Source organism: Parabacteroides sp. KHUB-02, assembly GCF_056640955.1.
This window is the reverse complement of sequence record NZ_JBWQEV010000001.1, coordinates 3,286,768-3,344,438: the sequence shown is the minus strand read 5'-3', so window position 1 is coordinate 3,344,438 and position 57,671 is coordinate 3,286,768. Positions and strand designations below refer to the sequence as shown.

42 protein-coding genes and 4 pseudogenes (1 of these 46 running past the window's edge) are annotated in these 57,671 nt (G+C 44.5%); 27 read left to right on the top strand and 19 right to left on the bottom strand.

Annotated elements, in window-relative coordinates; translation table 11 throughout:
• On the top strand, window positions 1-1,455 hold the 3' portion of the coding sequence (locus ACYIA1_RS14580) for a histidine kinase (RefSeq protein WP_211738537.1). It extends 612 nt beyond the left edge of the window; the window shows 1,455 of its 2,067 coding nt (coding positions 613-2,067); its start codon lies beyond the left edge, outside the window; its stop codon occupies window positions 1,453-1,455.
• Between the two features lie 94 nt (window positions 1,456-1,549).
• On the opposite strand, the gene ACYIA1_RS14575 is transcribed toward ACYIA1_RS14580, so the two are convergent.
• Window positions 1,550-2,437: an Rpn family recombination-promoting nuclease/putative transposase gene (locus tag ACYIA1_RS14575; protein ID WP_121960974.1), complete on the bottom strand. Its 888-nt coding sequence runs from the start codon at window positions 2,435-2,437 to the stop codon at window positions 1,550-1,552.
• Between the two features lie 808 nt (window positions 2,438-3,245).
• Here ACYIA1_RS14575 and ACYIA1_RS14570 point away from each other — a divergent pair.
• The gene (locus tag ACYIA1_RS14570) at window positions 3,246-6,695 is read left to right on the top strand and encodes a DUF6383 domain-containing protein (protein WP_211738535.1); all 3,450 of its coding nucleotides are present in this window, start codon (window positions 3,246-3,248) and stop codon (window positions 6,693-6,695) included.
• 235 nt (window positions 6,696-6,930) lie between these two features.
• On the opposite strand, the gene ACYIA1_RS14565 is transcribed toward ACYIA1_RS14570, so the two are convergent.
• Together ACYIA1_RS14565 and ACYIA1_RS14560 are read right to left on the bottom strand one after the other, a co-directional pair.
• On the bottom strand, window positions 6,931-7,554 hold the full coding sequence (locus ACYIA1_RS14565) for a LysO family transporter (RefSeq protein WP_005860926.1): 624 nt from the start codon (window positions 7,552-7,554) through the stop codon (window positions 6,931-6,933).
• The gene (locus ACYIA1_RS14560; RefSeq protein WP_172718840.1) at window positions 7,544-7,828 is read right to left on the bottom strand and encodes a LysO family transporter; all 285 of its coding nucleotides are present in this window, start codon (window positions 7,826-7,828) and stop codon (window positions 7,544-7,546) included. The genes ACYIA1_RS14565 and ACYIA1_RS14560 overlap by 11 nt, the downstream gene beginning before the upstream one ends.
• A gap of 459 nt (window positions 7,829-8,287) precedes the next feature.
• Between ACYIA1_RS14560 and ACYIA1_RS14555 the strand changes: the two genes are divergently transcribed.
• Both ACYIA1_RS14555 and ACYIA1_RS14550 read left to right on the top strand, forming a co-directional pair.
• Window positions 8,288-11,521, top strand: a complete 3,234-nt coding sequence (locus ACYIA1_RS14555; RefSeq protein ID WP_413639898.1) for a S41 family peptidase — start codon at window positions 8,288-8,290, stop codon at window positions 11,519-11,521.
• A 147-nt stretch (window positions 11,522-11,668) separates the two neighbouring features.
• Window positions 11,669-12,214, top strand: coding sequence for a 3'-5' exonuclease (locus ACYIA1_RS14550; protein ID WP_005866535.1), 546 nt, complete (start codon window positions 11,669-11,671; stop codon window positions 12,212-12,214).
• Here ACYIA1_RS14550 and ACYIA1_RS14545 read toward each other — a convergent pair whose 3' ends face one another.
• The 3 genes from ACYIA1_RS14545 to ACYIA1_RS14535 form a co-directional block, all read right to left on the bottom strand.
• Window positions 12,215-13,387 (bottom strand): dicarboxylate/amino acid:cation symporter, encoded by a 1,173-nt coding sequence (locus tag ACYIA1_RS14545; protein ID WP_005866537.1) that lies wholly within the window; start codon window positions 13,385-13,387, stop codon window positions 12,215-12,217.
• Entirely contained in the window at window positions 13,356-14,822 is a 1,467-nt protein-coding gene (gene nhaC, locus ACYIA1_RS14540; protein WP_413639899.1) for a Na+/H+ antiporter NhaC, read from the bottom strand. The genes ACYIA1_RS14545 and nhaC overlap by 32 nt, the downstream gene beginning before the upstream one ends.
• An 83-nt stretch (window positions 14,823-14,905) precedes the next feature.
• The gene (locus tag ACYIA1_RS14535; RefSeq protein WP_036611664.1) at window positions 14,906-16,348 is read right to left on the bottom strand and encodes a Na+/H+ antiporter NhaC family protein; all 1,443 of its coding nucleotides are present in this window, start codon (window positions 16,346-16,348) and stop codon (window positions 14,906-14,908) included.
• Window positions 16,349-16,480: 132 nt separating this feature from the next.
• On the opposite strand from ACYIA1_RS14535, the gene ACYIA1_RS14530 reads away from it, so the two are divergent.
• Window positions 16,481-17,440: a PCMD domain-containing protein gene (locus tag ACYIA1_RS14530; RefSeq protein ID WP_480335645.1), complete on the top strand. Its 960-nt coding sequence runs from the start codon at window positions 16,481-16,483 to the stop codon at window positions 17,438-17,440.
• A gap of 76 nt (window positions 17,441-17,516) precedes the next feature.
• Here ACYIA1_RS14530 and ACYIA1_RS14525 read toward each other — a convergent pair whose 3' ends face one another.
• On the bottom strand, window positions 17,517-18,263 hold the full coding sequence (locus ACYIA1_RS14525; protein ID WP_005860943.1) for an MvaI/BcnI restriction endonuclease family protein: 747 nt from the start codon (window positions 18,261-18,263) through the stop codon (window positions 17,517-17,519).
• Complete coding sequence (locus ACYIA1_RS14520; protein ID WP_005860945.1) at window positions 18,253-18,546, bottom strand: helix-turn-helix transcriptional regulator; 294 nt, start codon at window positions 18,544-18,546, stop codon at window positions 18,253-18,255. Before ACYIA1_RS14520 ends, ACYIA1_RS14525 begins: the two co-directional genes overlap by 11 nt.
• A 104-nt stretch (window positions 18,547-18,650) precedes the next feature.
• On the opposite strand from ACYIA1_RS14520, the gene ACYIA1_RS14515 reads away from it, so the two are divergent.
• Together ACYIA1_RS14515 and ACYIA1_RS14510 are read left to right on the top strand one after the other, a co-directional pair.
• Window positions 18,651-19,895, top strand: a complete 1,245-nt coding sequence (locus ACYIA1_RS14515) for a TRM11 family methyltransferase (protein ID WP_008780617.1) — start codon at window positions 18,651-18,653, stop codon at window positions 19,893-19,895.
• Between the two features lie 969 nt (window positions 19,896-20,864).
• On the top strand, window positions 20,865-24,599 hold the full coding sequence (locus tag ACYIA1_RS14510) for a DUF6383 domain-containing protein (RefSeq protein ID WP_480335642.1): 3,735 nt from the start codon (window positions 20,865-20,867) through the stop codon (window positions 24,597-24,599).
• Between the two features lie 243 nt (window positions 24,600-24,842).
• On the opposite strand, the gene ACYIA1_RS14505 is transcribed toward ACYIA1_RS14510, so the two are convergent.
• On the bottom strand, window positions 24,843-25,532 hold the full coding sequence (locus ACYIA1_RS14505) for an SIR2 family NAD-dependent protein deacylase (protein ID WP_036611655.1): 690 nt from the start codon (window positions 25,530-25,532) through the stop codon (window positions 24,843-24,845).
• Between the two features lie 161 nt (window positions 25,533-25,693).
• Here ACYIA1_RS14505 and bamJ (ACYIA1_RS14500) point away from each other — a divergent pair, with 161 nt between their 5' ends.
• The 15 genes and pseudogenes from bamJ (ACYIA1_RS14500) (at window position 25,694) to ACYIA1_RS14430 (ending at window position 40,378) form a co-directional block, all read left to right on the top strand.
• Window positions 25,694-26,281, top strand: coding sequence for a BamJ family beta-barrel-assembly machinery protein (gene bamJ / locus ACYIA1_RS14500; RefSeq protein WP_005866557.1), 588 nt, complete (start codon window positions 25,694-25,696; stop codon window positions 26,279-26,281).
• A 20-nt stretch (window positions 26,282-26,301) separates the two neighbouring features.
• Window positions 26,302-27,012: a BamJ family beta-barrel-assembly machinery protein gene (gene bamJ, locus ACYIA1_RS14495; RefSeq protein WP_005860960.1), complete on the top strand. Its 711-nt coding sequence runs from the start codon at window positions 26,302-26,304 to the stop codon at window positions 27,010-27,012.
• Window positions 27,013-27,196: 184 nt separating this feature from the next.
• Window positions 27,197-27,664 carry an Lrp/AsnC family transcriptional regulator gene (locus ACYIA1_RS14490; RefSeq protein WP_005860962.1) on the top strand — a complete coding sequence of 156 codons (468 nt, stop codon included), beginning with the start codon at window positions 27,197-27,199 and terminating at the stop codon, window positions 27,662-27,664.
• Between the two features lie 101 nt (window positions 27,665-27,765).
• Window positions 27,766-29,148 carry a S8 family serine peptidase gene (locus tag ACYIA1_RS14485; protein ID WP_008773976.1) on the top strand — a complete coding sequence of 461 codons (1,383 nt, stop codon included), beginning with the start codon at window positions 27,766-27,768 and terminating at the stop codon, window positions 29,146-29,148.
• Window positions 29,129-30,463 (top strand): exodeoxyribonuclease VII large subunit, encoded by a 1,335-nt coding sequence (xseA, locus tag ACYIA1_RS14480; RefSeq protein ID WP_005866561.1) that lies wholly within the window; start codon window positions 29,129-29,131, stop codon window positions 30,461-30,463. Before ACYIA1_RS14485 ends, xseA begins: the two co-directional genes overlap by 20 nt.
• Window positions 30,464-30,502: 39 nt before the next feature.
• Window positions 30,503-30,700 (top strand): exodeoxyribonuclease VII small subunit, encoded by a 198-nt coding sequence (gene xseB, locus ACYIA1_RS14475; RefSeq protein WP_005860969.1) that lies wholly within the window; start codon window positions 30,503-30,505, stop codon window positions 30,698-30,700.
• Window positions 30,700-31,398 carry a 2-C-methyl-D-erythritol 4-phosphate cytidylyltransferase gene (locus ACYIA1_RS14470; RefSeq protein WP_005866564.1) on the top strand — a complete coding sequence of 233 codons (699 nt, stop codon included), beginning with the start codon at window positions 30,700-30,702 and terminating at the stop codon, window positions 31,396-31,398. Before xseB ends, ACYIA1_RS14470 begins: the two co-directional genes overlap by 1 nt.
• A 22-nt stretch (window positions 31,399-31,420) precedes the next feature.
• Window positions 31,421-33,517 (top strand): ATP-dependent DNA helicase RecG, encoded by a 2,097-nt coding sequence (gene recG, locus ACYIA1_RS14465; RefSeq protein WP_480335637.1) that lies wholly within the window; start codon window positions 31,421-31,423, stop codon window positions 33,515-33,517.
• Between the two features lie 210 nt (window positions 33,518-33,727).
• Complete coding sequence (locus ACYIA1_RS14460; RefSeq protein WP_009018423.1) at window positions 33,728-34,978, top strand: M23 family metallopeptidase; 1,251 nt, start codon at window positions 33,728-33,730, stop codon at window positions 34,976-34,978.
• A gap of 158 nt (window positions 34,979-35,136) precedes the next feature.
• Window positions 35,137-35,682, top strand: coding sequence for a DUF1599 domain-containing protein (locus tag ACYIA1_RS14455; protein WP_480335635.1), 546 nt, complete (start codon window positions 35,137-35,139; stop codon window positions 35,680-35,682).
• A gap of 5 nt (window positions 35,683-35,687) precedes the next feature.
• On the top strand, window positions 35,688-36,971 hold the full coding sequence (locus ACYIA1_RS14450) for a BT_3928 family protein (protein ID WP_036611642.1): 1,284 nt from the start codon (window positions 35,688-35,690) through the stop codon (window positions 36,969-36,971).
• A 36-nt stretch (window positions 36,972-37,007) separates the two neighbouring features.
• Entirely contained in the window at window positions 37,008-37,763 is a 756-nt protein-coding gene (gene tpiA / locus ACYIA1_RS14445) for a triose-phosphate isomerase (protein ID WP_008773970.1), read from the top strand.
• A gap of 70 nt (window positions 37,764-37,833) precedes the next feature.
• Complete coding sequence (locus tag ACYIA1_RS14440) at window positions 37,834-38,340, top strand: hypothetical protein (RefSeq protein ID WP_005860984.1); 507 nt, start codon at window positions 37,834-37,836, stop codon at window positions 38,338-38,340.
• Window positions 38,341-38,345: 5 nt separating this feature from the next.
• Window positions 38,346-38,936 (top strand): GTP cyclohydrolase I FolE, encoded by a 591-nt coding sequence (folE, locus tag ACYIA1_RS14435; protein ID WP_005860986.1) that lies wholly within the window; start codon window positions 38,346-38,348, stop codon window positions 38,934-38,936.
• Window positions 38,937-39,118: 182 nt separating this feature from the next.
• Window positions 39,119-40,378, top strand: a pseudogene (locus tag ACYIA1_RS14430) (serpin family protein).
• Here ACYIA1_RS14430 and ACYIA1_RS14425 read toward each other — a convergent pair.
• The 3 genes and pseudogenes from ACYIA1_RS14425 to ACYIA1_RS14415 all read right to left on the bottom strand — a co-directional run.
• A pseudogene (locus ACYIA1_RS14425) lies at window positions 40,375-40,646 on the bottom strand (type II toxin-antitoxin system RelE/ParE family toxin). The pseudogenes ACYIA1_RS14430 and ACYIA1_RS14425 overlap by 4 nt on opposite strands.
• A gap of 3 nt (window positions 40,647-40,649) precedes the next feature.
• Window positions 40,650-40,850, bottom strand: coding sequence for a hypothetical protein (locus tag ACYIA1_RS14420; protein ID WP_034532133.1), 201 nt, complete (start codon window positions 40,848-40,850; stop codon window positions 40,650-40,652).
• A 59-nt stretch (window positions 40,851-40,909) separates the two neighbouring features.
• Window positions 40,910-41,080: pseudogene (locus ACYIA1_RS14415) on the bottom strand (hypothetical protein); the annotation flags it as partial.
• Between the two features lie 714 nt (window positions 41,081-41,794).
• Here ACYIA1_RS14415 and ACYIA1_RS14410 point away from each other — a divergent pair.
• The 4 genes from ACYIA1_RS14410 (at window position 41,795) to ACYIA1_RS14395 (ending at window position 47,076) form a co-directional block, all read left to right on the top strand.
• Window positions 41,795-43,051, top strand: a complete 1,257-nt coding sequence (locus ACYIA1_RS14410; RefSeq protein WP_070103032.1) for a serpin family protein — start codon at window positions 41,795-41,797, stop codon at window positions 43,049-43,051.
• Window positions 43,052-43,145: 94 nt separating this feature from the next.
• A complete protein-coding gene (locus ACYIA1_RS14405) occupies window positions 43,146-45,305 on the top strand; it encodes an outer membrane beta-barrel protein (protein ID WP_480335631.1) in 2,160 nt (719 codons plus the stop codon).
• A gap of 20 nt (window positions 45,306-45,325) precedes the next feature.
• Window positions 45,326-46,384: a sensor histidine kinase gene (locus tag ACYIA1_RS14400; protein WP_005866587.1), complete on the top strand. Its 1,059-nt coding sequence runs from the start codon at window positions 45,326-45,328 to the stop codon at window positions 46,382-46,384.
• Window positions 46,381-47,076 carry a LytR/AlgR family response regulator transcription factor gene (locus ACYIA1_RS14395; protein ID WP_005866589.1) on the top strand — a complete coding sequence of 232 codons (696 nt, stop codon included), beginning with the start codon at window positions 46,381-46,383 and terminating at the stop codon, window positions 47,074-47,076. Before ACYIA1_RS14400 ends, ACYIA1_RS14395 begins: the two co-directional genes overlap by 4 nt.
• A gap of 65 nt (window positions 47,077-47,141) precedes the next feature.
• Here ACYIA1_RS14395 and ACYIA1_RS14390 read toward each other — a convergent pair whose 3' ends face one another.
• The 6 genes from ACYIA1_RS14390 to ACYIA1_RS14365 form a co-directional block, all read right to left on the bottom strand.
• Window positions 47,142-48,335 carry an esterase gene (locus ACYIA1_RS14390; RefSeq protein ID WP_195319783.1) on the bottom strand — a complete coding sequence of 398 codons (1,194 nt, stop codon included), beginning with the start codon at window positions 48,333-48,335 and terminating at the stop codon, window positions 47,142-47,144.
• 65 nt (window positions 48,336-48,400) lie between these two features.
• On the bottom strand, window positions 48,401-49,609 hold the full coding sequence (locus ACYIA1_RS14385) for a hypothetical protein (RefSeq protein WP_008780629.1): 1,209 nt from the start codon (window positions 49,607-49,609) through the stop codon (window positions 48,401-48,403).
• A 63-nt stretch (window positions 49,610-49,672) separates the two neighbouring features.
• On the bottom strand, window positions 49,673-51,526 hold the full coding sequence (locus ACYIA1_RS14380; protein ID WP_057326052.1) for a DUF349 domain-containing protein: 1,854 nt from the start codon (window positions 51,524-51,526) through the stop codon (window positions 49,673-49,675).
• Window positions 51,527-51,743: 217 nt separating this feature from the next.
• On the bottom strand, window positions 51,744-52,979 hold the full coding sequence (locus ACYIA1_RS14375) for a sodium ion-translocating decarboxylase subunit beta (RefSeq protein WP_122368910.1): 1,236 nt from the start codon (window positions 52,977-52,979) through the stop codon (window positions 51,744-51,746).
• Entirely contained in the window at window positions 52,979-54,904 is a 1,926-nt protein-coding gene (locus tag ACYIA1_RS14370) for a biotin/lipoyl-containing protein (protein ID WP_005861011.1), read from the bottom strand. Before ACYIA1_RS14370 ends, ACYIA1_RS14375 begins: the two co-directional genes overlap by 1 nt.
• A gap of 18 nt (window positions 54,905-54,922) precedes the next feature.
• Window positions 54,923-55,219: an OadG family protein gene (locus ACYIA1_RS14365; RefSeq protein ID WP_008773957.1), complete on the bottom strand. Its 297-nt coding sequence runs from the start codon at window positions 55,217-55,219 to the stop codon at window positions 54,923-54,925.
• Between the two features lie 333 nt (window positions 55,220-55,552).
• Here ACYIA1_RS14365 and ACYIA1_RS14360 point away from each other — a divergent pair, with 333 nt between their 5' ends.
• A complete protein-coding gene (locus tag ACYIA1_RS14360) occupies window positions 55,553-56,518 on the top strand; it encodes a tetratricopeptide repeat protein (RefSeq protein ID WP_480335626.1) in 966 nt (321 codons plus the stop codon).
• A 23-nt stretch (window positions 56,519-56,541) separates the two neighbouring features.
• On the opposite strand, the pseudogene ACYIA1_RS14355 reads toward ACYIA1_RS14360, so the two are convergent.
• Window positions 56,542-57,486: pseudogene (locus tag ACYIA1_RS14355) on the bottom strand (Rpn family recombination-promoting nuclease/putative transposase).
• Between the last annotated feature and the right edge of the window lie 185 nt (window positions 57,487-57,671).

The window sequence follows — 57,671 nt, the reverse complement described above, 5'->3', positions numbered from 1 at the left end:
ATTATGGATCGGATGTCCTTTCCTATTTATTTTGGTTTGGGCGAGACGTATATGGAATTGAGGGACTTTGACTTATCCGATCACTTTTACCGTTTGGCGGAGAAAGAACTGGATTCTCGTAACTTGAGCGAGAAATTCACCTTTTGCAATAGCCGGGGAAATTACTATTATTACAAGGAAGAGTATGCGAAGGCGCTTCCTTGGTTCTTGAAAGCCCGTGAGGTGGTACGTCCTACTCATATGGATTTCTATACTAACGTATGCGAGATCAATTTAGGGGAGATCTATCTATGTCTGGATCAGTTGGATTCCGCTCGTTTTTATCTGGAAAAAGGGTTTAGGTACTTCCATACCTATAATAATAAGACAGCCTTGTACCATTTGACGACCTTGAAGGCTTCGCTAGCCTTAAAAGAGGGGAACTCCGGGCTGGCTTATCAATTGTTGAGGAGTTACACGGATACGGTAGGCATAGATCCCAAGATGGTAGCGATCCGTAATAAGAACTTGCAGAATTATTTCGCTACCACGGGCGATTTTAGGCGTGCCTATGAGTACCAAATGAAGAATAGCGTCATTGAGAACAATATTCGTAGCGAACGGACCCAGATGCGTGTCACCGAGATCGATATGCGTTATAGCCAAGATACGACTTTACTCAAGCGGGAGGCTATTATTAAACAACAGGCCGGCCGGATGGAATACTTGGAAATGAGCCGTTGGGTTTGGATCTTGCTTTTTGCGATCTTGTCGATCGTCAGCGGCATGGCTTATTACTTTATGAAACGTAAACGGCATGCCCAATGGTTAAGCCATATCGATCAGGTGACGAAGTTAAAGATGGAGAGTATTCGCAACCGTGTATCCCCTCATTTTATATTCAATATATTGAACCGGGAGATTAGCTCGGAGGAAGAAGGAAGTTCCCGCCGTACGCAACTTTCCGGATTGGTGGAGTTGTTACGTAGTAGTTTGGAGATCACGGAAAAGCTTAGTATCACGTTGGAGGAAGAATTACGCTTTGTCCGGACTTACTTGAATTTGCAGGCGCAAGGATTAGGGCCGGACTTCCGTCTGGAATGGAATCTCGATCCCTCCCTTGACACGGACGCAATCTATCTCCCGGCCATGCTGATCCAGATACCCGTAGAGAATGCCGTGAAACATGGCTTGTGTGCGATCGAGGGCGAGAAGCGATTATCTGTTTTCGTGGAGCGCGACGGGAAAGGCATCCATATCCGTATAGAGGATAATGGACCCGGGTATCGTCTGTTTACGAATGCGGGACATAACGGTACGGGGATGGGAACGAAAGTCCTTTACCGTACGATCCTATTGTTGAATAGGAGAAATAAAGAGAAGATCACATATTCGGTCCAAAGCAAGGAGAAGGGGATGGGGAGCGGAACAATCGTCAGTTTCTTTATTCCGTTGGATTTTAATTACGCTTTCTAGGTATCGTGAATGTACGAAAGTAATCCGGGCCGTTTCCTCCGGATAGTGGATGGAAGCGGCCCGGATCGAATTGAATCGAATCGGTTGATTCGGGTTATAGTCGCTCAATGTCTTCAACAGAAAGTCCGGAGCATTGGGCGATAAGTTCGGAGTCAAGTCCTTGCTCCTTCATCTTTTGGGCTATCTGGAGTTTTTCCTCTTGACGGCCTTTCTCGATTCCTTTCTCGATTCCTTTCTGCATTCCTTTTTGCATCCCTTCCTGCATGCCTTTTTCAATCCCTTCCGTTTGTGCGTAATCGATGGTCGCATACCAATCCCGATAATTCTTTAGGTTTTCCTCGTAGATCGCACGTTCTTTTTCGCTGAGTGAGTTGACGTTCGCCACGTCCAGCAAGCGAAGGAAGGTCTCCTGTTCCTCCTTGAAGGGAGATTGTTCAAATAGGTTCATATTCTTCAATGTATAAATCCAACGTTCGAAGGAGCTCTTGCACTCCTCCTTGCTTAAACTGAATAACGGGAACGATATGTAGATCTGCTTCATCTTGATCTCATTGAACACCTTTCCCGTCCTCTCGTTAGCGAGGACAACATCCGTACGGAAGTCTGTGAACTCCGGCAACTTGAAATTCAAGAAATAGACTCCGTAGATGGGTAGCAACCGATATTGCCATTGCTTGCCGATTTGTCCTTGCCGGGCCACCATGCGACAAAGATAATAAAAACCTCTGTTAAAGAAATAGTACTGGGGACAATTCTGCATCTCTAGGATGAACTTGGCCCCGGACACGTCCTCGCAGAGCAGGTCGAATATGATGGTACGGTTCTCGACAATCTCGGGCTTGATCTCCTTGTCGAGGTAGGTGATGTCCTTGATCTGTCGTTCGCCGGCTAGGGCGGCGTTAAGGAACTTGATGGTAACTTGCTTGTCTTGGAAGACAGCCTTAAATCCAGCATCAGTCATGATGTCTACGTATTGTGCCATAGTTAAATGGTTTTAGGTGATTACTGCTCCAAAGGTAAGGTTTATTTTCGTATCGCACATCCTGTTTATTGTATATTTCTTAAAAAGCAGATTCATGGTAGTCAGCTTTACTATTTATAGAAAGTACGATTAGTATTAATAGTAGTGCAAAATACTATGGATAGTAATCGGCTCCCATTTTGATCAATTCTTATTATACGCTGATTATCAGAAATATAAATAACAATCTTTAAATATTAGGCTTATTGTACTTTTTAAGAGATCAAATTTGGTATGGTTGACTTATTCTTTTCACGTATAAAGATAACATTAAATAATAGACTAAGCCGCTAGCATAAAGTTCTCCAAGTGAATAACTAATCACTTCTCAACTCGTAAGCTTATGGCTTGACAAGCCTTGGATTATACGTTTGTAGTATTTGCAATGATTGCATGTGAATGTTTGTATTTTGTATTTATTATGCGGTTATGGATGGATACCATATATAATGTACATGCGTACATTATATAATAGATAGAAACGGCTAGTCTAAACGATCGATTCTTTTAGTCATTTGCAAAGGTACGCGTTTCTTCGATACTTGCAACCCTTCCGAGCTATTTTTTTTTCACTTATCCTCTTTCTTATCAATAGGATAGGTTATCATTTACCAAACAAGCGATTCCTTCAACGAACCTCCCGCTCAAGCGTCTAAAAAACGCAAGATCTAAACGATCGTTTAGACTAGTCGTTTTCGAGAAAAACAAGGGTGCTAAACGGTGGGATGGACTTTAATTAACACTATTATTAATATTAAATTTTTGATTTATGAACAAAAAGATTACTACGCTTTTAGCTAGTGCTATGTTGGCGACTGCATTCTCTGCGGGAGCTAGCATAAACGCTAAGAAGGGCGAGGCTACTTTGTTGGGTGCATCATCAAATTACTTATCTGTAAATACAGAGAATAATTATGGTGCATTGAGCTTTGATCCTACAACTCTTTCTGATTTAAAAGAGTTGAATCCAGCAACATGGACTGTCTCTAACGTGAAGACTTCTTTAGGAAGAACTCTTTATTCTTTCGTAAATAAGGCTACCGGTTTAACATTGTCTGTAGATCCTGCTACAGCTATCGCTGTGGATGACAATAACAAGTCTCAAAAGATCGCTAGTGCTGCTCCATTGGCTTTAGGAGGAAGTGCTTCTGAGTGGGTTGTTGAGACAGTGGGTGGAAAGGATATCTTGGTTTCTTATATTGATGGTGAGAATGTTGTTTATATAGCTCAGTCAGGTAGCAAACTTTATTTGGAGAAAGCAAAGAAAAGTGCAATCTCTACTGCTGCTATAGCTTTGTCTTCTGACCAAGCAAATATTCCTGCAAGTATTTCTTTGGATAGTGACGCATTGAATACTTTATTACATTCAGTAAAGGGCAATAATGCAGCTATCGCTAAAATGTTCTTTGGCTTAACGATGAATCCGGAGACTTCAGGGAATAATAAGAATGTTTTAACTGCTACAGCTTTACATGCAGGGGATCAGGAATTTGATACTCAAAATGGAGGCTATTGGGTAACATTGCAAGCTAAAGACCAAAAGATTGGTGACAAGAAAGCATATGTTGTAGTTGATACCGCTTATTATGACGGAACAGAGACTAGCAAGTTCTTGAAGTTTGCTTGTGATGAACTAAACGCTGATGGCCGTAATGAGGGTTCTTATAAATTTAAGTTCACTTATAACGCTCAGAGAGATGAGCTGTATGCTCAAGTTCAGAAGGCTGTTTATAAGATTACTAAAAACGGCGGTGTATCTGATGAGGATTTCGCTAAATGGGTGAAAGAGGAGAACAACAACTCTAATTGGGTACTTTCTGATAACACAGCTTCTGCTAAGGGAACTCAAACAGCAGCTATTGATAAATACATTTACATGGCTCGTTTGGCCGGTACGAATGTATTGACTGTTAATACAGATGAAACAGATGGTACTACTGCTGGTGCTCTTGTTGCTGTTAAGGATGTTCAGAAAACAGTTATCAAACTTGGTACAAACTTCACGGGTTTGACTCAAACAACTTTGGCAGACGGTGTTTATATGATTCAATATAAATCTACTGGCGGTAATAAACCGGAACAAAACAACGCTTATGCATTGGCTAACTTGGCTGGTAATTTTGGTTGGGCAAAACAAGCAGATCGCCAAGATTTCAACCATATTCCGGCAGCTCAGTGGGTTATTACAAAGAATGGTACAGCTTCTACTGCTTCTATTACGATCCAGAACCGTGAGTTCAACGATTTGTCTGATAATGCTGTAGGTCTGAATAAGAAAACTGTTCAGCTGTATGCTGTAAAAGATAGCAAAGATGTATTCTTCTATAATAACGGTGTTGCTGATACTTTGAGTTTTATCCCTGTTAAAGACGCTAATAACTTAAAGGTTGGTTACAGATACTTGACAGAGGATTCCGCTAAGGTTCAGACATATGTATTCAATTATTTACATGGTTTGGCATTAGATAAATATTTGTATACTCCGGCTGGTAAGGATTCTATCGTTCGTGTAAACGAGAACGGTGATAAGACTAACTTCCGTTTGGAGATCGTGGTTAAGAATGATAACTATGGTGTTGGCGATAGCTTGGTAAGAAATGTTTACTATGTTAAGAATGGCGAGAGCTATTTGTCTTACGATGATGTTGCTAAAAAGTATATGATGAAGAAGGATACTAAAACTCCGTTCTTCTTAAAAGAAAACAACTGTGTGGACGGTAAGCACTATTATGCGTTAGTTGAAGCTGAAATAGTAAAAGTTTATGATAAAGATAATAAAGAATTCTTCATCGTAAAAGATAATTCAGAAGTAAAGGCTCGTGCTTCTGTTGGTGCGGCAGAATCTATAATTACTTATTCATCTGATGAATATACGAATGGTGTAAAAGTTTCTGTTGATGATAATACTCTGGACTTATTACAAGGTTCTACAGATGATAAGTTCAATCAAGGCAATAATCGTGAACTTCGTACATCCGCTTTCGCTGTGGTAACAGATGACTCTCCATTATACCGTCGTTTCAACAACGTAGCATTGGGTGAGAGCGCTACAGACGCTTGCGATAGCTTGGCATTCGTAGAGAGCGTACGTGGTGAGTACTTGATGGATGAGTGGAACAAGAACTTGCAAGACAAGGTGGTTAACTACGCTGGTATCTGGAATAAGGATAAAGCTAATGGTAAATTGTTCTTCCATATCGATACGGCTTGGGTAAATCGTGGCGCAGGTAATATCAAACCTCAATATTTGATCTCTGCGGCTCACGTAGATGTACCGGGAACTCCGGGTGTACCTTGTACTTATGCGCATAATCACTATGATAATGCTGGTAATAAGGTTGATGCTGCTCACTGCTCACACGCTACTCCTGCTCACGCTGGCTACCACTATGGTAAATATTTGGTAAACTTCTCTGATTCAGCGAAGGTCTATGATGAAAGAAAGGTTGCTAATCCGTATAAATTAAGTACTAACTCAAGTGTTAATAGCAGCTATACTCGCGTTGGTTTCGTTGAGGCTATTCACATGGGTGACAGCTTGTATGTATTGACAAATGGTTTCGAGAAGATGGCTCCGGCTGATTTGGATACGGCTGAAATCATCGCTAACTATAAAAAAGCAAAAATTGAACATTTCATTGTGAACTTGACAGGTGATAAACATAAGAACGTAACTTGGTCTTTCCGTTATGTAAATCCTGACAAGGCTGGAAATGTAACAGAAGAAGGTGCAGATAACTCTTTCTTGTTTGAGTCTAATGTTTATGGTTCAGCGAAAGTTAATGGACAAACGGTTTATGATGATCAGTATACAACTGTTTATGGCAATAAAGATGAAGCAATTGCTCCGAAAGAGAATGTTGCTTGGTTGAAGATGCATAATGGTTGCTTGGTAATCACAGATGAGAACGCTAAGTTTGATAATGCTAAGACTAGCGGTGACGGTGCCTTGGTATTCAATGTACAACGCATGACAGAAGATGATGAATTCGTTACTTCTAACGATGAGATCGCTACTGAAGGTGTATCCGTAATCGCAGGTAACGGTACCGTAACCGTTCAAGGCGCAGCTGGTAAGTCTGTAGTTATCACGAATATCTTGGGTAAGGTAATCGCTGAGACCGTTCTTACTTCCGATAACGCTACAATCTCCGTGCCTGCCGGTATCGTAGCAGTGGCTGTTGATGGTGAGGAAGCTGTTAAGGCTATCGTTAAATAAGAATTTAACAAAATAAGATAATCATACAATTCCCGTGCGGGTATCGATCCAAGTAATCCGTGACGGATGAACAGGCGGGAGTTGGATTAATATTAATACTAAAGTAATAAATTAAGAGGTCCGTAAGTACCTCCGTGAGGAGGAAGTACGGATAAAGGAACAAGAGGATGCGTCGATATAATGTACGCATCCTCTTTTGTGTCTATAGCGCGGGTATCGAGGATAAATCCTGCTTCTACTTGCAAAAGAGCGAGATAAGCAACGGCACGCTGATCTCGAGGATAATCCCGTGAATAATAGCCACAGGTACGATATTCTTTCCGGAATACCGGCTGATAACCGGAAGGCAGACATCCATGGAATTAATCCCCGCCACGGATACCGGAGCGAATTTACCAAAGAAAGAGGCATACAGCGGTGCCCCGAATAAAGCTAACATTTCCCGGATGATATTAGCCAATAACGCGATAGCCCCAAGTTGCGAAGCGATCTCTATCCCTGCCGACGCCTCTTTCAGTTGTACGATAAGCAAGGAGGATAAGGAATAATAGGCGAATCCGCTTCCTACAGCCATACAATCATATATATTCCACGAGGTCAATAACAAACTTGCCGCCGCAGAGAATACTAACGTGCCGATGATCGTAAAGAACGGCAGTAACAAACTGGAAAACCGGATATCCTTTACCATCTTTCCTAATTCGGCGTTTGCTCCCAGATTCAATCCTACTTGGATAACGAGGGCGTATAGCAAGAATTGCGGTAGTTTTTCGCAATACGTGGAGATAGTCGTGTTGGCGAAGGTTCCGCAAAAGATTCCCGCTGTGAAACATAAGATAACGATTAGGTTATTTTTCATTGAGACCTCCTTTCTTGATAAATAATTTATAAGCGATAAAAGATGCTACCAGACTTCCCAATACTCCGCAAATAGCAAGTATGGCTGCTTGTATTCCAAACTCACCAATATTATTCAGCAAAGATTGGTTGGCTCCTATGGTAATACCAAATATGAACAACATTGCGAAAATCGTATAAGAGATGGAATGTTCCAATCCCTTGAAAGCGGGGACGTGTCGGCATAAATAACCGACGCTTATCCCCAGACCTAATAGACCTAGAATGATAAACATAAGCATATTGTATTTTGAGATGCGCAAGACATCTTTTCTCCGGAAACGAAGCATACGAATACTTCCTCTTTTCCGCAGAAGTTAAACTTGAGTGCAATTAAGACCTAGATGTAGGTGTAAGAAGAGAACTATAAAAAGAAGTCCTCTCAAGAAGAGTATGGATGGATTTAGACAAAACCGCTGAACCAATGAACATGCACGATCGTATTGCCCGAGAAAGCCCGGGTATACCATCTTTTTGAGTTGTTCAGAAGCTTCTTGTTCATCTTATTTGTATCATTATTTGATTTCCGGCGCAAAGGTAGTAATAAATTAGAGATTCTAAAACTTTTTCTAGGATCGGATATATAAGGGACTTGACTTGGATTTTGGATCTTTTTATGTACATTTGAGGTCCTACCCGCTATTGGCCCAACTAAAAACGGATAGAACAGATATGATTAAAAGATAAGATTGGTTATGAGGAAAAGAATGATTTTAACAGCATTGGCGGCTGTCGCTATCCCTACGTTGTTGATGGCGGCGGATGAGGCGAGATTAATGCGCTTTCCGGCTACAAATGGTTCAGAGATTGTATTCTCGTATGCTGGCGATTTATATAAGGTCCCGGCTACAGGTGGTGAGGCACAGCGATTGACATCGTATGTGGGGTATGAGATGTTTCCCCGTTTCTCCCCGGATGGTAAGACGATCGCTTTTACGGGACAGTACGACGGTAACACGGAAGTGTACACGATGCCCTCTTCCGGCGGTGAGCCATTGCGTATCACTTACACGGCTACGAATAGCCGTGACGATCTGGGCGATCGCATGGGCCCGAATAATATCGTGATGACTTGGACACCGGACGGTAATGGTATTGTTTACCGCAACCGCATCAGCGATGGGTTCTCCGGTAAGTTATATACGGTAAATAAAGAAGGTGGCCTTTCCGAGGTGGTTCCCTTGCCCGAGGGCGGCTTTTGTAGCTATTCGCCCGACGGAAAACAATTGGCTTACAACCGGGTAATGCGTGAGTTCCGTACATGGAAATACTATAAGGGCGGTATGGCCGATGATATCTGGGTGTATAATCCGGAGAAGAAAAGTGTAGAGAATATCACGAACAATGAGGCGCAAGATATCTTTCCGATGTGGATTGGTGATGAGATCTATTTCCTTTCGGATCGGGATTACACGATGAACTTGTTCGTTTACAATACGAAGACAAAACAAACAAGTAAGGTGACGAACTTCACCGAGTACGACGTGAAATTCCCTAGCAGCTTCGGCAATACGATCGTTTTCGAGAATGGAGGCTATATCTATAAGATGGATGCGGCGTCGAAGAAACCGGAGAAAGTGAACGTAACCCTGGCCTCCGATAATGTCTACGCACGTAGCGAGATCAAGGATGGATCCAAATATATCACGAGTGCCAGCCTCTCCCCAAAAGGTGAGCGTATGGTGGTGACGGCTCGTGGCGAGGTCTTCAATATCCCGGTAGATAAAGGGGTTACGAAAAATATCACCCGTACTCCGGGAGCGCACGAACGTGACGCTCAATGGTCGCCGGACGGAAAACATATAGCCTATATCTCCGACGCTACCGGCGAGACCGAGCTGTATCTCCAAGATTCCGAGGGGGGCGAGCCTACCCAGTTGACCAAGAATAACGATACGTATATTCGTACTTTCCAGTGGAGTCCGGATTCCAAGAAGATTGTCTATACGGATCGTAAAAATCGTATCAATCTTTTGGACGTATCTAACAAACAGCTAACAAATATCTCACAAAGTCTGTTAGGTGAAGCCCGCAACGTAAGTTTCTCTCCGGATAATAATTGGTTGACTTATTCCCGTGTGTCCGATAATAATTTCTCAATCGTCTATGTCTACGATATCGCGGGTAAGAAAGAATATCCCGTGACCGATAAATGGTACGAGTCTTATTCTCCGGTATTCAGTACGGATGGCAAATATCTGGTATTCACTTCCGCCCGTGATTTCAATCCTACGTATAGCCAAACGGAATGGAATCATGTGTATAATAATATGGGTGGCGTATATCTGGCGTTATTGTCTAAGGATACCGCTTCCCCGTTTATGGAAACGGATGCGGAGGTAGCCATTGAATCTACCCCGGCGAAAGCGGATGCCTCTAAAAAGGACGAGACAAAGAATGAGGCTTCTACTCCGGTCGTAAAGATTGATATAGAGGGCATTACGGATCGAATCGTTAAGCTCCCCTTGCCGGGATCGAATTACTACGATCTTTATTCCGATGGAACGAACGTGTATTATTTCACGAAAGGCGGCATGAAGATGTTTGACTTGAAGAAACAGAAAGAGGAAACCGTTAGCGATGCCGCTATGATGGTTGATCCGGCTGGCAAGAAAGCTGTTTTCTTTAAGGACGATCAACTATTCGTAACCGATATACCGAAGGGTAAAGCGGATTTAAGCAAGCCGGTTAATCTGGCGAATATGAAGATCATGGTAGACTATACGAAGGAATGGGCGCAAATCTTCGATGAGGCTTGGCGTGCTTTCCGGGATGGTTTCTATCTGGAGAATATGCATGGCAAGGATTGGAAGGCGATCAAGGAGAAATACGCCGCCCTTCTTCCTTACGTGAAAACACGTTTGGACTTGAATTATATTATTGGCGAGATGATCGGCGAGCTGGGAGTAGGGCATGCTTATGTGAATCCCGGTGAGGTGGAAAGCCCTAAACGGGTATCGATGGGTCTGCTAGGTGCTGAGGTTTCTCGGGATAAGAGTGGTTTCTTCCGCTTGGAAAAGATCCTGCCGGGGGCTTCTTGGAGTAAGGAATTACGTTCTCCATTGACAGAGCCGGGTGTTGAGGCGAAGGCCGGAGAGTATATCGTCGCTATAGACGGAGTACCTACGAATAGCGTGAACGATATGTATAAGTTGTTGATCGGGAAGGCGAACGTTCCGACCGAGTTGTCTTTGAATAGCAAGCCTCAGTTGGCGGGCGCTCGTAAGATCGTGGTCAGTCCGTTGGCGGAAGAATATTCTTTGTATCACTATAATTGGATCCAAGATAATATCAAGAAGGTGGATAAGGCGACGAACGGTAAGGTCGGTTATATCTATATCCCGGATATGGGGCCGGAAGGCTTGAATGAGTTCTCCCGCTATTTCTATCCGCAATTGGATAAGGAGGGTTTGATTATCGATGATCGTGCGAATGGCGGTGGAAATGTCTCCCCGATGATTTTGGAACGTCTGTCTCGTGAGCCGTATCGTTTGACGATGCGCCGGGGTTCTTCTTTGATCGGGACCGTGCCGGATGCCGTACAGGTCGGCCCGAAAGTTTGCTTGATCAATAAGTATTCCGCTTCCGATGGCGATTTGTTCCCGTGGGGCTTCCGTGCGCTTGGCTTAGGTAAATTGATTGGAACCCGTACTTGGGGCGGTATCATCGGTATTAGCGGCCCGCTTCCTTATATGGACGGTACGGATATCCGTGTGCCTTTCTTCACGAGCTATGATCCGAAGACGGGTAACTGGATTATCGAGAACCATGGTGTGGATCCGGATATCTTGATCGATAACGACCCCATCAAGGAATGGAACGGTGAGGATCAACAATTAGACCGTGCTATCGAGGAAGTCATGAAACAATTAAAAGAACGCAAACCGCTAGCCCCTGTCCCCGCACCAAGGGACTGGAGCCATAAATAATGATAGGCTATTTGTAGAGACGGGGCGTGCCCCGTCTCATCCCGACAAAATAGTAATTAAAATACTATCAGATAGTGGTGAGACGGGGCACGCCCCGTCTCTACAAATAAATAAATAGTAAACGGATTAAAAACTAGTAATCTATCTATGGAACGATTCGCAGCCATTGACTTTGAGACCGCTAATGGAAAGCGGAGCAGTATTTGCAGTATAGGTATCGCCATATTGGAGGATGACTGGGTAGTAGATAGCATTTATACCTTGGTACGTCCTACCCCTAATTTCTATACCCGTTGGACTACGGCCATACATGGATTGACTGCTGAGGATACGAATGACGCGTTATGTTTCGAGGAGGCTTGGGAAAGCATCGCCCCGAAACTAAAGGATCTCCCCCTTGTTGCCCATAACAGTCCGTTTGATGAGGGATGCCTGAAAGCCGCCCACGAGGTATATGACTTAGCCTATCCGAAATATCCCTTCTATTGCACTTGCCGTCTATCCCGGAAGATGTACCCATTTCTGGTAAATCATCAGTTGCAGACAGTAGCCGCCCACTGCGGTTACGACCTTACCCGACATCATAACGCCATGGCCGACGCTTACGCCTGTGCCCATATCGCCCTTACGATGATGCGGGAAAAAGAGGTCGATACCTTGGAGGCGCTTATGGCTTCCTGCTACTCTAGGTAACTATGGGGTGTTTTTCCCGGCTATTTTATCCACCACGACAGCGATAGCGCCATCTCCCGTCACGTTGCAAGCGGTGCCAAAACTATCCATGGCAATATAAAGGGCGATCATCAACGCTTGCAGTGTCTCATTGAATCCCAGCATACTTTGCAAGATACCCAAAGCGGCCATAATAGCCCCTCCCGGAACCCCCGGAGCCGCTACCATCGTAATTCCCAGCATCATGATAAATCCGCTGAAGTTGGAGAAGGTAACCGGTTCTCCCGCCATGATCATGATAGCCATAGCGCAAGCTACGATTTTCATGGTGCTACCTGCCAGATGGATCGTGGCGCAAAGCGGAACGGTAAAGATCGCTATATTCTCCCGTACGCCATTCTTGACAGCCTGCGCCAGTGTCACGGGAATCGTGGCGGCGGAGGATTGGGTCCCCAGAGCTGTAGCGTAGGCCGGTAACATATTCTTCAAGAGGCGGAGCGGATTCTTCCCGGCTATGGCTCCGGCTATCGTGAATTGAATCAATAACAATAATACATGTAAGACAAAGATGACTATGATAACCTTGAGGAACATCGTGATAATACTCATGACTTGTCCGCTCACGGTCATGTTCAGGAAGATACCGAAAATATGGAGCGGTAATAACGGGATGATAACCACCTCGATCAGCTTAATGATAATTTCCTTGAAATCCGTGAAAGAGTCACGCAGGGTGGTTCCCGCTATATTAGAAAGCCCTAGGCCAATCGTAAAGGATAGCAGCAAGGCTGTCATGACATCCATTAAAGGCGGCATATTTACCACGAAGTAAGGTGTCAGCATGAAATCTTCCGGATTCTCCATCGCCGTCAATTCCGTGTTGGTCGGTAGTATGTGCGGGAATATAGCCGATCCGCTCAGGAACGTGAAGAAACCCGAGAAGACTGTTGAACCGTAAGCGATCAAGGCGGTTATCAATAATAGCTTTCCGGCTCCTTTGCCCAGATCTCCGATAGCGGGAGTCACCAGCCCCAATATGATTAGAGGGATGGAGAACGATAGGAAGTTGCCGAACAATGAATTGAAGGTTACAAAGATACGTGCGATTCCTCCCGGTAAAAACTGGCCGAACAATACGCCGGCGGCGATAGCGATAACGACTTTAGTTAACAATGATACTCTGATCTTTTTCATGGTGTTGCTTTATTTTGAAGCCAATGGCGGCCATCGTAATACTCATCAACGGACTGATCAGGTTAAAGAAGCAATAAGGAAGATACGTCAGGGTCGCTACGCCTAATATCGTGGCTTGCGTCATGCCGCAGGTGTTCCACGGTACCAGCACGGACGTTACGGTTACGGAATCTTCCGTCGTACGGCTTAACAGGCGACTCTCATATCCTTTTTTCTTGTAGATATCCTTGAACATATTTCCGGTAAGGATAATGGATATGTATTGGTCGGCCGTAACGATATTCAAGAATAAGCCGGAACATACGGTAGATGCCACCATGCCGACCCTCCGTTTCATAAAGCGAAGGAATACAGACGTAAGGCTTTCCAGCATACCGCTGGCCGTCATGGAGCCGCCGAAGCACATGGCGCAGATGATCAGCCAGATCGTATTCATCATACCCGCCATACCCCGGGTGGCGACCAAGCTGTTCAAGGCCTCGTTGCCCGTATCGATCTGGGTACTCCCGTAAAATGTCATGAATAATCCCTTAAACAGGGAGGAGGCATCCGCTACCGACGCTCCCGCTACCTCTTGCAATAAATGAGGCTGGAAAAAGATTGCGAACACCCCGGCCATCGCCGTCGAGATAAACAAGGTGATCAAAGACGGTACTTTTTTGGCGATTAATATACCCGTTACCACCGGTACGATCAGTAGCCAGAGCGAGATATTAAAACTTTCGTTCAACGAGGCGGCAAACTCGGCTATTTGCCCGGATGCGTTCGAGGTATGCGTAAAACCCGCTATGGTAAAGATAATCAACGTGATCACCATAGACGGTATTGTCGTAAGCATCATATACCGGATATGGGAGAACAAAGGGGTATGCGTTACGGAAGAAGCTAATACCGTCGTGTCCGAGAGCGGTGAGATCTTATCCCCGAAATAAGCGCCCGAGATGATCGCTCCGGCTACCCATCCCGTAGCGAAGCCCTGTGCCTCGCCGATACCCATCAAGGCGATACCGATCGTGGCGATGGTAGTCCACGAGCTACCGGTCATAACGGATACGACAGCGCAGATCACGCAACAAGAGGCAAGGAAGAAACTTGGATGAATGATTTGCATCCCGTAATAAATCAAGGTCGGGACGATACCGCTGATCATCCAGCTACCGGATAAAGCGCCAATCAACAATAGGATAATTATAGCTGTGGCCACTCCCAATATGTTTTTACATATCGCCTCTTCTATATCACGCCATTTGACTTTGCAGAAGATCATGGCCAAAAGGGAGGCGACCGCCGTGGTGGTAAGTAATACGACTTGGCTTCCGCCGCTCAACGCGTCGCTGCCAAAAGTGCGTATGGTTACAAACAAAAGAGCTACCAGCACGAGGATAGGCACTAGTGAAAGTAGAGGGGAGGGCATCTTCTTAAGATGATTTTCCATTGTTCATTCAGTCGCTTAAATAATGATGGTGCGAAAATACTAAAAATACCTTGAATAACGCTATGAATTATAGATTGATTTCCTTATTTCACAGTCTTTTGGACGATCTTATAACCGGTTGCCGCTATAAGAATGCTCATAAACGGGCTGACGATATTAAAGATGCAATAAGGGAAATAAGTCCAAGTAGATACGCCAAGGATTGTAGATTGTGTCATACCGCAAGTCGTCCACGGGATCAGCACGGAGGTGACAGTGACGGAGTCTTCCGTTGTCCGGCTAAGCAGGCGGCTCTCGAATCCCCGTTGCTTATATACTTCTTTAAACATTTCGCTGTTCAGGATGATGGCGATAAACTGGTCCGCCGTGCAGATGTTCAAGGATAATCCGGACACGACGGTAGAGGCGACCATGCTGGTACGGCCTCGCATGAAATGCAAGAAGATACGTGTGATGCTTTCCAGCATGCCGCTAGCGGACATGGCCCCGCCGAAACACATGGCGCAAATGATCAGCCAAATCGTGTTCATCATCCCGGCCATTCCCCGGGTAGAGACTAGAGAGTTCAGGGCCTCGTTGCCGGTCTGTATCTGCGTGCTGTCATAGAAAGTCATCAGCAGGCCTTTGATATAGGCGATAATTCCGCTATCCGTGATCCCGGAAATCTCCAATAAGGCGTTTGGCTGGAAGATCAAGGCGAATATTCCGGCGAGTATGGAAGAGGCGAAAAGCACTACGATCGAAGGTGTCTTCTTGGCGATCATGATTCCGGTAACGATCGGTACGATCATAAGCCAAGGCGTGATATGGAACGAGCCTTTCAAGGCTTCGGAGAAAGCGGCTATCTGGGATGCGTCCGCTGCCTCCCTCGAGAATCCGGCGATGCTGAATACGATCAGTGTGACGATCATAGAGGGAACGGTCGTATAAAGCATATACCGGATATGCGTGAAAAGGGGCGTGTCCGTTACGGAGGCCGCCAATACCGTAGTGTCTGATAACGGCGACATCTTATCCCCGAAATAAGCGCCCGATATAATCGCTCCGGCTACCCACCCCGTACTGAAGCCTTGCGCCTCGCCAATCCCGATCAAGGCGATCCCGATGGTGGCGATGGTAGTCCACGAGCTACCCGTCATAACCGATACGATACTGCATAGCAGGCAACAGGCCACGAGGAAGAAATCCGTTTGCATGACTTGCAACCCATAATAGATCAAGGACGGCACGATCCCGCTTACCATCCAACTGCCCGATAGGGTTCCGATCAATAAAAGGATGATGACAGACGGTGCGATCCCATAGATGTTACGGGCGATTTGCCCCTCGATATCTTCCCACTTGATCTTGCAATGAAAGACGGCGATCAAAGAGCAGATCGAGGTGGCTATCAATAATACGATTTGGCTGGCTCCTCCAAGGGAATCGCCCCGGAAAATATAGATGGCTACGGCCAGCATGATGACTAATGTCACTACGGGTAGTAAAGAGATCGCGATGGAGGGTGTCCGGGGCTTTTCTGCCATGGGTTTATTCACGTCGTTTGTTATTTATCATGGATAATCCGAATAAATTCTTTATACGGACTTGCCTTGTGTTATCGATTCTAATTAATTTCGCTGCAAAAATAAAAAAGGATTTGGATAGGAGGGTAACTTATGGTAGTAAATAATCGGTTAGGCTATTTATTTGTCTTTTTGGGGATGAGTATGGCGCTATATGCCCAGCGAAAGACGGAAGCGATCCGTTATGGCGATCTGGATCAGTGGGTGGTACGTAAGATCACGGAATCGGCTATTATCGGGAAGGAGACGAAGACACTTTACTGCGTTGGCCCTACGGATACGATTATCGGAAATAGACCTTTTGAGTCGAAAGCTTCGCCTTGGGGCAGTTCTAACGTGATGGCTAGGGTGAGCGGGATTACGAAAGCTAGCGTCAGTGTCTACCCCGAAAGACGGGATGAGGGGTATTGCGCACGGCTGGAAACGGGTATAGAATCGATCTCGGCGATGGGTATCATGAACGTGAAGGTGCTGGTCGGTGGATGCCTCTATCTCGGCCATTTTCTGGAACCGGCGAAGAATTCTTCGGAGACGTGGGGACAGATCGTTTGCGGTATCCCGTTTCACCAAAAACCTACGTCCTTGTTATTCGATTATAAGGTGAAACTCTCCGGTGATCCCAATCGTATTAAATTGAGCGGTTTTAGCAAGAGATCGGAGGTAAATGGCATTGATATGCCTTTGGTGAATCTCTTTCTTCAGAAGCGTTGGGAAGATAAGGACGGGAACATATATGCTAAGCGTATCGGTACGCTGGTAATCCGAATGGATAAAAATACGGATTGGGTAAACGATGCCAGTTTCACGATCTTATACGGCGATATCACGAAACGTAGCGATTATGAAGAATATATGGGGTTTCAACTCGGTGAGTCCGCCCGTTATAGCTTGAACAGCAAAGGCAAGAATGTGCCCATCCAAGAAATCGGCTGGGGAACGGAGGACGATGAGGTAACCCATATGATCTTAGAGTTCTGTTCCAGTCACGGAGGCTCATACATAGGGTCTCCGGGAAATACCTTTTGGGTAGATAATATCCGGTTGGGATATTGAGCCTATTATCGTTGAAACCCTATGGTATTTGTCTCCGGTCTTGATACAGAAGCCAACAAATGAAGCGTAGCTTGTTTTATTCTATGGTTTCGTGATCAGAATATAATAGTCTGATATTAGCCTCTAATATTCTGAATCCACTCCCATGATCGTGCGGCATACCATATTTGGGGCCAGATTTATAGCTCCCGATTCTTATATCATACATTATCTTCCCATCGGTTAAGAGTGATATAAAACGCTCAAATGATGGCTCTGTATATATATCGGCTTTATTGAAGTAGAAGAGTTCCTTACCTCCTTCTTTTTTCGTTTGGGCAGTTACATATAATAAGTTCTTTAGCTTCTTTGTTAGTGCTTTTTGAATGTCTTGATAGGTGTAACCTACGCTACAATCTAACAGCTCTTTTGTATTTAAGTCAAATACTCCTATTAATATTGTCTTGGCGACAGGGTTGTTTAGGAGTTTAAAAGAATATTTCTTCATATATGTGTTATAGCTATTTGCAAACATAGACGTATGCAAGCTATTTATAGATGGTGCATCTTCATAAGGTGTTCCAAATTTATCTTTTAAATAAGCATTCGCACGTTTGGGAAATGAGGGGCTTTTAGTGAATAGGGTAACGTAAGAGCATGAAGCGCCGCGATGAGATTTTATTTCGAATCCAGCTAAATCGGGCTCGTCTAAATTGTTCTCGACAACTCCGATGTAATCTTCAAATGTTTTTCCAATCCCAGTATTGTTGGCTCTATTGCTTGGAACATATTCCAAGGATTTAACCTCTTTGAACTTTGAAATAATAAAATCCTTATTCTCCATAACGTATTATATTAAATATGAGTAAGTCAATAATATCTCTATCTTTGGAAAAATCTTCCTCTGATATGAATAGCTGTTCTATGGTAATGTTGAAATAGTGGCATATTTTATAGATCTGACTAAGGGTGTACTTATGTGGAAATTTAGGGCTTTCTATACTCCCTATTAAGCCCGGAGCCACTTCGAGGAGATTCGACAACTCTTTTTGGCTAACATTGTTGGCCTCTCTTAGCTCCTTTATCTTAAGGATGATTTCAAGTTGATACTCGGTCTTTCTAATCATTATTGTTATTTTTGCCCAAAAATATAGTTTTATATATGCTTATGTACTCACAATATGTGAGCAATTGAGTATATTTGCACTCACATAATATAAGTAAGGAAGGTATGTACAAAAGAACGATTGATAATAGGTGGAGCTTTAAGGATGCCGATACCAAAGAATTTACTCATTGCTATCATGCGTATCCTGCGATGATGATTCCCCAAGTAGCAAGAGCTCTAATAGAGGAATATAAGCCAGAGGATGGAGTTGAGCTACTTTTTGATCCATATATGGGAAGCGGTACATCGTTAGTTGAGGCTTCTATAAAAGGTATAAATGCGATAGGAACAGACCTTAATCCATTGGCTAGATTGATGAGCCATGTAAAAACAACCCATTATGATTTATCTTGTATCAGAGATACTTTTTCAATGATGCAAGCCTTGTTCTTTGAGTATTCTGAAGATAAGGTCAAGAATAAGAATTTCGATAATATTTCTAATTATACTTATTGGTATTCCAGAGATAGCCTTTTGCGCCTTTCTTATATTTATCAAGTAATTAATGAATGTGTGGCTTTAGATTTCGCTGATTTCTTTAAAGTTCCTCTTTCCGAGACTGTTAGAGAGGTGTCGTTTACGAGGAATGGAGAATTTAAGCGGTTTAGGATGAAGGAAGAGAAAATTAAAGACTTCAAACCGGATGTCTTTCGATTGTTTGAAGAAAAGGTTATAAGAAATATAAATGGACTTGAGGAGTTTAATAGTATAAAATATCCATGTAATATAGGTATCTATGACTTTAATAGTACTATAGAAATCCCTTCCGATATAATACAGCCGAATAGTGTTGATATGGTTGTAACCTCTCCGCCTTATGGCGATAGTAGAACAACCGTTGCTTATGGACAATTTTCAAGGTGGGCAAATGAATGGTTCAATTTTGAAAATGCTAAAACACTAGATAATCTCCTAATGGGGGGACGAGTTCAGAAAGAGGAACTTTTTGAGACTAAAAGCATTAAATCTGAACTGGACGAAATAAAGAGCATTGACCCAAAGAGAAATTTGGAAGTGGTCTCGTTTCTTAATGATTATAGTTGTTCTATAAAGAATGTCGCGTCTGTAATAAAGAGTGGTGGAGTCGTTTGTTATGTCGTAGGGAACAGAACGGTTAAGGGGGTTCAAATTCCATTAGATTACTTTACTGCTGAAATGTTTGAGAAGAATGGTTTTACACATATCGATACTATTGTTAGAGAAATACCTAACAAAAGGATGCCTTCCAAAACAAGTCCTACTAATGTGGCAGGGAAGAAGGTTAGTACGATGTGCAATGAATATATAGTCATATTGGAGAAGAAATAAGGAAAGAGGCTGTTTTATTTGACTGAATTGATAGCCAATGGCTCCTAGTGTCGAGTTCTTTCTTTTTGACAGTTTGTAATCTTAACGCCCGTAGAATCGATTATTGCGGGGGAATGTACAGTCTACTCTTAAATTTGAGTTAAAATATATTTAATCGCTTGTTGGATAGTTGGATATCAAAAGATGCTCTTTTGTTCTAGCGAAACTAGCTCATCCTAATTCCTATTTTATGGGATGAAAAACCTATCTCAATGGGTTACGATAGGGAAGTGACAGGGTTATGATGGTTATTCTTGATAGTTCACGACCCTATTCTTGACTATTCACGATGCCTAACGGCACTATTGGCGTTGCCAAACACGACCGATAGTGTAGGCTTTTGTCGATACTCGTGTGTAAAAAGTAGTACTTTGCCGCATAAAACGCCGCTTACAACCTCCTTTTTCTCATTATCTTGCCTCTTTTACGAATAGCCTATGTCACGATATGCGCTTTATTTCAGTCAAAAGGATTGTATGAATGCTGTTTTACTGACAGGGAGATTCGCGGGAAATAGTCTGTATTGGAAGTAAAATATAAATAGATAATTGAAAGTAGAAATGAATTGTTCTTTTAATGTACGCTCGTACATTAATGTATAGTTAAATACGTTGATATTTGAGAATTTTTTATGGGATAGAAACGACTAGTTTAAACGATCGATTCTTTTAGTCATTTGCAAAGGTACGCATTTCTTCGATACTTGCAACCCTTCCGAGCTATTTTTTTATCACTTATTCTCTTTCTTATCAATAGGATAGGTTATCCTTCACGAAACAAGCGGTTCCTTCAACAAACCTCCCGTTTCGACGCTCAAAAAACGCAAGATTTAGACGATCGTTTAGACTAGTCGTTTTTAAATAGCGACGATTTGTTAAGGTCTTGAATGATATTTAATTAACACTATTATTAATATTAAATTTTCGATTTATGAACAAGAAATTTACAACGTTTTTGGCTAGCGCCATGCTTGTATCTGCTTTCTCTGTAGGTACGGTAGCGGCGTATGTCGGAACTCCAGTTGCTCCGCAAGCTACAATGGCTGCGGAAGAAACTCCGGATCCTAATGCGACGATAACGCCTAAAAAAGGGGAGGCCGTTTTGTTTCAAAACGGTTCTGAGGCGAAGTTCTTAGGTATCACAAAAGGAACGACCTTCGGTTATATTACAAAGGAGACTGGGACTTCTCAGTTTACATTGGAGAACTTAAACAAGGCTACTTGGACAGTTTCGGAGAAGAAGACCGTTTTAGGTCAAACGGTTTATTCTTTTGTGAACAAGAATACAGGCTTGACTTTCGCTGTAGATCCTTCTTTGGCGGCAGAGGCTGTTATGCAAGAAGACGGTGAAACGGTAGATGCGGCTAAAACCGCTAAGAAAGTTGAGGAGGCGGCCGTAGCCACTTTAGGGGGTAGCGCTACGGAGTGGGTAGTGAAAGATCTTGACGGCAGCGGCAAAACTTTGGTTTCTTATGTGGATGGTAATAAATATGTTTATCTGGCGACCAGATCGTCTGATGGCAAGATGATCTTGGTTAAGGGATCAAGTACTTCTTTAACGGGAACATCTGTATTATCTATCGGATTGAACCAAGGTAATATTCCGCAGGAGTTAGAATTAGGAGCAAAGGATTTAAATACCTTGTTGCAATCGGCAGTTGAAAACTCTTTCCGTTTGAATATGACTCCGGAGGTTACTTCTGGAAAGAAAAATCATTTGACGGCGACCGACCTTGTTGCGGAAGACGCTACTGAAGGCTATGTACTTTTACAGGCTAAAGACCAGAAAAAAGATGATGCGCAGTTGTATGTTGTTGTTGATACCACTTATTATGGCGGTACGGAAACAGATGGTTCCTTGCTTACTTATACGTATGATGCCTATGGGCCTAAAAACGACGATGGCTCTTTAAAGGATACGAAATCTATTACGGGTACCGTGGAGGGTGAATCAGTTACATATACAACTCTAAAGAACGGACGTTTGCAAGGCTCTTATAAGTATAAGTTTACTTATAATGCAGTAGATGACAAGCTTTATGTCCAAGTGAAGGACGCTATGCACCAAGTGCCTCGCAGAGAGGATGAGACAGATGCCGCTTATGCTAAAAGAATAAAGGACAGCTTTGATAATGCGAAATGGCAATCCGCTGAAAACGTAGTAAACGACAAGTATATTTATATGGCTAGTCTAGCCAGTGTAAATGTATTGTCATTGAATACGGATGAGACGGAAAAAGAAAAAACAGGTGTGGTAACTCAAAACGTAAAGATTACTATCGGTACGAGTTTCACAGGTTTGAAACCGACTACAATCCCCGATGGTGTTTATACGGTCCAGTTTAAGGCTAAGGCAGGAAATCCGAAGTTCGCCCAAAACGGTACTTATGCGTTGGCTAACCTTGCTGGTGATTTCGGCTGGGCTGATCAGGCTAAGAGACAAGATTTCAATCATATGCCGGCTGCTCAATGGGTGGTTAAAAAGAATGGAGTTTCTACTACGTCTGCGGTCACGATCAAGAACCGAGAGTTCAATGATTGGGGAGCTGATGCGTCTGCTGAAAGTGTTTTGCCTAAGACTTCAACCCAATTCTATGCGGTGGAAGGTAGCGGTGATGTCTTTTATTTCAATGGAACAATGCCCGATACATTGACCTTCACGAAGGTAGCGGACGAATTAGTCAAGGATACGAAGTTGGGTTATAAGTACGTAACCGCTAACGAGGCTATGGTGCAGACCTATACATTTAATTACTTGCATGGCTTGTCATTAGACAAATATTTATACACCCCGGCAGGCAAGGACTCTATCGTACGTGTAGACGAGAATGATGGCAAGTCCAATTTCCGTTTGATCTTGAAAGTCAAGGATGACAAATATGGCTATGAGAATGGCTTGGTAAGAAACGCTTACTATGTATCTGATGGCAAGGGACATTATATCTCTTATGACTCTGACGCTAAAAAGTATATGATGAAATCCGAGCCTACTTTGTTCTTCTTGAAAGAGAACAATTGCGATAATGGCAAGCATTACTATGCGTTAGTGAAGGCTGTGGAGCGTACGCATGCAGTTGGTGAGGGCTCATTCTTCACTTCTGATTATTTAGGTAAAGAGGTTAAGGAAGGTAAGATCGATGGTAAGGAGCTTGCTAAAGTGAAAGACGAAGAAAATACGCTTCTTTACGACAAGGATGGCTATCGTTTAATTAAGGACAACAGCGAGATCAAGAAGGCTTATGTGTATACGTTGAATGAAGATGAAAGTAAAGTCATATTTGACGAGATTGAATTAACTTCAGTTGCTGAACAAAAACACAAATCAACGGATTATGCTACTGTCAAGGTTTCTGTGGATGATAACACGTTGGATTTGACGGAAGGAAAGTTGAATGATAAGTTCGATGATGGCACTGACAATGAGATCCGTACTTCCGCTTTTGCGGTAGAGGTTGACAACTCTCCATTGTATCGTCGTTTCGACAACGCCGAGTTGGAAGAGAGCGAGACAGCTGACAGCTTATTCTTCGTAGAAAAGATCCGTAAGGAATACTTGATGGATGAGTGGAATAAGAACTTGACAGATAAGAAGGTTGATTACGCTGGTATCTGGAATAAGGAGAAAGCTGATGGTAAATTGGCGTTCATCGTTGATACCGCTTGGGTAAACCGTGGCGCTGGCAATATCAAGCCTCAATATTTGGTGTCTGTAGCTCGTCAGGATCAAGCCGGTACTCCGGGTGTTCCTTGTACATATGCTCATAATCATTTCGACAACGCCGGAAATCCTGTAGAGGCAGATAAATGCTCACATGCTACTCCTGCTAGCCAAGGCTTCAACTACGGTAAGTATTTGGTAAGTTTCGGTGACTCTGCCCTTATTAAAGGCAAGGAATACAAGACTCCGTATATGGATATTGACGGTGGTTATACTCGCGTTGGTTTCGTAAAGGCTATCCACGCAGGCGACAGTTTGTTCATCTTGGTGAATGATTTCGCTAACATGAAACCGGAAGAGTTGAATGTTGAGACAATTATCAAAGCTTATGAGAAAGCTAAGATCAACGAGACATATATTGTAAACTTGCGAGGCGACAACCATAAGAACGTAACTTGGTCATTCCGTTACGTAAATCCGGATAAGGCCGCTCAAGCTTACGAGGATGGTAAAGAGGGTGAGAACAATGAGTTCATGTTCGAGTCTAACATTTATTCCGAGACTGCTGACGCTGCTGTTACGGGTAATAAAGGTAAGGCTACTGCAGGTTACAAGGAAGTTAAGGCCGGTTCCATAGCTCCTCAATATGCCGCATGGTTGAAGATGCAGAACGGTTGCTTGGTATTAACTCGTGGTGATTCAGAGTTCAGCGCAGCTAAGACTGGTTCTGACGGTGCCTTGATCTTCAACGCATATCAGAAGACTGATGCTGAGGATATGGTAACATCTATCGAAGGCGCTAACGCTGAAGGCGTATCTATCGTAGCCGGCAACGGTACTGTAACCGTTCAAGGCGCAGCCGGTAAGTCTATCGTTATCACGAATATCTTAGGTAAGGTTGTCGCTGAGACTGTTCTTACCTCCGATAACGCTACAATCGCTGTACCTGCCGGTATCGTAACCGTAGCTGTTGATGGTGAGGAGGCTGTAAAGGCAATCGTGAAATAAGAAATAAACGAAATAAGATAATCATACGATTCCCGTGCGGGTATCGATCCAAGTAATCCGTGACGGATGAACAGGCGGGAATTGGATTAATATTAATACTAAAGTAATAAATTAAAGTTCATCCGTAAGTACTTCCGTGAGGATGGAAGCGGATAAAAAGACAAGTCCTTGGCAATGTGTTCGCATGCCAAGGACTTCGTGTTTATACTTGCCTTCGTCAGACCTAATGAGTGTATGAGTTGTTTAATTCTGCGTAAGCAACTCCGTCAGCCTCTTGACCCCTTCCGAGGCCCCGGCCTGTATATGCTCGATATCGTCGCGATAAGTACGTACATCTTTCGGGTCGATCAAGTAGATCGGTTGGCCCCGGCGCACGTAGTTTAGCAATCCGGCAGCAGGGTAGACGTTTAAGGAGGTACCGATAATCACGAAAATATCACAATCTTCCACCAGCTTGATGGAAGGCTCTATCATGGGTACCGCCTCTCCAAACCATACGACGAAAGGACGTAGCTGATTTCCGTGAGGGTCCTTGTCACCCAGATGAATATCCGGGTTCTCCGGCGATAGATCGTAGGTCGTGTCCAGATCCCTTACGGAGCATGCCTTCATCAACTCTCCATGCAGATGGATCACGTGGCTGCTACCCGCGCGTTCATGTAAGTTATCGATATTCTGGGTAATGATCCGTACGTCGAAATCTTTCTCCAAGGCGGCAAGGCCGAGGTGACCGGCGTTAGGTTTCGTATTCAATAACTCTCTTCTGCGCTGGTTGTAGAAGTCGAGAACCAATTTAGGGTTGGCGGCGAAGCCTTCCGGCGTGGCGACATCTTCCACCCGGTATTTCTCCCATAACCCGTCCGAGTCACGGAAAGTGGAGATACCGCTCTCTGCGCTCATTCCCGCTCCGGTAAGTATGACTAACTTTTTCATCTGTTACTTGTTTAATGTATAGATGTATATATTAATAGTTACGAAGTTACGACTTTATTTCGTAAAAAGCTTTGAATGAAATAAAAAGTTCTTACAAAATGCTGTTATACGATTAAAAGCATTACTTTTGTGGCTTATAATTAGTTGAACAAGAAAAAAGAATGGATAAAGTAAGTTATGCGCTTGGCTTAAGTATCGGAAATAATTTCCAGAACTCAGGCATCAAGGATCTTCAAGTGGAAGATTTTGTACAGGGATTGAATGACGTCTTAACAGAGGCAAAACCTGCTCTTAGTTATGATGAGGCAAAACAAGTGATCAATGATTACTTCATGAAGCTTCAACAAGAGAAACTGGAGATCAATAAGAAAGCCGGTGAGGAGTTCCTTTCTATCAATAAGCATAAGGCTGGTGTGGTAGAGTTGCCTAGCGGTTTGCAATACGAGGTGCTGAAGAATGGTACGGGCGCTAAACCTACGGCGAACGATAAGGTAAAATGCCACTATCACGGTACGTTAATCAACGGTCAGGTGTTTGATAGCTCCGTACAGAGAGGCGAGCCCGCCGTATTCGGTGTTTCACAGGTAATCCCGGGATGGGTAGAGGCCTTGCAGTTGATGCCGGTCGGTTCTAAATGGAGATTGTTTATCCCGTCTAACCTTGCTTATGGCGAGCGTGGGGCAGGTGAGGCTATCGAGCCGAATAGTACGTTGATCTTCGACGTTGAGTTATTAGATATCGAAAAATAATATATAAGAGTTAAAGAAAAATGAAAAAGTTAAGTGTATTAGTCGCTACAGTGATTGTAGCAATGGGCGCATCTTTCACCTCTTGCGGTGATTCTCACAAAAGCGCGAGCTTGAAGACTTCTATCGATAGCGCAAGCTACGCTATTGGTATCAGCACAGGTGCCGGTTATAAGGAAAACTTAAAGACTTTGCCGGGTGGTGAGGCTAACGTAGATGATTTGATCGCTGGTTTTATCCAAGCTATCAAAGGGGATTCTTCTGCGATGAAGATGAATCCGCAACAGGCTCAACAATATTTGCAGACTTACTTCGTAGAGGCTCAGGCTCGCGAGGCTAAGAAGACAAAAGAAGAGGGCGATAAGTTCTTGGCGGAGAATAAGACAAAAGAAGGCGTTATCACGACTGAGAGCGGCTTGCAATATAAGGTAGAGAAAGAAGGTACAGGCGCGAAGCCGACCGCTACCGATAAGGTAAAAGTTCATTATACCGGAACTCTATTGGACGGTACTAAGTTTGATAGCTCCGTGGATCGTGGCGAGCCGGCTGAGTTCGGTGTTGGCCAAGTAATCAAGGGCTGGACTGAGGGCTTGCAGATCATGCCGGTCGGTTCTAAATATATCTTCTGGATCCCGGCTGAGTTGGCTTATGGCGAACGTGGCGCAGGACAAGATATCAAACCGAACAGCGTATTGAAGTTCGAGGTTGAGTTGCTTGACATCGTAAAAGAATAAGTAGCGAAGAAATAGAAACGGAACGTTTGTAAGATAATAGGCGGGCAAATTATGCTAAAAAGCATTTTTTGCCCGCTTTTATTATTTATTGATTACTTTTTTCTTTCAGAATGATATATGATTCAAATTTATTATATACTTTTGATACATTAAATCTGAATGCATATAATAAAGCGAATTTAAAATGGAGAAGATAGACAAACTGGACCGGCAGATATTGAACATTATTTCAAAGAATGCTAGGATTCCTTTTAAAGATGTTGCCGAGGAGTGCGGTGTATCTCGTGCAGCTATTCATCAACGGGTTCAACGCATGATTGATATGAATGTGATCGTTGGCTCAGGGTATCACATCAATCCTAAAATATTGGGGTATAATACATGTACCTATATCGGCGTGAAATTGGAGCGTGGATCTATGTACAAGGATGTTGTCCCGGAATTCGAGAAAATACCCGAAGTGGTAGAATGCCATTTCACTACGGGTCCGTATACGATGCTGATCAAGCTGTATGCCCGTGATAACGAGCACTTGATGGAACTTTTGAACTCCAAGATTCAAGAGATACCGGGTGTTACGGCTACAGAGACCTTGATTTCTTTACGCCAAAGTGTTAAACGTGAGATCCCTATCTGTAATATCAATGAATAAGACGAAGAATTATACATGAGCCCGGCCTATTCCAGTGCCGGGCTTTTTTGTTTATTCGGCGGTATCATCTATCTTTGTAATTCGTAATTGTGTGAGGTTCTATGAGTAAATATATAGGAATATTCGTTTTCGTATTCAGTTTGTTTTCTTTGGGAGTACATGCGGGGGAAAGTTTTCGTTTTCGGGTGTATTTGAAAGATAAAGGGGATTCCGGTTATACGCTGGATAACCCGGAGGAATATCTTTCCAAGGAGTCTGTTGAGCGACGGAACCGGCAAGGTATATCGGTGTCGGAATCGGATTTGCCGATCGCTCAAGCTTATCTGGATACCTTGTCCGCCAATGGAGGAAAACCGGTGCTGGAGAGCAAATGGTTCTCTACGGTCGTGGTGTCCAGTCCGGATAGCTTGGTCGCTGAGCGTCTCTTGCGCCTCCCGATCGTGGATTCCGTGAAATGGGTCTGGAAAGGTGACGAGGAAATCGATATTCCTAGGGAGGAGAATGATACGACACGGTTTATGCCAATAGATAAACCGGAGAAATCGCCTTACGGTTATGCCGAGGAGCAGATCAAGATGCTGAACGGTATCAAATTGCATGAGGCGGGCTTTAAGGGTAAGGGTATGCGTGTGGCCGTGGTCGATGCCGGTTTCATGAACGTGGATCGGATCAGCGTATTTGATTCCTTGCGGTTATTAGGAACGCATAACGTGGTTTTCCCCGGCCGAAGCGTTTTCATCGGGGATGATCATGGGACGAAGGTCTTATCTTGCTTGGCCGCTGATGCGCCGGGCTTGATGGTCGGTACGGCTCCCCAAGCCGAATATTGGCTGATAAAGAGCGAGGATAGCCGTTCGGAGTTTCCCATCGAGGAGGATTATTGGACGGCAGCTATGGAATTTGCCGATAGCGTGGGAGTGGATGTGGTCTCTTCTTCGTTGGGGTATTTCTCTTTTGATGTAGAGGCCCTGAACTATCATCAAGATCAATTGGACGGGAGGACTTCCTTGATCAGTCGTGCCGCTAAGATGGCTTCATCAAAAGGGATCTTGTTGTTTAGTAGCGCCGGCAACGAGGGGGGCGGTAGCTGGGGAAAGATAACCTTTCCAGCGGATGCCCCGGATATATTGACAGTGGGCGCTATCACGGATCGTAAGAAGAAAAGTAATTTCAGTTCTGTTGGCTTTACGGCGGATTACCGGGTGAAGCCGGATGTGGTTGCCTTGGGTACGGGCTGTTGCGTGATAGATCCTACGGGGAATATCCGTTACGCGAACGGTACCTCTTTCGCTACGCCGATCTTAGCGGGGTTGGGTGTTTGTCTATGGCAAGCGTTTCCCAGTCTGACGAATAAGGATATAATCTCTCTTTTGCAGCGTTTCGGCAGTAAGTTTGAGCAACCGGACGCTGAGTTGGGATATGGCATCCCGGATGTGTACAAAGCTTATAAACAAGAGCGTAAATATGCGGCCGAATCTAAATAACTTATCGGGTGAGAAAGAGGCTCTATCTTTGTTAGAGCTGAATACTCGTATACGGGGTGCGTTGTCGAGGGCTTTCCCGGAGACTTGCTGGGTGCGTGCGGAGATGAGCGATGTGCGGGTGAATACTTCTTCCGGACATTGTTATCTGGAGTTTGTGGAGAAGAATGTGCAGACCGGGCAATTGGTGGCCAAGGTACGAGGGTCTATCTGGGCGAAGACGTTTCGTATGTTGAAACCTTATTTCGAGATGGAGACCGGTCAGATGTTCGCTTCCGGCTTGAAAGTGTTGGTGAAGGTGTCTGTTGAGTTCCACGAGTTGTATGGATTGAGTCTTACGGTGCTTGATATAGATCCGGCTTATACGTTAGGTGATATGGTGCGTAAGCGTATGGAGATTATCCGCCAATTGCAGGAGGAAGGGGTCTTTACACTGAATAAGGAATTGCCTTTTCCGCTACTTCCTAGGAGAATCGCTATCATTACTTCTCCGACGGCTGCCGGCTACGAGGATTTTATGAATCAGTTGACACGGAATAAAGGAGGTTATCCGTTCTATACCAAATTATTCCCCGCCTTGATGCAGGGAGAACGGACGGAGGCTTCTGTAATAGCGGCTTTAGACCGGATTTATCAACATCAAGATCTTTTTGATGTGGTCGTGATTATCCGTGGGGGTGGGGCTACCTCGGACTTGAATAGCTTCGATTCTTATCTGTTGGCGGCGAATTGCGCTCAATTCCCTTTACCGATTATCACGGGTATCGGGCACGAACGGGATGATACGGTTGTAGATTTGGTAGCGCATACCCGGATGAAGACACCGACCGCTGTCGCCGAGTTCCTTATTTCCCGAATGGATAGCGTTGGTGAGGAGTTGGAGAGTTTGCGTCAAGACGTGAGTTTATTGGCTATGGATATTCTATCCCGACAGAAAAACTATTTACAATTGGTAGCGACCCGTTTCCCTTCTATCGTGACAAGCCGGATCGAGCGGAATCGTTCGGGACTGCAAACGATAGCGAGCCGTTTACCTGCGATGGCATCGGGTTTGTTATCACGCCGCCAGTCGGTGCTTGAGAATACGGAACTTCGCTTGCGGAACGGTATTACCTCTAAACTTTCCGAGAGTGGGCGTTTTATCCAGCTTACGGAGCAGTTTATCAAGATGGCTTCTCCTGATTATATATTGAAGAGGGGATATAGCTTAGCCTTGAAAGATGGCAAGATTATCAAACATGCCTCTGATTTGCGAGCCGGCGAAGAACTGACGACTCGCTTCATCGATGGTGAAATAAAAAGTATTATCAAACCATAGAGGGTGGTTTTATAACCGTCCGATAAATACATAATTAATATGGCGAAGAAAGAAGAAACATATAACGAGGCGATCGAGAAACTTCGTAAGATCGTGGCTGAGATCGAGAATGGAGACTTGGATGTCGATATCCTGTCCGAGAAGGTAAAAGAAGCTACCCGTCTGATCAAGCTCTGCAAGGAGAAGCTGTATAAAGTGGATGAGGAAGTTAAAAAAGTTTTGGAGGAATTGGATTGATGAATAAGTACGTCTTGATCGTTGCCGGGGGTAAAGGGCTTCGTATGGGTGGAGATCTGCCGAAGCAGTTTATTCCTATGCGGGGGAAACCTCTTTTGATGCATACGTTAGAGGCTTTTCATCGTTGGGATGCTTCCGCACGTATAATCCTTGTGCTTCCGGAGGATCATCAGCCGTATTGGAATATGCTTTGCAAGGAAATCGGCTGCAAGGTCCCGCATGCGATCGTGAAAGGGGGAGATACTCGCTTCTTCTCGGTTAAGAATGGGTTGGATTGGCTTTTGGCGGAGAGGCGTCGGAAGGGGGAGGAGGATAGCGGTCTGAGTTTGGTCGCTGTGCACGATGGCGTTCGTCCTTTCGTCTCTCCGGAGGTTGTTGAGGCCTGCTTTGATAAAGCGGCTGTCACGGGAGCCGTTATCCCGGTTGTTCCGATGATTGATTCCCTGCGTGAGACAGATGAAAAAGGGAGCCATCCGGTGGACCGTTCCCGCTATATGGCTGTACAAACCCCGCAAGTCTTCCATCTGGAATTATTGACAAAAGCCTATGAGCAACCTTATTCGTCTTTATTTACGGACGACGCTTCCGTGGTGGAGGCGATGGGGCATGCGATTGATACGGTTCCCGGTGATCGTGAGAATATCAAGATTACCACGCCCTTTGATTTGTTAATAGCGGAAGCGATGTTTGCCCGGTAAACCCTAAAAACTCATAGACGTTATGCTGGACCTTGATAAGCGATCGATTACGTATTTGCCGGGAGTAGGACCCAAGAAGGCGGATATCCTGCAAAAGGAAGCGGGGATATCGTCGTATGAGGACTTGCTCTTTTATTTTCCTTATAAATATATAGATCGCAGCCGGTTTTATAAAGTAGCTGAGATCAGTGGGAATATGCCTTATATCCAGTTGAAAGGCCAGATTCTCTATTTCGATACGCTAGGCGAGGGACGGAGTAAACGGCTGGTCGGTAAGTTCTCGGATGGTACGGGCACGATCGATTTGATCTGGTTCAAGGGTTTGAATTATGTGACAGATAAGTATCGTCCCAATACCGAGTATATAGTTTTCGGAAAGCCTACGGAGTTTGGGCATACCTATAACATACCGCATCCGGATATTGATTTATTGGACCAAGCGGATCAAGTGGCGAGAGGCTTGACCCCGTTCTACAATACCTCGGAGAAGATGAAAAAGTCGTTTCTGAATTCCAGGGCGATCCAGAACCTGCAATATACGTTGTTAAGCTGGCTGAACTGGGAACTTCCGGAGACGCTTTCCCCCGACGTATTGAAACGGATCCATATGATGTCTATGACAGAGGCGATGCGGAATATCCATTTCCCGGAATCTGCCGCTAAGTTGCGTAACGCCCAGTTACGTTTGAAGTTTGACGAGCTTTTCTTCATACAATTAAATATATTACGTACTGCTAGTGTTCGGAAACTGAAGCTAAAAGGGATCATATTCCCGACGGTCGGCCATTATTTCAATACGTTCTATAAAGAGTATCTTCCTTTTGAGTTGACGAACGCCCAGAAGCGGGTAGTCCGTGAGATCCGGATCGATATGGGTAGCGGGCGGCAAATGAATCGCCTGCTGCAAGGTGATGTGGGGAGTGGCAAGACTTTGGTAGGCTTATTGTCTATGCTATTGGCGATAGATAATCATTGCCAAGCTTGTATGATGGCTCCTACCGAGATATTGGCAACCCAGCATTATGCGACGATCATGGGATTCCTGAAAGATATGGACGTTAAGGTCGCTCTTTTGACCGGATCTACCAAGAAGAAAGAGCGGGATAAGATATTACCGGCTATTGCCAGCGGTGAGATCCAGATCGTGATCGGGACGCATGCGTTGATTGAGGAGACAGTGGTTTTCTCTTCGTTGGGATTAGCGATTATCGATGAGCAGCACCGTTTTGGTGTGGAGCAACGCTCACGCCTTTGGACGAAGAATGCGATCGTGCCGCATGTGTTGGTGATGACGGCTACCCCGATTCCCCGTACTTTGGCGATGACTTTGTATGGGGATCTGGATGTATCGGTGATCGATGAGTTACCTCCGGGACGTAAACCGATACAAACGCTTCATCGCTATGATAATAAAAAGGCACAATTGTATGAGTTCCTTCGGAAAGAGATACAAAAGGGGCGTCAGGTTTATGTGGTATATCCCTTGATTGAAGGAAATGAGAAACTGGATTATAAAGACTTGGAGGCCGGTTTTGAGACGTTCAAGGAGGTCTTCCCAGAATATAAGGTATGTATGGTACATGGCCGTATGAAAGCGGCGGATAAGGATACCGAGATGCAGAAGTTTATCTCCGGCGAGGCGCAAATCTTGATGGCTACTACGGTTATAGAGGTTGGCGTGAACGTGCCGAACGCATCCGTCATGGTGATCGAGAGTGCTGAACGTTTCGGCCTCTCTCAACTTCATCAGCTTCGTGGCCGGGTAGGACGTGGTGCTGAACAATCTTATTGTATCTTGGTCTCTTCCTATAAACTAAGTAATGACACTCGTAAGCGACTGGAGATTATGGTGAACAGTACGAATGGCTTTGAGATAGCTGAGGCGGATCTCCGTCTCCGGGGACATGGAGATTTGGAAGGTACCCGGCAAAGTGGCGAGGGGATAGACCTTAAAATAGCGGACTTGGCGGCCGATGGACAAATACTTCAGTATGCGCGGGATATCGCTCAAGGAGTTCTTGACGAAGACCCCGAATTATTGTCCGAACAGCACCGGATATTGAGCGAAAGGCTCAAAACTCTGTTCACAAGGAAGATAAATTGGGGAATGATTAGCTAATATGTTGTGAAACATATTATTCTGTAAGTCTTTGATATTTAGCTTGTTTATTCGCTTGTTTTGCTTTTATTCAAAGTCATTGCAGAAATTTTTCGTTAATCAATTTTGTCGGCTTATTCAAATTTCCGAACTTTGACAAGTTGACAATCAGGCAGAGATGTCGGGTATTGCCGTTTTATCCTGAATTATAAGAATGAAAGTTATCAAAAAATGAGTATAAGGACATTTCTATTCATTTGTTGTGCCGCTGTGATGGTATCGACTGCTAATGCGGAGAACCCGGTGAAACCGGAAACTCCGGAGACTCCCAATCATCCAACCCACAAACTTATGGACAAGCGTGTATCTGAGTTAATGGCTGACCGTGTTGGCTTTAAGAAAGATATGGCTTTGAAGGAGCTTGCGGAGATTAATGAGAAAGCGGAGTTGGAGGCGAGAGAGAACTTGATGTTCCCTGCCGATGAATTATATGGCGAATGGACAAATGAATGGGTGAATCCTTTCCGGGGTAAAAAGGTAGATATGCCGGATTCTTGCGTGATTGATTGTTCTACTTTTGTCTTGCCTATGGACTCTATGACAAGGGTCACTTCAAAGTATGGTCCTCGCCGTAGACGGATGCATAAGGGGATAGACTTGAAAGTGCAAATTGGAGATACGATCCGTGCGGCGTTTGACGGCAAGGTGCGTATCAAGAATTTCGAGCGTAGGGGATATGGCTATTATCTTGTGATTCGCCATCCGAATGGTTTAGAGACTGTATATGGTCATTTATCTAAATTCTTAGTAGGTGTGAACGATATCGTACGGGCTGGAGATCCGATCGCTTTAGGGGGAAATACAGGACGCTCTACGGGATCTCATTTGCATTTTGAGACTCGTTTTCTTGGACAGGCTATTAACCCGGCTGATATTATTGACTTCGAGAACTCAATACCTCATCAGGATCAATATGTGTTTCGTAACGTCAAGATTAACGGACGTAAGAGCAATATCTATACATCTTCCAATAGTCAGATGGTGTACCATCGTGTAAAATCCGGTGATACCTTAGGTAAAATCGCACGTATATATGGTACGACAGTGAATGAGCTTTGTCGTTTAAATGGATTGAAATCTACTTCTATGTTACGTATCGGCCAGTCCATTCGTTGTAGTGCCGGTGTGGAAACCGCAGCTAAAGCGACTCCAAAAGCTCAAACTCAAAAGAAATCGACTGCTTCCGTATCTTCTAAGAAAATCACGGTACAGGCAAGTTCTTCCGCTACCGCTTCTTTAGGAGAAGACACGAATACAATGAATGATGTGGAGGCTACTTCGGTTTATCATCGTATTAAATCCGGTGATACGCTTGGCGCTATCGCTAAAAGATACGGTACTTCTGTTAGTAAACTCTGCGAATTGAACGGTATCACAAAGACTACCGTGTTGCGTTTAGGACGCTCATTACGCTGTTCATAACGATATATAAGATGTAAGGAAACGAAAAGGAGCCGCTTATAAAGTGGCTCCTTTTTGTTGTAACCTCTTTTCATTTATCTTATTAGCTTTTGTTGTCTTGAATTTTCGAGAACATCTACGTCTTTTTTCCTATATTCGCGGGTATAATCTAGGATAGTATGCCAAATACAAAGGAACAATTCGAGCAAGTGATCTCCCTGTGCCGGGAGTTGTTCGAGAAGAAGTTGAAAGATTACGGGCCGTCGTGGAGGATCATGCGCCCCCAGTCGGTTACCGATCAGATATTTATCAAGGCGAACCGTATCCGTAGCTTGGAGATCAAGGGGACGAGCATGGTGGACGAGGGAATCCGTCCGGAGTTTATCGCTATCGTTAATTATGGTGTGATCGGCTTGATCCAATTGGCGTTGGGATTCGCGGATACGACCGATATCACGATAGAGAAAGCCTTGGAATTATACGATAAATACATTGCGGAGACGAAGGAACTGATGTACGCCAAGAATCATGATTATGATGAGGCGTGGCGCAGCATGCGTATCAGCTCGTACACGGATCTTATTTTGATGAAGATTTATCGGACTAAGCAAATCGAGAGTCATGGAGGCAAGACGCTCGTTTCTGAGGGAGTGGAAGCCAACTACATGGATATGATTAATTATGCCCTCTTCGGTTTGATCAAGCTGGAGTTTGGTGAGGAGTGAGCTACATGGAATATAAGGAAACCGTAAAGAAAGTGATCGCAGAGGTCTGCCGCCTGTTACTGGGAGTAGTCTTTATCTTCTCCGGGACGGTGAAGGCTGTCGATCCCATGGGAGGAGCCATTAAGATTGGCGACTATCTGACTTCCTTTGGGCTGGATAAGCTGCAACCTTTTACGGTATTGATCTCCTTCAACTTGTCCGCTCTGGAATTCATGCTGGGTGTCTGTATGCTATTAGGGGTGTACCGGCGGTATACGACCTTCTTGACCTTGCTGATGATGTCTTTCATGACGCCGCTGACGCTGTATCTGGCGATCTTCAATCCCGTATCGGATTGCGGTTGCTTCGGGGACGCCTTGGTGATCAGTAATTGGCAGACCTTCTATAAGAATGTCGTACTTTTGGCCGCCGCTATTTACGTGTTCATCCATAATCAGCGGCTTTTACAAGGCTATACCTACCATGTCTACTGGTTCGTGGCCTTGTGGGCATATGTCTTCGCTATCGGTTTCGCTTACCGGAATTATAATCATTTGCCGATCTTGGATTTCCGTCCCTATAAGTTGGGTGCGAATATCCCTGCCTTGATGTCGATACCGGAAGGTGCGCCCGAGGATGAATATGCGTATTCTTTTATTTACGAGAAGGATGGCGTACAGAAAGAATTTTCTTTGGAGAACGCCCCGGCCGATGATAGCACGTGGACTTTCGTGGATTCAAAGACCAAGCTGATCAAACAAGGATACGTTCCCCCCGTTACCACATTTCATATCTATAATGAGAATGACGCAGACGTGACTGATGAGTTGCTGAACGACCCGAAAGGTCTTTTCCTTTTGATCGCTCCCCGTCTGGAGAATGCGGATGATGAGCGTATCGACGAGATTAATAACGTATACGATTACGCCTTGGAGAACGGCTTGGGCTTCTATTGCGTGACGGGTTCTTCCGCTGATGCTATCGCTACATGGAGCGATAATACCGGTGCCGAGTATCCGTTTCTTATGGCCGATGATGTCCTTTTGAAAACGATCATCCGCTCCAATCCGGGATTGGTCTTGCTGAAGAAAGGTACGATCTTGATGAAGTGGCATTACAACGATATCCCACAGGAAGAAGACCTGAAAACGATCGTAAACGGCTATCTGGAAGGAAATACCGACTGGAAAGCGAAAGAAGATGCCCGGCTAATAACCAACCTATTAAGTTTTACCGTACCTTTGTTGCTGGTTTGGGGATACGATGCCTTGCGCAATCGCCGTCGCCGGAAAGGAAAAGAATCTGAATAGAGATTTATTTGTATTACATATTTAAATTATTAAGTTATGAGAAAGAATATTGTTGCAGGAAACTGGAAAATGAACACTACTCTTGCTGAAGGTCTTGCTTTGGCTAAAGGTTTGGACGAGGCTTTGAAGGGTAAGACTCCGAATTGCGATGTGATCATCGGTACTCCGTTCACTCACTTGGCAAGCGTTGCTGCCGCTATCGATACAAACAAGATCGGTGTTGCCGCTGAGAACTGCGCTGACAAGGAAAAAGGTGCTTATACAGGTGAGGTTTCTGCCGCTATGGTAGCTTCTACTGGCGCGAAATATGTGATCTTAGGCCACTCTGAGAGACGTGCTTATTATCATGAGACTCCGGAGATCTTGAAGACGAAGGTTGAGTTGGCTTTGGCTAACGGTTTGACTCCGATCTTCTGTATCGGTGAGGTTTTGGAGGAGAGAGAAGCTGGCAAGCACTTCGAGGTAGTAGACGCTCAGATCGCTGGTTCTTTGTTCGATCTTTCCGCTGAGGATTTCGGCAAGATCGTCTTGGCTTACGAGCCGGTATGGGCTATCGGTACAGGTAAGACTGCTTCCGCTGAGCAAGCTGAGGAGATCCATGCTCACATCCGCGCTACTTTGGCCGCTAAATATGGCAATGAGGTAGCTGATAACTGCACGATCCTTTACGGTGGTAGCTGTAACGCCGGTAACGCTAAGGAATTGTTCGCTAAACCGAACGTAGACGGTGGTTTGATCGGTGGCGCTTCTTTGGCCGTTGACAAATTCATGCCGATTATCGAGGCTTTTTAATTAATTCATAATAAGAAGGTATCTTTCCCCTCAATGAATGGGGAAAGATACTCTTTTTAATATTCTATCTATGAAAAGAATTCCTTGTATCTTATTGCTATTTGCCTTTATGATGGCCGGTACTTCATCTTTATTCGCTCAGACGGCGTTGGAAGGTGAGCGTTCGACCATATTCGATGCGTTGCAGAGATCCGGTTTGGGAAAAGGCGAGGTCGTTATCAATCAATCCGCCGCTATCCGCGAGATGGTGGGTGAGCGTATGCGTGGAGCGAACGTGGAGACGACAGATAGCCTTACCTTCTTGAAGGTACAAGGGTATCGTACGCAGGTATTTTCCGGTAATAACCAACGGGTCTCGAAAGACGAGGCTTTTCGTAAGGAGAAGGAAATCAAGGAGCTTTTTCCAGAGATCCCGACGTATGTCACTTACAACGCCCCGTTTTGGAAGTTGCGTGTGGGAGATTTCCGCTCGCATGAGGAGGCCTATCATATGATGCGCCTGTTGATGGGTGCTTTCCCGAAATACGGGAAGGAAATGTATATCGTACGAGAAGAGATAAAAATTCCCCTAAATTAAAGAGAATGTCAGAAGTAAACGAAGAGACGCTACGTGCCCGGGAAGCTTTGGCCGGCCATTATAAGGAAGTATTGGGTTTGCTGGGTGAGGACGTGGAGCGTGAGGGTCTGCTTAAAACGCCGGAACGTGTGGCGAAAGCGATGCAGTTTTTAACCAAGGGATATCATGAGGACCCGGAGGCGGTGCTCCGTTCCGCCATGTTTCAGGAAGAGGATTACAAACAGATGGTTATCGTGAAAGATATCGATTTCTTCTCCCTTTGTGAGCATCATATGTTGCCTTTCTTCGGCAAGGCCCACGTGGCTTATATCCCCAAGAAATATATTACGGGCTTAAGCAAGATCCCTAGGGTAGTGGATATCTTCGCCCGCCGTCTCCAGATACAGGAGCGTATGACGATGCAGATCAAGGATTGTATCCAGAGGACCTTGGACCCGTTGGGCGTGATGGTCGTGATCGAGGCGCAGCATATGTGCATGCAGATGCGTGGCGTGGAGAAACAAAATTCCTTGACGACTACCTCTGATTTCACCGGCTTTTTCCAACAAGCCAAGACGCGCGAGGAGTTCATGAACTTGATCAAGCATAATCGCTGATCATCATCTCCCGTCATAGCTTACTCCAGTTTAGCCGTATAACTGATCCGCAGTGATACGGCTTTTATTATATCCCTACATTTCCATTCGTTGGGGCACAGTCGTGAAATATATAGGCGGGATGCAACTTTTACGGAGACCTATTCATCAATTAGATATAAGGACATTAAAAATATCAAGTTATGAAGACCAACAATTACCAATTCCTGTCGCTCTGTCTCTGCATACCTTTGTTTGCGTTGACGGGGTGCGACAATGATTCTTTCGGAGAACCTTTCGGAACCGATACTGAGCGATATGATATACCTTTGGATACTAAATCGATAGAGGTAAACGCTAGAGGGCAGAAGTTCGCTTTTAATTTTTATAAGGAAATGGCTGGCAAGGAGGAGTCGAATTTTTGTATCTCTCCTTTAAGCGCCTCCTTTTGTTTGGGTATGGTATTGAATGGGGCGAATGGTAATACGTATACAGAGCTACAAGAAGCCTTAGGTTATGAGGGCTTAACCAACGAGGAGATAAACGCTTATGCCCAAATGATGCAGACGGAGCTTCCCAAGTTGGATGGTCGTACTGTTTTCATGAATGCGAATAGTATGTGGATCAAGGATGATTTCCAAATGCTGGAACCATTTGTAAAGACCAATCAAACGTATTATAATGCCGAGGTTTATAACGAGCCGTTCAATATGGAGACGGTGGACAAGATCAACCATTAGTGCGCCAATAAAACGAATGATTTGATCCCTAAGATGCTGGAGACAATCAGTCCCAATACATTGGCATGCCTGATCAACGCCATTTATTTCAAGGGAGTGTGGAAAATGGAGTTCGATAAGGGAGATACAAAGGACAAGCCGTTCCATCTAAAGGACGGATCAGAGATCAAAGTTCCTACCATGAAACAACAAGCGACAAATTATTATTATGGTGATGAGCAGGTATCTGTCGTGGAACTACCTTATGGAAACGGAGCGTTTAGTCTGGTTCTTTTCATGCCGTCCGATAAGAAGAAAACCTCGCTGGATGAGTTGATTGCGGACTTGGATGCGGATCGTTGGAACCAGTGGATGAGTAACCTGAGTTCTTATTCGTTCGACCTCTATTTGCCTCGCTTTACGATGGAATCAAGTATGGATTTAACAGATGTGATGAGGACATTGGGAGTCAAGGATGCCTTTAAGTCGGAGGCAGACTTCACGAATATATCAACCGAACAGCCTTTATTTATAGGCTTGATAAAACAAAATACCTTTATTAAGGTCGATGAGTCCGGCACGGAAGCCGCCGCTGTTACGATAGTAGATATGGATACAAGTGCGCTTCCTCCCGCTACCACTTTAAAGGAACTTCGTTTTGATCATCCCTTCGGCTATGTCTTAAAGGAGAATAGTACGGGTGCCATTTTATTCGCAGGGCGAGTGGATCATCCCAAGTCTTAAAATAAATCAGTGTGTGTACCGGTATCGGTCATGATCAAGACCAGTTCGGTATCGTTTTGTTGCCATATTAAGAGCCAGTCGCTTTTAATATGGCATTCCCATAAGCCCTCAAATTTACCGCTTAGTTTATGGGGGTGATATTGCATTGGGAGGGAACCGGTTTCTTGAAGAATGCCGATAACTCCCATAGGAGTTCTGGATTGCAATTCCTTTTCAAGCATTTCTTGAAACTCTTATCAAATTGCTTGGTAGTCTGTACGTCGTACATGGTTTATTGATTTAGCAAATGCTTTTTTAGATCTTCCATATCTTTGGCCTTATAAACCCTTCCTGCCTTGATATCCTCCAGCCCCTTCTCTATACCGGACTTCTTCCTGCCGATATTCCAACCGAATTTCTTGGCCAGTTCTTTGAGCAAGGCCATGTCTACCTCCGGTAAGGTAATTTCTACTTTCTTGACTGTCACTTCCATATCTTGGGTTGTTTATAGATTGTATGTGACAAAAATACGTTTTTTTATTGAATTGATAATCATCTTTGAGAGATTTCGAGAAAGACGATCGAAGGATATGACAATCTGTTAGGATTGACAATTTGTAATCGGAAGTCCCGGAGAATCGATTTTTCCGGGCTAAGGTACGTCTTGTGCTTGAATTTGAAAAAATAAATCAGCAATCGGTTCATTGATAGAGCAATGCTGAAAAATGGCCTTTTGTTCTAGCGAAAATAATTCATCGTAATTCATATCCGATGGAGCAAAAGGAGGGAAAAACGGTGTTACGATAGGGCTATAAGGAGGTAAGAATGCCCATTCACGACTACTTACAACCCTATTTGCGACTGCTTATAATGCCCAATGGCACTACTGGCGTTGCTTAATGCGACCGTATGTGTAGGCTTTTGTCGCCTAATGTGTATCGAAAACGGTCTTTTTCATTGGAAAAGCACTGTTTATTGTTATCTTCCCTCCTTTATCTTGTGATTCCTGTGGAAATGAGATGTTATGGAAAAACTCTAATACTACTCAAAAAGACAGAAAAGCCTCTTCGTGGATGACTTTATGGAAATGAGAATTTTGCTTGATCAACAGCTGGAAAAAGCGTTTAGAAGTGAATAACTAATCACTTCTAAAGCCGTTAGTTATTCACTGGGTATACTCGTTAGTTATTCACTCGACAAGCCGCAAGTTATTCATTTCAGAAGGCAAAAGTAGGAGATTTCATACTGGAAGCATTGCTTGTTTGTTGATGGAGATATTTTGATACGGTATTAATGTACGTGCGTACATTAAATTTATTTAAGTATAAAACGGCGAGTGAAAACAATCTAATGTCTTTAAATAAGATAGATAAAATGCAACATTATGTGTATCTTGCGCATCTATATTATATATAGGAACATTTAAATCATTGTATTATGAAAAGCACTTACTACCTATTCTTATGCCTGTGCATCCCGTTATTTGCATTGACAAGCTGCGAAAATGATTTGGAGGGAGATAATTTCGGTCAGGATACGGAACGATATGACATTCCCTTGACCTCTAAATCCGCCGAGGTAAATGCGAAAGTACAAAAATTCTCTTTCGATTTTTATAGAGAGATGGCTCGTAGGCAAAAGGCTGACTTTTGTATATCTCCTTTGAGTGTGAACCTTTGTTTGGGCATGGTCCTGAATGGTGCGGATGGAAATACCTATAAGGAGATCCAAGAGACTTTGGGCTATGAGAACTTTACCTACGAAGAGATAAACGCCTATGCGCAAATGATGCAAACGGAGCTGCCTAAATTGGATGGACGTACGATTTTTACCAATGCCAATAGCGTGTGGGTTAGGGACGACTTTAAGGTGTTGGAATCTTTTGTTAAGACCAATAAGATGTATTATAACGCAGAGGTTTACAATGAGCCGTTTAATGATGGGACGAAGGATAAAGTAAACCGTTGGTGTGCCGATAAGACGAATAATTTAATACAAAAGATCCTTGATGATTCTTCTTCCGATGCCGTCTCTCTTTTGATTAACGCTATTTATTTTAAGGGGGTATGGACTTCGGAGTTTAAGGAAAAGGATACGAAAGACGAACCTTTTTATTTGAATAGTGGGGAGGAGATAAAAGTACCCACCATGCGGCAGGAGAATACTACTGATTGCTATGTAGACGATAAGGTTTCTGTCGTGGAGTTACCTTATGGCAATGGTGCGTTTAGCCTTGTCGTATTCATGCCTAGCGCAGACGATGAAGTTGCGTTGAGTCGCCTTATCGAAGGGCTGGATGATACGGAGTGGAATCATTGGATTGATAAGATGAAACGGCAGAATCTGAAACTATATCTTCCGCGGTTCAAGTTTGAGTCTCCTTCGATGGATTTGAAAGAGATCATGCGAGTGATGGGGATCTCAGACGCATTTGATCCGGTTTTGGCTGATTTCTCAATGATGTGTGATGCCTCTGTATATGTAAATGAGGTAAAACAGAAAACCTTTATTGAGGTAAACGAGTCCGGAACAGAGGCGGCTGCCGTGACTATGGCTGATATGAATCTATTTATGGATTCTCCTGCCCCTACTATTTCCGAACTTCGTTTTGACCATCCCTTCGGCTATGTCCTAAAGGAGAAGAGTACGGGTGCTATCTTATTTGCCGGACGGGTGGATAAACCGACTATATAAAAGGTTTTCTTACCTTTCATCCCCCGGATACTTCCGTTGGTCAAAATAATTTGATTGGATACTCCTGCTGATGTAATTTTGATATAAAAACGACATGAGCAGGAATCTTTTTATAATAGTTCTATTGATAATTACCCCTTTTTGTGGTTGGGGACAGGTCGATACGATAGCGGACCAGAAGTTACAGGAGGTGGTGATCATGGCTAAGCTCCCTACGGTAGAAATGAAACCGGGGAAGATGACTTATAGGCTGGATGCCTCTATCACCCAAAGCCAAGGGAATGTCTACGACGTGTTGACCAGTTTGCCGGGAGTCGTGATACAAAATGATGGCACTATTTTCTTGAATGGTCAAAACGGGGCGAATATCTTGATGGATGGTAAGCCTACCTATTTATCGGGGCAAGATCTTGTCAATCTCTTAAAATCGACTCCTGCCTCCATTACGGATAAAATCGATTTGATTACGCATCCCTCGGCACGTTACGACGCTAGCGGAAACTCCGGTATTATCGATATACGTACGAAGAAGATATTGCGAAGGGGAATGAACCTTTCGGTAAATGGTAGTTATGACCAAGGTAAATATGGGGAAGGTTTCGCTTCTACTACCTTGAATCTGCGGACGAATAAGTTCAACTTCTATCTCTCTTATTCCTATTCCCGGAAGAATGATTACGATGATTTGTATGTGGAGAGAAGCTATCTGGAAGGTTGGCGGCCGGAAGGGGAGACCGGGCAGATGACGCAATCTTCCTATCGAACTTGGAAGAATAAGTCAAACTATTATCGTTTCGGGATCGATTATCAAATGTCGGAAAAGACTACGATAGGGCTTTCCACGGATGGAAATCTGGCGGGTAGCAAGGTTGAGGGAGACATGAACTCATCCATTCCTAAGCGATCTCCGCAAACCGGAGGTTTGCTTCGTACCTTGAACGACCAGAATCGTTCGCAGGATAATTTTACGGCTGTTTTAAGTTTAACACATACCTTTAACTCCGATGGCGGGGTCTTGGATGCCTCTATGGACTACTTGCGTTATCGATACGAGGAAGACCAATATTTGAATAGCCAAGATACCTTGTTTGGGGATATGGATGGAGGAATCCATTTATACTCCGGACAAGCGAATCTGGTGTGGCCTTTCTCGAAATCCTTCACGTTCCATGCAGGCGCCAAGACCTCTTTTGTCTCTATTGATAATAACGCTGATTATAATCGGTTACAAGGTGATTCTTGGCAACCGGACCATGACTTGAGTTGTGATTTTCAGTATGACGAGAATATAAACGCAGGCTATGTACAGCTTGACGCCAAATTCTCTTCTATAAGTCTGGAGGCAGGTCTTCGTCTGGAAAATACCCGCATAGAGGGCGAACAATCGGGTAACGCTTATCAAAGAGACTCCTCGTTTACCAATCATTATACGCACTTGTTCCCAACGCTTTCTGTTCAGTATGCCTTGAGGAATGGGAATAGTCTGTCGCTTACTTATGGTAAACGGATTGTCCGTCCGAATTACCGGGACCTGAATCCGTTTGTATATATCCACGATGAGTATACGTATGATAAAGGTAACACCTTATTACGCCCGGAATTATCCGATAATCTGGAACTGGCCTATATACATGGCGATTTATTCCGGGTGGGGCTTGCTTTCAATTATACGAAGGATGTAATTATCAAGAGCTATTTGGATCAAGGGAACTATGTCGTTTATGTCTCACCGGAAAATCTCTCTTCCCGCGTCAGCGTAGGTCCCCGGCTCAGTACCTCCCAATTACCGCTAACCTCATTTTGGAACGTGAACGTCAGCGCATCCTTGATCTATAACCGGTATCGTTTACCGGAGAATTATCAAGTAAAGGTGAATAAGAGATGGACACCGAATATCGGGATCTCGAATCAGTTTAGCTTTGCCCGGACTTGGAGCGCTGAACTTATCGGTTTCTATAATGGGAAAATGGCGGCGGGACAAGCTGCGATCTATCCGTTATGGCAAATAAATGCCGGTATCCAGAAGAAGATATGGAAAGGTCGGGGAACGATCCAGTTATTCGCACGGGATATTTTCCATTCGAATGTATCGAGAATGAGCGTGATGACTCCTACCCAGCACGCTTTTATAAAAGAGCGGATGAACCGGACGGTAGTCGGTATTTCTTTGACCTATCGTATAAATCGTGGTTTGGAGGTGAAAGAATCTCGCCGGAAGCATAGCGTAGATGAAAGTAAAAGAATAAATTTGTGAAACCTCTAGACAAATGGTTTATGAAAAAGATATATAAGTGGATATATGCCTTGATTTTTGCGGTCTCTTTGTATTCTTGTATCCGCTGGGTAACGGATTATACGAAAGAAGGACACTACTGGACACAGTCCTTGGGGAATAGTATCCTAGAGATCGTGATTCTAATCTTTGTCTCTTATTTGTTTTTTATTTACTTTGGAAGCCAGATCGAGAAGAGCCGAAGAGCGAAAGAACCGAATAGGTGGAAATTTGTTTGGAGATCGTATGGAATGCCTTTCTTATTTATTATATTGGGTGTGAATGCTACGTTGGCAATAACCCGTATATTTATCGGTGATACTTTCCATATGGACGATATAATAATCGCGAACGTGATAGGGAGCTTGTTTGCGTTTATGGTCTATAATGTTCAGCGAGCTCAAGTATTGGATAAAGATTACGCTGAGCAGCGTATCCAACTGGAAAAGATCAAGAATGATCAATTACAGACGGAATTGAAGTTCTTGAAATCCCAATATCATCCTCACTTCTTGTTTAATGCGCTCAATACCGTTTATTTCCAGATTGATGAAAGTAACAAGGCGCCTCGTCGCACGTTAGAGATGATATCCGAACTCTTGCGTTACCAACTGTATGGCGGTAATCAGAAGGTCAGTATCCTACAAGAAATTGATTATTTGAAAACTTATATAGCTTTGCGTAAGCTTCGTATGAGTGAACGCCTGCGGTTGCGTGTAGAGTTTCCGCCCGAATTGAATGAACTGAATATTTATCCGTTACTCTTCCTCCCGTTGGTAGAGAACGCTTTTAAATACGTAGGTGGCGATTATCAATTGGATATTATCATGAAATGGGAAAATAACCGGATCAGTTTGTTTATACGAAACTCCATCCCCGAGCTTTCAGCGGAGGACGAAGCGTTGCGTAAATCGGTGGATGAACGGCAACGTAAAGGCATCGGTCTGGTAAATTTACGCCGCCGATTATCTTTATTGTATCCCAATAAGCACCGTTTGGAAACCCGGAAAGAAGAGACTGAGTTCGTAGCGGAATTAATGATTGAAATAGAAGATATATGACAATAACCTGCGTGATAACAGATGATGAGCCGATGGCCCGTAAAGGATTGCAATCGTATGTGGAGCGAGTGGATTTTCTCTCCTTGACCGGTGTATGTGAGGACGCTATCCAATTAAATACTCTGTTGAAAACTCAGCAGCCGGATTTACTTTTGTTAGATATCGAGATGCCTTATCTTTCCGGTTTGGATTTATTGGCGACCTTAAACCAGCCTCCCAAAGTGATCGTTACTTCCGCTTATGAGCAATATGCCTTGAAAGGGTATGAACTGGATGTCGTGGATTATTTGCTGAAGCCTATTTCCTTTGAGCGTTTCTTAAAAGGCGTGAATAAGGTGCACGACCTGTTGGCTCGGGAGAATACGCCGGATGCGGATGCCTCGTTCTTCGTGAAAAGCGAGAAGCAAATGCGTAAGATCTACCTAAGAGATATCTTATTTGTAGAGGCGTTGGAAAATTATGTTAGTATCTATACTACTTCCGGTAGAGTATTGACCCATTCAACCTTGAAGCGGATCGGGGAATCCCTACCCGATGATCAATTTCTCCAAACGCATAAATCGTATATAATTAATGCGGATCGTGTCGATCTGGTAGAAGGGAATAGATTACGTATCGAATCCTATCAAATCCCGATCGCCCGTAATCTCAGAGATGTTGTATTTAAGCGTATCCTTAAGAATACGTTGTAATTATATGACTGTAGCTAGGTCATAGAGACGCGGCACATGCCGCGTCTCTACAACTGGGTATTTTGCTATTTGAATAACATTGGGGCGAATTTTGTGAGGTAGATGCGCCAGTTCTTCCAGATATGGCCGCCGTCGCTCTCGTAGTATTCGTATTTGTAGCCGCTATCGTCTAGTTTCTTGCGATAGTCTACGTTGTTCTTGTATAAGAAGTCGGTTTTACCGATAGCGATCCAGTATAATTTCGGGTGCTTGCCGAATTGTACTTTCAGCTTCTCATCCATATTCTGGTAGATGGGAGATTCGGAGCCTTCGCGGGGGAGGATAGCGGCAGAGAATAATCCCACGTAATCGAACATATCCGGATATTGCTTAGATATATGCAAAGAATGGAAACCACCCATGGAAAGTCCGGCTATCGCACGGCAGGATTTCTTCTTTTCCACACGGTAATTGCTCTCGATAAACTTAATGACATCCGGGAAGCTGCTTTCCATGCTACCCTCCATGGTTTTAGGTAGTTGCATATTCGGCTTAACTAAACCTAGGCTGGATTCTCCCGGAGCGGCCTCTTGATCCGCGTTTCCGTTTGTCATAACCACGATCATCGGTTTTGCCTTACCTTGGGCGATCAAATTGTCTAAGATCTGGGCCGTACGTCCTAAGGCGATCCAAGCTTCCTCGTCGCCACCCATGCCGTGTAAGAGGTAGAATACCGGATATTTTTTGCCACTTGTCTCATAGCCAGCCGGCGTATAAACGGTAATACGGCGGGTCTTTCCCAATGTCGGGCTCTCATACCAACGGCGAGCGACCGTTCCGTGAGGAACATCATTAACGCTGTATAAATCGCCCTGTCCACCCTTGATGATAAAGATATTCGTAACGGATGCCACGTCACGGTTCAGATAGACATTATTAGGATCTGTAGTCTTTAATCCATCGACAATGAAGGAATAGCTATATAATTCGGAGGGAAGAGGTTCCGGTGTGGTATATTCCCAAACGCCTTCTTTACCTTCCTTTAAATCAACGGTACCGGGTACATCCACTAAACCGAACTGAGTCTCCATCTTCTGTGTGGGAAGGAAATCTCCTGTTACCTGCACCTTGATCGCTTTGGGTGCCATGAACCGGAAGGTTACGGTGTTATCCGGATGAATCTCCGGAGAGATGATGTTCTGACTACCCCAAAGGGCTTGTTGGGCGAACGTGATCACGCTGATCAGCATGAATACGGCCAAGATTGATAATCTTTTCATAATGATAAATTTATTAATGGTATTACTGAGGTCTAAAGATTTTTACAAATGTAATGAATAATCTGTTATATGAGCAATAAATAGGCTCGATAATGTGTGTCTTTCGTGACGGGGCATAATGAGAGGTAGCCTTCTTGAATCCTTCCATTCGCAAAGCGAAGTGGATAAGTCTCAGACATGAGGCGGTGTTTCTCGAGAGCTTCTCCGGCTTCCTTCTCGTAAGAAACCCGGTAATCGCCAACAGCCCTAGGCGCTACATAATGCTGGAATAGACGTAAAGCGACCATTCCCATCGTGTACCGCATATTGATCTCAATGCAGGGATGAATAGCGAAAGATCCATCCTTTTGTCTATAGACCAGCATATCCACACCTATACAGCCCGCGTAAGTAGATCCGTACACTTCTTGTAATACAGAGCGTACCGCCTCTTGGATGCGGGAATAGGTTTCTTCGCCCGTGAATCGGGTGATGCGAGAGAGCATGGTGGATTGTTCCTCTAGGATGTTGCCTGTATAGGAGCCTCGCTCCTCGGTATTGAAAACGGATAATCCCTCGTAACGGACAGTACCTTGCCCGTCGGAATAAAATTCCATGGCGAAATCCTGTACTTTGTCTAATCCGCTTTCGATGCTGATCATTCCTTGTTTGTTGAATGCGCCCTCTATCCAGTTTTTCGTTTTTGTATCCGGTTTTCGTTTCTCTACCCATAGCAATCCCCGTCCGGAAGAGGAATAGGGTGTTTTTAATACGAAGGGAGCGTTGCATAAGAGCATGTATCTCTCCACCTCCCGGATTTTCGTGCAGAAACGAGGCGCTACCGGAATAGGGAGATCGGGTAGGAGGGCCTGTATCTTTTCCAGACATTCCGCCGCCGTTTGCCTACCGGTAAGGCGAAAATAATCCTCTTTCCAAGTCGGGACGGATAGCCGGACTTTTGCCTTGTCCCTCAACTGCTCGAATAAATGAAGACTATGCGGGGAAAGTCCCCACGGGGCCGCGTCCATAGGAGAGAGGTAGGGAGCGTTTTTCACCAGCATCGCTTTTGTTACAGGTATAGGAGCCGGGTGTAGGTCTTTGGGCAAATGGGCGAAAAACGGAGGGGTTGCCTTACTATCTTCCAGATAGACAAAATCATCCTCTTCCGCATACCAAACCGGCAGCAGCGCCAAGTCTTTTTGCATTTTACGGACATTTGTCGGTGCTGTGTAGTTCTGTGTCCCTAAAAGTACGGCCGTCTCGTGGCCGGGATTGAAATAATGTATCCGTGACATAAAAGCGTAAAAACAACAAAGCCGTCTTTTTAAAGGACGGCTTTGCTCGGGTTTATGAGATTGTTATTCCAGATTCTCGTCGATGGCATCGATCTTCTTGACTGTTAAAGCCATATCCTCTTTCAGTTTTTCGATCTTGCGTTCCATTTCTTTCAGTAAACCGCCGCCGCCCTTGGAGGAAATGCTTAGGAAGCCGATGTTGTTCTCGTAAGTCTGAAGCTCGTTCTTCATGCGCTCGTACATACGCATCAACTTATCACGCTCGCTGAACAAACGGCCTTTACCTCTTTCGCCGCTGGTCATCTCGTTTAGGTTGTTGCGGAACGACTGCATCTTGCGATCGTTCTGGTCTACCTTCAAGCGATCGAATTGTTGGTCAACCGCCTCGTGATATTCCTTGTAGATCTTATCTTTCTCCTTGAACGGTACGAAACCGATAGTGTTCCATTCCGCCATATAAGACTTCAAGGTCGTGATAGCCTCATCATGTCCAAGGCTCTCGTCCATGCCCTTAATCTTAGCGATCAACTCTTTCTTAGCGGCCAAGTTGGTCTGCTCTATGCTCTTTTGGGAAACAACGTTCTTATTCTTTTGCTCGAAGAAATAATCACAAGCCGAGATAAAACGTTTCCAGACAGCGTCGGAATGCTTACGGGCTACCGGTCCGATCGTCTTCCATTCTTTCTGCAAAGCGATCATCTTATCCGTCGTATCCTTCCAGTCCGTACTATCCTTCAAAGCCTCGGCTTTCTCGCATAACGCACGTTTAGCGTCGAGGTTTTTCTCCATATCGCTCTTGATCGCCTTGTAGAACTCGCTCTTCTTCTCGAAGTAGACATCGCAAGCGGCACGGAAACGTTCGAATATCTTTACGTTATATTTTTTCGGAGCGAAACCAATCGTCTTCCATTTCTCTTGCAAGCCGATTACCTCCTTATTCTTTTCTTCCCAATCCTTAAACGATTTCAACGCGTTGAAATCAATCGCCTCGATTTGTTCGCAAATCACGGTCTTCGCATCCAGATTCTCCTGCTCTTTCGCTTTCAGTTTCTCGAAGTGCTCTTGGTGACGCTTATTGATCACGGTTGAGGCAGCTTTGAAGCGAGCCCATAAGTCCTCACGTAACTCTTTCGCTACCGGCCCGATCTCACGCCATTGCTGGTGCAGCTTCTGAAGCTGGTGGAAAGCGGAGATAACATCCGGCTCGTTACCTAGTTTCTCTACGGTTTCGCACAAGGCGGTCTTCAATTCCAGATTCTTCTTGAAGTCGTAATCACGGAACTGATTGTTTATCTTGATAATATCATAGAATTTCTCGGTGTAGATCTGATAGTTCTTCCAAAGCTCGTTCACGTGCTCTTGGGGAACGGCCTTCACCTCTTTCCATCTTTGTTGGATGTCCTTGAAAGAGTTGTATAATTTATTGAAATCATCTTGGCTTTCGCAAAGCTCTTTCAACTGGTCGATCAACTGCAATTTCAAAGCGTAGTTAGCGGCCTTTACACGCTCTTCCTCGGCGAGGATAGCGGCTCTTTTCTCTTTATAAGAGGTGAGCAAATCCTTGATCTTGTTCTCGGTTTCGTCAGCGGGGGCTGTAAAATCCTTTTCTTCGCCACCATCAGCGATGAATACTTTCTTAAGCTCTTCCACCTCGTTACGACGGATCTTGTAGTAAGCCTGTTTCAAAGCCTCTACTTCTCCACGGGAAGTCTCTACGGAAGTCTCAACAAGTTCGGTTAACTTAGCGAGAATTTCTTCTTTGGTTAATTTACCTGCGGCAATAGCAGCGTCCGCCTCCGCTGTATCGTTGGCTTCAACGTCTGCGGTAGCATCGATTTCCGGCGTCTCAACCGGTTTTTTAGTTTCTTCCAATTTCCCGGCTTCTTCCGGCAAATTAGTCTCAAGAGTGTCCTTCATATACAATCGCTTTTAAGAAAAGGATAAATACATTCCTATATCAAGTCACAAATTAAACTAAATATTTTTGGATTACAGCATTTCGGGGAAATTATTTATCTAAAAAGTCATTTTGGATACTAATAGATGTTAAGGCCGGGCTATTTCTCTTGATTCCGGTTGTAGAGACGGGGCATGCCCCGTCTCTACACCGTCTACTTATACTATTTAATCTCATTTATCCCAAGAAGGAAATCAATACGCCGGCAGCTACCGCCGAGCCGATCACTCCCGAGATATTACTAGCCATGCAATATTGCAAGACATGGTTCTTCGGATCATATTGCAACGCGATCTCATTCGCCACACGAGAGGCCATGGGTACAGCACTTAAACCCGTGGCTCCGATAAGCGGATTGATTTTCTTCTTAGTGAACAAATTGAAAATCTTAACGAAGAAGATACCTCCGGCGATAGACAAGGCGAATGCCAAGAAACCGCCGATTACGATGCCGATCGTTGTCAGGTTCAAAAACGCCTCTGATGTCATGGTAGCTCCGACAGATAATCCAAGGAAGATCGTTGCAGCGTTCATGATGCTGTTGGAAGCCGCATCGAACAGGCGGAACGTATTTGTCCCGATCTCTTTTATTAAGTTACCGAACATCAGCATACCGATCAATGGAACTGAGCTAGGGACGAATAAGGCGACTACCGTGGTTACCACGATCGGGAATATGATCTTCAATACACGCAAGTTCTTGATCTCCGTGTCGGAAGGAAATTTCTTCTCTTGCTCTTTCATGTTGATCCGTAACTCATCCTTCGTACACAATAGTTTAACTACCAAAGGAATGATAACTGGAACTAAAGCCATGTAAGAATAAGCCGCGATAGCGATCGGGCCTAATAAATGAGGCGCCAACTTAATGGTCGTGAAGATAGCCGTCGGGCCATCGGCACCTCCGATGATTCCAAGAGATCCGGCTTCTTTCGGTGTGAATCCCATCAAGATCGCTACCAAAAGCACCGTGAAGATTCCCAATTGGGCCGCGGCGCCGAAAATGGATAGGCGAAGGTTGCGGAGCATCGGGCCGAAGTCGGTCAACGCACCGACACCCATGAAGATAATCGGCGGCAAGAAGCCCGTCTTGATCAACATATAATAGATGAAGTTCATCAAGCCAAGTTCGTGGGCGATATCATGCAACGGCATTTCCCAGATGTTTCTCATCACGCCGTGTACATTAATCAACCCATTCTCATCCGCTTGAATCACTCCCATATCGCCTCCGGGGAAATTGGCGAGCAATACGCCGAACGCGATAGGCACGAGCAATAGCGGCTCGTATTGTTTCTTGATACCGAGGTAGAGCAATACGAACGCTATGGCATACATGATCAAGAACTGCGGTTCAGCAATGATATTGCTGAACGCAGTCATCTCATATAAGTTTTGAAATATCTCGTTCATTATTGAATCGTCATTAATACATCATCCTCAGATACGGCATCACCGGAAGACAGGCAGATCGCCGTGATCGTTCCCCCGAACTCGGCACGTACGGCATTGTATGTTTTCATGGCCTCCACGTAGCAAAGGACATCACCTTCTTTCACTACGTCGCCTACCTTCACCGGTGTATCGGAAGCGTTCTTTATAAGGAAGAATTTACCTTCCAGCGGAGAAAGCACCTCTTTTCCAGCGCCTGCGGGAGCATTTGTTGTCTCCGGGGCTGTCGGGGCGGGAGCCGCTGTCGGTTTAACTTCCGGAGTCGCGCTGTTGGTATCACCAAAAGCGACGGTCACACGGTAAGCTTGCCCGTTTACATCTACGGTCATGACTTGCGGAGTAGTCGGCATCGTTAATGCAGCGGCAGGTGCCGGAGCCGGTGCGGCTGGAGTGGCGGGTACCGTCGGTTTACCGGCGTTCGCTTTCTCTGCCTTACGTTTTGCCACGTCTGCCTTAAACTCGACCTTGGCCTTTCCGGAGCGATATGCCTCGTATTGAGCGGGGTGCATGGCGTATTCGAAGAGTTCTTCCTCATCCTCGCCAACTTCCCATTGCTTCTCGTTCATCAACTTTCGATACTTATCCAATGCGTCCGGATAATTGTCTTGAGGATTGCCCTCGAAGAACTGGCGGCCTTCGGCCTTCGCCTTCTCGACGATCTCGGGAGCCAACGGGCCCGGAAGACGTCCGGCCTTTCCGAGGATCATATCCCAGATATCGTCGGCGATCATGCTCCAGCGGGCTTTCCCCTTCTCCATCTGCATGACGTTCATCAAAGCTAGGTTCTTCACGTATTGGCTGAATGGAGTTACCAATGGAGGATAACCGACACGTGGCCATACGTAAGCTACCTCGTCGAACAACTTGATCAATAACTGGTCTTGAGACATCAGCGGTTTGTTGTTCTTTATATTGCTCTTGTTGATCGTCTCTAGGTTCTTCTCAAGGTCCGCCATCAAGCTACCCATCATACCGCCCGGAAGTCCCGGTCCGATCAGCAAGGAATTCATCAACCGGTTCTTCGGGCTGATATACAATCCCAAGAAATCATCCATGAATTCTTGAACCAAGGCACGAACCTTCATATAAGCCTCCATATTGATCTCGGGCACCTTATAACCGGCGTCCTTCAACATCGCCTGTACGGTCAGCAAGTCCGCATGTCCTGTACCCCAAGAAAGCGGCTCCATACCTACGTCGATATAGTCGCAACCTGCGTTACAAACCTCCATGATGGAAGCTACGTTAAAGCCGGGACCGGCATGGCTATGATATTGGATCGGGATCTCTGGATATTTTTCCTTGATATTGGCTACGATACGGCCTAATGTGTACGGACGTCCGATACCGGCCATATCCTTGATACAAATCTCATCCGCTCCGAGCTCGATCAACTCGAATGCCATCTTGGTATAATACTCAACCGTATGTACCGGAGAATGCGTGATACACAAGGAGCATTGTGAGATCATACCGGCCTCTTTCGCGTATTTAATAGATGGGGCGATATTCCGTACGTCGTTCAAACCGCAGAACGTGCGGGCGATATCCGTTCCCTGCGCTTTCTTTACCTTATAAAATAGCTGACGTACATCGTCGGGTACCGGGCTCATGCGAAGGCCGTTCAACGCGCGGTCCAACATATGCGTCTGGATACCTGCCGCATGGAAAGGTTTTGTCCATTCACGGACCGCTTTATTAGGATTCTCGCCGAATAATAAGTTGACTTGTTCAAATCCTCCGCCATTCGTTTCCACCCGGGCGAAACAGCCCATCTCGATAATTGCCGGAGCGACTCTGGTTAGTTGGTCTACGGTCGGGACATACTTTCCGGCAGATTGCCACATGTCTCTGAAGACCAAACTGAATTTGATTTCTCTTTTCATGATATTAATATGTATTATTTATACTTTCTCAATTTTGATAACTTTCCCCTGTCCACGGGTCACGGCGCTGATTGCCGATACGATGGCGGCTGTCTCCTGTCCGGAAAGACTGCCGATTGCGGTGGTTTGCGTTGGAGTGGCCGTTTGTACCCGAACGGCTGCCGCTACTGGTTTCTTCGCTATGATCTCTTCCGGTGCGTATTTATTCACCAAGACGATAAGTCCTTTTCCCAGATTGATAACGATCAAAAGGATAGCAAATACGGTGGTCATTCCAACTACCATTAACAAAAGTCCTGTCTCTATATTCTCCATATTCTATATTTGTGGCTAGCTTAAAAGGTTTCTACAAAGGATTGAGCAACTTTCAGCCAAATTAAAAACAATCGCAAAATTATAAAATACTGGAAAACGATCTGTTACATTTTAATTAAAAAAATGAAAATAAATAAGCGAAACGGCCTTTTCGGTGAATGATTGTCAGCTTGAAAAAACATGTACGTGTTTTCCGAAAAACATGTACGACTTTTTCCAAAAACACGTACGTGTTTTTTCCGGCGCTTGTACGGCTGAAAATTCAAATATATTACCGTAACTTTGCGGTGGAATTCTAATAATGTAAAACTATAATAATTAAGGAATAAGACCATGGGAAATTTCTTTACATCTTTATTCTCTTCTTCCAAACCGGCCGAGGCGACGGAGGATAAGGCGAAGAACGAGCAGAAGAACTTTGATATCTTGAAATACGACGGCGTACGTGCCCAGAAGATGGGAAAACTTGTTTATGCGATCAAATGCTTTACGGAGGCACTGAATATACAGGAGGATTTTGAGACGATGAGCTATCTCGTTTCCGCTTATACGATGGCGAACGATCTAGGGAAAGCCGAGGATGTGTTGAACCGGATGGTTGAGATGGAGCCGGATCATATCGCTACCCGCTTGACTCGCGTTAACTTATTGTTTATGTTGGATAAGGATGTGGAGGTCATAACCGATTGTTTGCACGTGATCGAGCTAGAGCCTTCTAATCATGTCGCTTATTTCATGATGGCAAAAGCGAAGAAAGCGACGAATGACGTATTTGGCGCTATCGCCGACCTGACGAGATCGATCTCCTTGAAGGAGGATTTCGCCGATTCTTATTTATTGCGTGCGGAGATTCTTTTAGGACTGGGACAAGCTAAAGAGGCGCTGCCCGATGTGGAGAAAGCGATCGAGATCGTGCCGGAGGAGGAAAGTTCTTATTTATTGAGAGGACGTATTCATATGGCTTTAGGGGATATCGAGGCCGCGAATTCTGATTTCCAGCAGGTCCTAGATCTAAATCCGTTTAATGAGGACGCTTGTATCTTATCTGGTCAGTTACTGATCGAGCAAAAGAAATATGACGAGGCGATCGCTTTCTTCGACGAGGCGATCGAGACGAATCCGTCTTTTGCCAAGGCTTATAGTGAGCGTGGGCGAGCCAAGAATCTGAAAGGTGATAAGACCGGTGCGTTCGAGGACTTGAAGAAATCTTTGGAACTGAATCCAGAAAGCGAGGAGGCCCAGAAGATGAACGGACAGCATTCGAATTTCGATGATATGTATAAAGGGGGAATCTTTTGATTCCCCCTTTATATAAATAGGTATTAGCAATTCGCTATTTCTTCCGGAGAAAGCCCTGTGCAATTCGCTATGATCTCTATGGAAAGCCCTTGCTTTTTCAAGTTGGCGGCAATTTGACGTTTCTCTAGGTTCTGTCCTTCTGCAATACCCTCCGCTCTACCTTCTGCTCAGCCTTCCGCTTTACCCTCTGCGATGCCTTCTGCTCTGCCTTCCGCTCGTCCATCCGCATGCCCTTCTATCCATCCGGTCTCGATGACGCTCTTTTGATATCGAAGGGCTTCCATGTGGGCGTAGTATTGGCCCTTCTCGGAAGGGCTGAGTTTATCGATCCGTAACTTCTCCCGTGCTTCCGGCAATCCTTTGGCGGTGGCATGTTCATCTATTTCTCCTGTTTTTAGGAAATAGATCCATTCGTCGAGGGGTGTTTTCGCCAGTTCGTCAAACTCGTTGACACGTAATACGTAATATTCAGGAAAAATATCGCCGGCTTCTTGTTTGACGAATTGTTCCCGTTGGCGGGTGGATAGTTTCAATATATCGTCAAAATGAATACCTTTGAATTGGGTCTTCCCGTGATATACGTAATCTTTTCCCTGCCCAAGATCGAAATAGATAATGTTTACGGAGTAGATTTTCTTGATAGTACCGTATTTCTCTCCCTCATGAATATACTCGGTGACTGCCTTGGATGTGCCATATAGCATACGGTGAAAATAATCTAGCTCCCGGTTGTTTTGTACCTCGATGATTACCAGCTCGCCTTTACTGTTTTCTGCCAATACGTCTACGCGGTTGAACTTGTCCTCGCTATCCTCTTTGTTACCTTCGCTTTCTAGGATGCGGACAATAATCACGTTTTCCCCGAGAAGGGTGGATAAAAGACCTTCGAGGACTACAAAATTGGACTTTTGGCGAAGTAAACGTTTGATCGCCCAATCGAAACGTACTAACGATGATTTATTTTTCATAGTTATCTTGTTTATTTGTTTATACTTCCACAAAGATAATGAATTAAACGATTATCTTTGTTCCTATTCATAAAAAAGCAACCATGACCTATAATGTTTCTCTGGCAGCATGGGTATCTCTATCGAAATGATAGGATTCTCTATCGTTTATTTCAACAAACCTTAAATTGCTAGTTTTACCCCTT

Coding starts and splice junctions, on each gene's coding strand:
- ACYIA1_RS14575 (WP_121960974.1), bottom strand. CDS start 2,437: ATGGCACAATACGTAGACATCATGACTGATGCTGGATTTAAGGCTGTC.
- ACYIA1_RS14570 (WP_211738535.1), top strand. CDS start 3,246: ATGAACAAAAAGATTACTACGCTTTTAGCTAGTGCTATGTTGGCGACT.
- ACYIA1_RS14565 (WP_005860926.1), bottom strand. CDS start 7,554: ATGAAAAATAACCTAATCGTTATCTTATGTTTCACAGCGGGAATCTTT.
- ACYIA1_RS14560 (WP_172718840.1), bottom strand. CDS start 7,828: ATGTTTATCATTCTAGGTCTATTAGGTCTGGGGATAAGCGTCGGTTAT.
- ACYIA1_RS14555 (WP_413639898.1), top strand. CDS start 8,288: ATGAGGAAAAGAATGATTTTAACAGCATTGGCGGCTGTCGCTATCCCT.
- ACYIA1_RS14550 (WP_005866535.1), top strand. CDS start 11,669: ATGGAACGATTCGCAGCCATTGACTTTGAGACCGCTAATGGAAAGCGG.
- ACYIA1_RS14545 (WP_005866537.1), bottom strand. CDS start 13,387: ATGAAAAAGATCAGAGTATCATTGTTAACTAAAGTCGTTATCGCTATC.
- nhaC (WP_413639899.1), bottom strand. CDS start 14,822: ATGGAAAATCATCTTAAGAAGATGCCCTCCCCTCTACTTTCACTAGTG.
- ACYIA1_RS14535 (WP_036611664.1), bottom strand. CDS start 16,348: ATGGCAGAAAAGCCCCGGACACCCTCCATCGCGATCTCTTTACTACCC.
- ACYIA1_RS14530 (WP_480335645.1), top strand. CDS start 16,481: ATGGTAGTAAATAATCGGTTAGGCTATTTATTTGTCTTTTTGGGGATG.
- ACYIA1_RS14525 (WP_005860943.1), bottom strand. CDS start 18,263: ATGGAGAATAAGGATTTTATTATTTCAAAGTTCAAAGAGGTTAAATCC.
- ACYIA1_RS14520 (WP_005860945.1), bottom strand. CDS start 18,546: ATGATTAGAAAGACCGAGTATCAACTTGAAATCATCCTTAAGATAAAG.
- ACYIA1_RS14515 (WP_008780617.1), top strand. CDS start 18,651: ATGTACAAAAGAACGATTGATAATAGGTGGAGCTTTAAGGATGCCGAT.
- ACYIA1_RS14510 (WP_480335642.1), top strand. CDS start 20,865: ATGAACAAGAAATTTACAACGTTTTTGGCTAGCGCCATGCTTGTATCT.
- ACYIA1_RS14505 (WP_036611655.1), bottom strand. CDS start 25,532: ATGAAAAAGTTAGTCATACTTACCGGAGCGGGAATGAGCGCAGAGAGC.
- bamJ (WP_005866557.1), top strand. CDS start 25,694: ATGGATAAAGTAAGTTATGCGCTTGGCTTAAGTATCGGAAATAATTTC.
- bamJ (WP_005860960.1), top strand. CDS start 26,302: ATGAAAAAGTTAAGTGTATTAGTCGCTACAGTGATTGTAGCAATGGGC.
- ACYIA1_RS14490 (WP_005860962.1), top strand. CDS start 27,197: ATGGAGAAGATAGACAAACTGGACCGGCAGATATTGAACATTATTTCA.
- ACYIA1_RS14485 (WP_008773976.1), top strand. CDS start 27,766: ATGAGTAAATATATAGGAATATTCGTTTTCGTATTCAGTTTGTTTTCT.
- xseA (WP_005866561.1), top strand. CDS start 29,129: ATGCGGCCGAATCTAAATAACTTATCGGGTGAGAAAGAGGCTCTATCT.
- xseB (WP_005860969.1), top strand. CDS start 30,503: ATGGCGAAGAAAGAAGAAACATATAACGAGGCGATCGAGAAACTTCGT.
- ACYIA1_RS14470 (WP_005866564.1), top strand. CDS start 30,700: ATGAATAAGTACGTCTTGATCGTTGCCGGGGGTAAAGGGCTTCGTATG.
- recG (WP_480335637.1), top strand. CDS start 31,421: ATGCTGGACCTTGATAAGCGATCGATTACGTATTTGCCGGGAGTAGGA.
- ACYIA1_RS14460 (WP_009018423.1), top strand. CDS start 33,728: ATGAGTATAAGGACATTTCTATTCATTTGTTGTGCCGCTGTGATGGTA.
- ACYIA1_RS14455 (WP_480335635.1), top strand. CDS start 35,137: ATGCCAAATACAAAGGAACAATTCGAGCAAGTGATCTCCCTGTGCCGG.
- ACYIA1_RS14450 (WP_036611642.1), top strand. CDS start 35,688: ATGGAATATAAGGAAACCGTAAAGAAAGTGATCGCAGAGGTCTGCCGC.
- tpiA (WP_008773970.1), top strand. CDS start 37,008: ATGAGAAAGAATATTGTTGCAGGAAACTGGAAAATGAACACTACTCTT.
- ACYIA1_RS14440 (WP_005860984.1), top strand. CDS start 37,834: ATGAAAAGAATTCCTTGTATCTTATTGCTATTTGCCTTTATGATGGCC.
- folE (WP_005860986.1), top strand. CDS start 38,346: ATGTCAGAAGTAAACGAAGAGACGCTACGTGCCCGGGAAGCTTTGGCC.
- ACYIA1_RS14420 (WP_034532133.1), bottom strand. CDS start 40,850: ATGGAAGTGACAGTCAAGAAAGTAGAAATTACCTTACCGGAGGTAGAC.
- ACYIA1_RS14410 (WP_070103032.1), top strand. CDS start 41,795: ATGAAAAGCACTTACTACCTATTCTTATGCCTGTGCATCCCGTTATTT.
- ACYIA1_RS14405 (WP_480335631.1), top strand. CDS start 43,146: ATGAGCAGGAATCTTTTTATAATAGTTCTATTGATAATTACCCCTTTT.
- ACYIA1_RS14400 (WP_005866587.1), top strand. CDS start 45,326: ATGAAAAAGATATATAAGTGGATATATGCCTTGATTTTTGCGGTCTCT.
- ACYIA1_RS14395 (WP_005866589.1), top strand. CDS start 46,381: ATGACAATAACCTGCGTGATAACAGATGATGAGCCGATGGCCCGTAAA.
- ACYIA1_RS14390 (WP_195319783.1), bottom strand. CDS start 48,335: ATGAAAAGATTATCAATCTTGGCCGTATTCATGCTGATCAGCGTGATC.
- ACYIA1_RS14385 (WP_008780629.1), bottom strand. CDS start 49,609: ATGTCACGGATACATTATTTCAATCCCGGCCACGAGACGGCCGTACTT.
- ACYIA1_RS14380 (WP_057326052.1), bottom strand. CDS start 51,526: ATGAAGGACACTCTTGAGACTAATTTGCCGGAAGAAGCCGGGAAATTG.
- ACYIA1_RS14375 (WP_122368910.1), bottom strand. CDS start 52,979: ATGAACGAGATATTTCAAAACTTATATGAGATGACTGCGTTCAGCAAT.
- ACYIA1_RS14370 (WP_005861011.1), bottom strand. CDS start 54,904: ATGAAAAGAGAAATCAAATTCAGTTTGGTCTTCAGAGACATGTGGCAA.
- ACYIA1_RS14365 (WP_008773957.1), bottom strand. CDS start 55,219: ATGGAGAATATAGAGACAGGACTTTTGTTAATGGTAGTTGGAATGACC.
- ACYIA1_RS14360 (WP_480335626.1), top strand. CDS start 55,553: ATGGGAAATTTCTTTACATCTTTATTCTCTTCTTCCAAACCGGCCGAG.